At 73.3% G+C, this 57,245-nt stretch carries 50 protein-coding genes and 1 tRNA gene (2 of these 51 cut by a window edge); 27 read left to right on the forward strand and 24 right to left on the reverse strand.

The window, feature by feature from the left end; all coding sequences use genetic code 11:
* On the reverse strand, positions 1-627 hold the 5' portion of the coding sequence (locus ACPFP2_RS05190; protein WP_424086615.1) for a flavin reductase family protein. The gene continues 6 nt to the left of window position 1, outside the view; only the first 627 of its 633 coding nucleotides appear in the window; its start codon is at positions 625-627; its stop codon lies beyond the left edge, outside the window.
* Here ACPFP2_RS05190 and ACPFP2_RS05195 point away from each other — a divergent pair.
* Both ACPFP2_RS05195 and ACPFP2_RS05200 read left to right on the forward strand, forming a co-directional pair.
* Positions 565-948 carry a Scr1 family TA system antitoxin-like transcriptional regulator gene (locus ACPFP2_RS05195; protein ID WP_424086617.1) on the forward strand — a complete coding sequence of 128 codons (384 nt, stop codon included), beginning with the start codon at positions 565-567 and terminating at the stop codon, positions 946-948. The two genes, ACPFP2_RS05190 and ACPFP2_RS05195, sit on opposite strands and share 63 nt — an antisense overlap.
* Positions 945-1,142, forward strand: coding sequence for a DUF397 domain-containing protein (locus ACPFP2_RS05200; RefSeq protein ID WP_424086619.1), 198 nt, complete (start codon positions 945-947; stop codon positions 1,140-1,142). Before ACPFP2_RS05195 ends, ACPFP2_RS05200 begins: the two co-directional genes overlap by 4 nt.
* Before the next feature lie 119 nt (positions 1,143-1,261).
* On the opposite strand, the gene ACPFP2_RS05205 is transcribed toward ACPFP2_RS05200, so the two are convergent.
* Positions 1,262-2,128, reverse strand: a complete 867-nt coding sequence (locus tag ACPFP2_RS05205; RefSeq protein WP_424086621.1) for a hypothetical protein — start codon at positions 2,126-2,128, stop codon at positions 1,262-1,264.
* A gap of 91 nt (positions 2,129-2,219) precedes the next feature.
* Here ACPFP2_RS05205 and ACPFP2_RS05210 point away from each other — a divergent pair, with 91 nt between their 5' ends.
* Complete coding sequence (locus ACPFP2_RS05210; RefSeq protein WP_424086623.1) at positions 2,220-2,477, forward strand: hypothetical protein; 258 nt, start codon at positions 2,220-2,222, stop codon at positions 2,475-2,477.
* 69 nt (positions 2,478-2,546) lie between these two features.
* Here ACPFP2_RS05210 and ACPFP2_RS05215 read toward each other — a convergent pair whose 3' ends face one another.
* From ACPFP2_RS05215 to ACPFP2_RS05235, 5 genes are all read right to left on the reverse strand, one after another.
* A complete protein-coding gene (locus ACPFP2_RS05215) occupies positions 2,547-3,062 on the reverse strand; it encodes an SRPBCC family protein (protein ID WP_424086625.1) in 516 nt (171 codons plus the stop codon).
* Positions 3,062-4,750 (reverse strand): ABC transporter permease, encoded by a 1,689-nt coding sequence (locus ACPFP2_RS05220; RefSeq protein ID WP_424086627.1) that lies wholly within the window; start codon positions 4,748-4,750, stop codon positions 3,062-3,064. The genes ACPFP2_RS05215 and ACPFP2_RS05220 overlap by 1 nt, the downstream gene beginning before the upstream one ends.
* Positions 4,735-5,499, reverse strand: a complete 765-nt coding sequence (locus tag ACPFP2_RS05225) for an ABC transporter ATP-binding protein (RefSeq protein ID WP_424086629.1) — start codon at positions 5,497-5,499, stop codon at positions 4,735-4,737. The genes ACPFP2_RS05220 and ACPFP2_RS05225 overlap by 16 nt, the downstream gene beginning before the upstream one ends.
* A 78-nt stretch (positions 5,500-5,577) precedes the next feature.
* Positions 5,578-7,218 (reverse strand): cation acetate symporter, encoded by a 1,641-nt coding sequence (locus ACPFP2_RS05230; protein ID WP_424086631.1) that lies wholly within the window; start codon positions 7,216-7,218, stop codon positions 5,578-5,580.
* 1 nt (position 7,219) lies between these two features.
* On the reverse strand, positions 7,220-7,630 hold the full coding sequence (locus tag ACPFP2_RS05235; RefSeq protein ID WP_424086633.1) for a hypothetical protein: 411 nt from the start codon (positions 7,628-7,630) through the stop codon (positions 7,220-7,222).
* A 340-nt stretch (positions 7,631-7,970) separates the two neighbouring features.
* Between ACPFP2_RS05235 and ACPFP2_RS05240 the strand changes: the two genes are divergently transcribed.
* From ACPFP2_RS05240 to ACPFP2_RS05260, 5 genes are all read left to right on the forward strand, one after another.
* Positions 7,971-9,227 carry a hypothetical protein gene (locus tag ACPFP2_RS05240; RefSeq protein ID WP_424086635.1) on the forward strand — a complete coding sequence of 419 codons (1,257 nt, stop codon included), beginning with the start codon at positions 7,971-7,973 and terminating at the stop codon, positions 9,225-9,227.
* 201 nt (positions 9,228-9,428) lie between these two features.
* The gene (locus tag ACPFP2_RS05245; RefSeq protein ID WP_424086965.1) at positions 9,429-11,534 is read left to right on the forward strand and encodes a choice-of-anchor D domain-containing protein; all 2,106 of its coding nucleotides are present in this window, start codon (positions 9,429-9,431) and stop codon (positions 11,532-11,534) included.
* An 83-nt stretch (positions 11,535-11,617) separates the two neighbouring features.
* On the forward strand, positions 11,618-13,744 hold the full coding sequence (locus tag ACPFP2_RS05250; RefSeq protein WP_424086637.1) for a hypothetical protein: 2,127 nt from the start codon (positions 11,618-11,620) through the stop codon (positions 13,742-13,744).
* 92 nt (positions 13,745-13,836) lie between these two features.
* On the forward strand, positions 13,837-15,219 hold the full coding sequence (locus tag ACPFP2_RS05255) for a hypothetical protein (RefSeq protein ID WP_424086638.1): 1,383 nt from the start codon (positions 13,837-13,839) through the stop codon (positions 15,217-15,219).
* A gap of 144 nt (positions 15,220-15,363) precedes the next feature.
* Positions 15,364-17,436, forward strand: coding sequence for a hypothetical protein (locus tag ACPFP2_RS05260; protein ID WP_424086640.1), 2,073 nt, complete (start codon positions 15,364-15,366; stop codon positions 17,434-17,436).
* Between the two features lie 226 nt (positions 17,437-17,662).
* Here ACPFP2_RS05260 and ACPFP2_RS05265 read toward each other — a convergent pair whose 3' ends face one another.
* Positions 17,663-18,490 (reverse strand): SDR family oxidoreductase, encoded by an 828-nt coding sequence (locus ACPFP2_RS05265; RefSeq protein WP_424086642.1) that lies wholly within the window; start codon positions 18,488-18,490, stop codon positions 17,663-17,665.
* A gap of 273 nt (positions 18,491-18,763) precedes the next feature.
* Here ACPFP2_RS05265 and ACPFP2_RS05270 point away from each other — a divergent pair, with 273 nt between their 5' ends.
* Positions 18,764-20,848 (forward strand): choice-of-anchor D domain-containing protein, encoded by a 2,085-nt coding sequence (locus ACPFP2_RS05270; protein WP_424086644.1) that lies wholly within the window; start codon positions 18,764-18,766, stop codon positions 20,846-20,848.
* Between the two features lie 98 nt (positions 20,849-20,946).
* On the opposite strand, the gene ACPFP2_RS05275 is transcribed toward ACPFP2_RS05270, so the two are convergent.
* The 5 genes from ACPFP2_RS05275 to ACPFP2_RS05295 all read right to left on the reverse strand — a co-directional run bounded on the left by ACPFP2_RS05275 (position 20,947) and on the right by ACPFP2_RS05295 (position 26,413).
* Positions 20,947-21,606, reverse strand: a complete 660-nt coding sequence (locus tag ACPFP2_RS05275; protein WP_424086646.1) for a DUF5701 family protein — start codon at positions 21,604-21,606, stop codon at positions 20,947-20,949.
* Between the two features lie 78 nt (positions 21,607-21,684).
* Positions 21,685-22,449: a LytR/AlgR family response regulator transcription factor gene (locus tag ACPFP2_RS05280; protein WP_424086648.1), complete on the reverse strand. Its 765-nt coding sequence runs from the start codon at positions 22,447-22,449 to the stop codon at positions 21,685-21,687.
* Positions 22,446-23,669, reverse strand: coding sequence for a sensor histidine kinase (locus ACPFP2_RS05285; RefSeq protein ID WP_424086650.1), 1,224 nt, complete (start codon positions 23,667-23,669; stop codon positions 22,446-22,448). The genes ACPFP2_RS05280 and ACPFP2_RS05285 overlap by 4 nt, the downstream gene beginning before the upstream one ends.
* Positions 23,670-23,712: 43 nt before the next feature.
* Entirely contained in the window at positions 23,713-25,224 is a 1,512-nt protein-coding gene (locus tag ACPFP2_RS05290) for a sugar transferase (protein ID WP_424086652.1), read from the reverse strand.
* A gap of 328 nt (positions 25,225-25,552) precedes the next feature.
* Entirely contained in the window at positions 25,553-26,413 is an 861-nt protein-coding gene (locus ACPFP2_RS05295; RefSeq protein WP_424086654.1) for an Fpg/Nei family DNA glycosylase, read from the reverse strand.
* Between the two features lie 123 nt (positions 26,414-26,536).
* On the opposite strand from ACPFP2_RS05295, the gene ACPFP2_RS05300 reads away from it, so the two are divergent.
* Positions 26,537-27,820: a glycosyltransferase gene (locus tag ACPFP2_RS05300; RefSeq protein WP_424086656.1), complete on the forward strand. Its 1,284-nt coding sequence runs from the start codon at positions 26,537-26,539 to the stop codon at positions 27,818-27,820.
* Positions 27,821-27,952: 132 nt separating this feature from the next.
* Here the strand turns inward: ACPFP2_RS05300 and ACPFP2_RS05305 are convergent, their stop codons facing one another.
* From ACPFP2_RS05305 to ACPFP2_RS05325, 5 genes are all read right to left on the reverse strand, one after another.
* The gene (locus ACPFP2_RS05305; RefSeq protein ID WP_424086658.1) at positions 27,953-28,675 is read right to left on the reverse strand and encodes a CDP-alcohol phosphatidyltransferase family protein; all 723 of its coding nucleotides are present in this window, start codon (positions 28,673-28,675) and stop codon (positions 27,953-27,955) included.
* Positions 28,650-29,717 carry an iron-containing alcohol dehydrogenase family protein gene (locus tag ACPFP2_RS05310; RefSeq protein ID WP_424086660.1) on the reverse strand — a complete coding sequence of 356 codons (1,068 nt, stop codon included), beginning with the start codon at positions 29,715-29,717 and terminating at the stop codon, positions 28,650-28,652. The genes ACPFP2_RS05305 and ACPFP2_RS05310 overlap by 26 nt, the downstream gene beginning before the upstream one ends.
* A complete protein-coding gene (locus tag ACPFP2_RS05315; RefSeq protein ID WP_424086662.1) occupies positions 29,705-30,436 on the reverse strand; it encodes a sugar phosphate nucleotidyltransferase in 732 nt (243 codons plus the stop codon). Before ACPFP2_RS05315 ends, ACPFP2_RS05310 begins: the two co-directional genes overlap by 13 nt.
* Before the next feature lie 81 nt (positions 30,437-30,517).
* Positions 30,518-31,288 (reverse strand): hypothetical protein, encoded by a 771-nt coding sequence (locus ACPFP2_RS05320; RefSeq protein ID WP_424086664.1) that lies wholly within the window; start codon positions 31,286-31,288, stop codon positions 30,518-30,520.
* On the reverse strand, positions 31,285-31,407 hold the full coding sequence (locus ACPFP2_RS05325) for a hypothetical protein (protein WP_424086666.1): 123 nt from the start codon (positions 31,405-31,407) through the stop codon (positions 31,285-31,287). The genes ACPFP2_RS05320 and ACPFP2_RS05325 overlap by 4 nt, the downstream gene beginning before the upstream one ends.
* A 115-nt stretch (positions 31,408-31,522) precedes the next feature.
* On the opposite strand from ACPFP2_RS05325, the gene ACPFP2_RS05330 reads away from it, so the two are divergent.
* The 5 genes from ACPFP2_RS05330 (at position 31,523) to ACPFP2_RS05350 (ending at position 37,816) form a co-directional block, all read left to right on the forward strand.
* Entirely contained in the window at positions 31,523-31,912 is a 390-nt protein-coding gene (locus ACPFP2_RS05330; protein ID WP_424086667.1) for a cyclic nucleotide-binding/CBS domain-containing protein, read from the forward strand.
* Between the two features lie 145 nt (positions 31,913-32,057).
* The gene (locus tag ACPFP2_RS05335) at positions 32,058-33,152 is read left to right on the forward strand and encodes a PLP-dependent aminotransferase family protein (protein ID WP_424086669.1); all 1,095 of its coding nucleotides are present in this window, start codon (positions 32,058-32,060) and stop codon (positions 33,150-33,152) included.
* 519 nt (positions 33,153-33,671) lie between these two features.
* On the forward strand, positions 33,672-35,315 hold the full coding sequence (locus ACPFP2_RS05340) for a BCCT family transporter (RefSeq protein WP_424086671.1): 1,644 nt from the start codon (positions 33,672-33,674) through the stop codon (positions 35,313-35,315).
* Positions 35,316-35,402: 87 nt separating this feature from the next.
* Positions 35,403-37,280 carry a DNA primase gene (dnaG, locus tag ACPFP2_RS05345; RefSeq protein WP_424086673.1) on the forward strand — a complete coding sequence of 626 codons (1,878 nt, stop codon included), beginning with the start codon at positions 35,403-35,405 and terminating at the stop codon, positions 37,278-37,280.
* The gene (locus tag ACPFP2_RS05350; protein WP_424086675.1) at positions 37,280-37,816 is read left to right on the forward strand and encodes a hypothetical protein; all 537 of its coding nucleotides are present in this window, start codon (positions 37,280-37,282) and stop codon (positions 37,814-37,816) included. Before dnaG ends, ACPFP2_RS05350 begins: the two co-directional genes overlap by 1 nt.
* A 6-nt stretch (positions 37,817-37,822) precedes the next feature.
* Here the strand turns inward: ACPFP2_RS05350 and ACPFP2_RS05355 are convergent, their stop codons facing one another.
* From ACPFP2_RS05355 to ACPFP2_RS05375, 5 genes are all read right to left on the reverse strand, one after another.
* Complete coding sequence (locus ACPFP2_RS05355; RefSeq protein ID WP_424086677.1) at positions 37,823-38,788, reverse strand: TAXI family TRAP transporter solute-binding subunit; 966 nt, start codon at positions 38,786-38,788, stop codon at positions 37,823-37,825.
* Positions 38,785-39,177, reverse strand: coding sequence for a roadblock/LC7 domain-containing protein (locus ACPFP2_RS05360; RefSeq protein ID WP_424086680.1), 393 nt, complete (start codon positions 39,175-39,177; stop codon positions 38,785-38,787). Before ACPFP2_RS05360 ends, ACPFP2_RS05355 begins: the two co-directional genes overlap by 4 nt.
* Complete coding sequence (locus ACPFP2_RS05365; RefSeq protein WP_424086682.1) at positions 39,174-41,606, reverse strand: nitrate- and nitrite sensing domain-containing protein; 2,433 nt, start codon at positions 41,604-41,606, stop codon at positions 39,174-39,176. Before ACPFP2_RS05365 ends, ACPFP2_RS05360 begins: the two co-directional genes overlap by 4 nt.
* Positions 41,607-41,671: 65 nt before the next feature.
* Positions 41,672-42,691, reverse strand: coding sequence for a TAXI family TRAP transporter solute-binding subunit (locus ACPFP2_RS05370; RefSeq protein WP_424086684.1), 1,020 nt, complete (start codon positions 42,689-42,691; stop codon positions 41,672-41,674).
* Complete coding sequence (locus ACPFP2_RS05375; RefSeq protein ID WP_424086966.1) at positions 42,688-44,808, reverse strand: TRAP transporter permease; 2,121 nt, start codon at positions 44,806-44,808, stop codon at positions 42,688-42,690. The genes ACPFP2_RS05370 and ACPFP2_RS05375 overlap by 4 nt, the downstream gene beginning before the upstream one ends.
* Positions 44,809-45,262: 454 nt before the next feature.
* On the opposite strand from ACPFP2_RS05375, the gene ACPFP2_RS05380 reads away from it, so the two are divergent.
* The 9 genes from ACPFP2_RS05380 (at position 45,263) to ACPFP2_RS05420 (ending at position 53,649) form a co-directional block, all read left to right on the forward strand.
* The gene (locus tag ACPFP2_RS05380; RefSeq protein WP_424086686.1) at positions 45,263-46,195 is read left to right on the forward strand and encodes an ABC transporter ATP-binding protein; all 933 of its coding nucleotides are present in this window, start codon (positions 45,263-45,265) and stop codon (positions 46,193-46,195) included.
* Between the two features lie 63 nt (positions 46,196-46,258).
* Entirely contained in the window at positions 46,259-46,795 is a 537-nt protein-coding gene (locus tag ACPFP2_RS05385) for a hypothetical protein (RefSeq protein WP_424086688.1), read from the forward strand.
* 103 nt (positions 46,796-46,898) lie between these two features.
* On the forward strand, positions 46,899-47,684 hold the full coding sequence (locus tag ACPFP2_RS05390) for an ABC transporter permease (protein ID WP_424086968.1): 786 nt from the start codon (positions 46,899-46,901) through the stop codon (positions 47,682-47,684).
* Positions 47,685-47,693: 9 nt separating this feature from the next.
* Positions 47,694-48,503: an ABC transporter permease gene (locus ACPFP2_RS05395; RefSeq protein WP_424086690.1), complete on the forward strand. Its 810-nt coding sequence runs from the start codon at positions 47,694-47,696 to the stop codon at positions 48,501-48,503.
* 64 nt (positions 48,504-48,567) lie between these two features.
* On the forward strand, positions 48,568-49,662 hold the full coding sequence (locus tag ACPFP2_RS05400) for a YihY/virulence factor BrkB family protein (protein WP_424086692.1): 1,095 nt from the start codon (positions 48,568-48,570) through the stop codon (positions 49,660-49,662).
* A gap of 193 nt (positions 49,663-49,855) precedes the next feature.
* The gene (locus ACPFP2_RS05405; protein WP_424086694.1) at positions 49,856-51,097 is read left to right on the forward strand and encodes a sensor histidine kinase; all 1,242 of its coding nucleotides are present in this window, start codon (positions 49,856-49,858) and stop codon (positions 51,095-51,097) included.
* The gene (locus ACPFP2_RS05410; RefSeq protein WP_424086696.1) at positions 51,094-51,774 is read left to right on the forward strand and encodes a response regulator; all 681 of its coding nucleotides are present in this window, start codon (positions 51,094-51,096) and stop codon (positions 51,772-51,774) included. Before ACPFP2_RS05405 ends, ACPFP2_RS05410 begins: the two co-directional genes overlap by 4 nt.
* 112 nt (positions 51,775-51,886) lie before the next feature.
* A complete protein-coding gene (locus ACPFP2_RS05415) occupies positions 51,887-52,825 on the forward strand; it encodes an ATP-binding cassette domain-containing protein (RefSeq protein ID WP_424086698.1) in 939 nt (312 codons plus the stop codon).
* On the forward strand, positions 52,822-53,649 hold the full coding sequence (locus tag ACPFP2_RS05420) for an ABC transporter permease subunit (RefSeq protein WP_424086700.1): 828 nt from the start codon (positions 52,822-52,824) through the stop codon (positions 53,647-53,649). Before ACPFP2_RS05415 ends, ACPFP2_RS05420 begins: the two co-directional genes overlap by 4 nt.
* Positions 53,650-53,704: 55 nt before the next feature.
* Here ACPFP2_RS05420 and ACPFP2_RS05425 read toward each other — a convergent pair whose 3' ends face one another.
* Positions 53,705-54,097 (reverse strand): hypothetical protein, encoded by a 393-nt coding sequence (locus ACPFP2_RS05425; RefSeq protein ID WP_363915107.1) that lies wholly within the window; start codon positions 54,095-54,097, stop codon positions 53,705-53,707.
* Between the two features lie 309 nt (positions 54,098-54,406).
* On the opposite strand from ACPFP2_RS05425, the gene ACPFP2_RS05430 reads away from it, so the two are divergent.
* From ACPFP2_RS05430 to ACPFP2_RS05440, 3 genes are all read left to right on the forward strand, one after another.
* A tRNA-Asn gene (locus tag ACPFP2_RS05430) sits at positions 54,407-54,479 on the forward strand.
* A gap of 312 nt (positions 54,480-54,791) precedes the next feature.
* Positions 54,792-56,918, forward strand: a complete 2,127-nt coding sequence (locus ACPFP2_RS05435; protein WP_424086702.1) for an MMPL family transporter — start codon at positions 54,792-54,794, stop codon at positions 56,916-56,918.
* Positions 56,908-57,245: the beginning of an FAD-dependent oxidoreductase gene (locus ACPFP2_RS05440; protein WP_424086704.1), read on the forward strand. It continues 904 nt past the right edge of the window; 338 of the gene's 1,242 nt are visible here — the first part of the coding sequence; its start codon is at positions 56,908-56,910; its stop codon lies off the right edge, out of view. Before ACPFP2_RS05435 ends, ACPFP2_RS05440 begins: the two co-directional genes overlap by 11 nt.

Raw genomic sequence — 57,245 nt, forward strand, 5'->3', positions numbered from 1 at the left:
CAGCTCGTGGTAGCGGCCCCGGTAGTGCAGCAGCGGCATGGTCTCCTCGGTCAGGTCGACCGCCTCGATGGTGGCCTCGACCAGCAGGCCCCACCCGTACTCGCGGGCGGCGTCGAGCCGGCAGCCGGCCCACCCGGCCGCGTCCGACGGGACCGGGCCGTACGGGGTGTCGGCCCACGAGCCGGTGGCGAAGAGCCCGCCCGGGGAGGGGAAGAGGCCGGCGAACCGGTCGGCGAGCTGCCGGTGCGGTGGCCCCAACGGTGACACCGCGAACCGCCCGGCCTCGTCGATCGCCGCCCACAGGTCCGACTCCGGGTCGATCAGGCCGAGCAGCCGGTCCGGCTCCCCCTCGGCGACCAGCGTCGACGACACGGTCAGGCCCGCCGGACCGGATGCGGTCCAGAGGGTCACCGGCGCCGCGAGCCGGCCCCGCAGCCGGCGTACCGGCGAGCGCTGCCCGGCCGGCACGGCGAACGGGTCGGTGTGGTGGATCTCGGCACCCGGCTCATGATTCACGTGAAACATTGTGCCGTCCCGGGCCCGTACCCAACCCGGGAAGCGTTCGTGCAGGTCGGCCGGGCGTGCCTGCGGGTGGAGCCGGGCGAGCTGATCACCCGCCTCGACCATCAGCCCGCCCGGGTACACCAGCAGCGCCGCTTGACCAACAACTCGGCCGGGCTCCTGGAGCTTGCTGACTCGACCTTCTTCCGGCGGCACGTCATTCCGCTGGCGGTAGGCGAACACGTCGGACTCGGTGGCGGGTTCGTGTTGGCTGAGCTGTCCGACGGCGACCGGGTCCTCTACCTGGAGAACGCTGCACGCGGACACGTCGTGGAGGACCCGGAGATGGTCAACTTGATCGATCGCAAGTGGGATGGCCTGCTCGGTGAAGCGCTGTCCACGGGCGCCTCGGTGGACCTGGTTCGGAAGTTGAAGGTGACGCCATGACCATCGCAGAGCCACGTTGGCGCACGTCGTTCCGCTCAACCGACACCGGCGGCAACTGTGTCGAGATGGCTGACAATCTGCCCGGGGTGGTGCTGGTGCGCGACAGCAAGGACCGGTCCGGCCCGACGCTGCGCTTCACCCCCACCGCCTGGCGCTCCTTCCTCACCCACACCGTCAGCGGCTCCGCCCGTTGACCACAGGCCGTGCCGCCCGTCCGCGAAATGCGGCGTGTTGCGGTATCGAGGGGCCGGGACACCGCAACACGCCGCAAACCGAGTCGATCACCCGGTCCCCGGGGGCGGCGCCGGGCGCGTCAGCGGGCGGTGGCCAGGTCGCCGCAGTCGGCCTCGTCGGGCAGCAGCGGGCGCAGGGTGAGCGTCCAGCGCTTCCCGCCGGAGGTCCACGGGGTCGCCGCGTTCGCCCCGGCGGCGGCGTCGAGGACCTGCTGCACCTGCTCACCGCTGACCGTCACGCAGCTCAGGTCGCCGGCCGTGCCGAGCGGGGCGCCGGGCAGGGCCGGGCCGGGCCAGGCCACCTCGGCCTGCCTCCCCGCCTCGTCGTTGGCGACCCACGGCTCGGCGACGGCCGCCAGCGCCGTCGGGCGGTACGGCGTCGTCGCCGCGCCGTCCTGCGTCGTCGCCGTGTCGGTCAGCGACCGGGCGAAGGCGCGCAGCTTCTCCCGGGCCGCCCGCTGAGCGGCGCTCAGCCCGGTCTCGGCCTCCACCATGTCGAGGGCCTCGGCCGTGGTCTCCTCCACGCCGGTGGCCCCGAGCAGGGCGAAGCGCGTGGTCGGGACGTCGGTGACCGGCGGGGTGCCCAGGTCGCCGGCGGTGCCCACCCCGGCCGCCCGGGCCTGCTCGACGATCCGTGCCACCTCACCCGCGTCCAGCTTGGTCACCTGCACGTTCGGCAGGGCCGGTCCGGGGTACCGCAGCGTCACCGGACCCTCGGTGATCATCCGGCCGTCGCCGTACACGGCGACGCTGGGCAGGCGGGTGGCGAGCGTGGCCGGGGTCACGAAGCCACCGATGTGGTCGATGCGGAGCACCACGGCATCGCCGGGGTACGCGGGTGCGGCCGGTCGGGTGCCGGCGTCCCCGTCGTCCTGCCCGGCGCACGCCGTCGCCAGCAGGACCAGCGGCAGGACGGCCACCCCTCGTACGGCGGAAACAGTCGTCATGCCGGTGTGACGCGGCCACGGCCCGGATCGTTCCCGCCACCCGATGTCTCGTGGCGGGCGCGGTTCGCGTGGACCGCCTACCCTGCCGGGCATGGCTTTCGTGTCGCCGCAGCAGCTCGCGCAGACCCGCGTCGTGCGGGCCGAGTCGCTTCTGCAGGGTGAGGTGGACCTACGCGCCTACCCGCACCGGCACCTCGCCCTGGTGTCCAGCTCCGGCTTCATGCGCAGCGCCGTCCCGCAGCTCATGCAGGCCGTCGAGCACCTGTCGAACTACGGCTGGGAGCTGGTCACCGTCACCGCCGTCGGCGACGGCCACAACGTGTACGCGTTCATGCGCCGCACGACCTGAGCACCGGGACCACCGGCATCGGCCGGTGCGCGGCAGCGCACACCGGCGTGCCCGGCGAAGTGGCGAGGCTCAGGGCTTACCCTCGTCGACCCCGTCGCCGGGAGTGAGGGAGCGGCGGGCGGCGGCCAGCACCTCCGGGTCGGCGCAACCGGCGGCGTAGCCGGCGATGCGGCGGCGGATGTCCCGGGTGAGCAGCCACACCCCGACCCGGTCGGCGACCGGGCGCAGCCACGCCGGGCGGCAGCGGAAGCTGTACCGCCAGGTGGCCGCGGTCGTCCCCGGCGTCGGGCCGGGCGCGAACCGCCACCCGCCGGCGAACATCTCGAAGAACCACGGACCCCGCACCATCTTCATCCCGACGGTGGTCGGCGGCGCGAACGAGACGTACTCGCTCACCATGACCAGTCCGTGCCGGGAGCGGGTGAAGGTGCGCACGCCCTTGCCGGGGCGGGTCGCCCCGTCTTCGAAGTGCTGTTCCCGGACGAACGGATCCCACCGGTAGCGGACCGGCGCGGTGGTCTGCGACACCGCGAAGGCCAGCTCGGGCGGCACCGGGACGGTGGTCACCGCCTCGACGACCGGCATCAGCGCCTCGGCGTGACGGTCGCCAGCAGCTCCGGCTGCCGGCGGTCCAGCACGTCCCCGGCCAGGTACGACCCGAGCAGCGCCGCCCCCACCCCGTACGCCGCGCCCAGCGGCAGCGCCAGCCAGAGCCAGGCGTCCCCGAGCAGCGCCGCGGCCACCACCATCGGCACCGCCGCGGCCGTCGACACCACCATCGACAACAGGGTGAGCAGGCTCTTCGCCATCCCGGCGCCGGTGTTCATGGCGAACGGGTTGCTCGTCTCGGGCAGCGAGTACGCCCCCAGCACCGACAGGTACCCGTTGATCGCCAGCCCCGCCCCGTACGCGGCCAGCAGCGCGCCGGCCGCCATCCCGATCCAGCCGGGCCGGCCCAGCACCACCGCGATCACCACCGACACCACAGCGAGCATCGGCACCACGTACACCGAGAAGGCGGCCATCCGGGCCCGCAGCTCCAGCCGGCCCGGCACCCCCGCCACGACGTTCGCCGCGTACGCGCTGCCGTCGAAGCCGAACTGGTTGGCCAGCGTCACCGAGGCGAGCACCCCGACGAAGAGCATGGAGAAGCTGACCAGCACCGGCGACGACTCACCGGTGAACTCGACGCCCTGCTCCGAGGCGGCGAAGCCGGGACCGCCCAGGTTGACCATGACCGGGACGAAGACGCCGACCACCGCGATGGTGATCAGGTTGGCCCGCCGCCGGGCGTCCCGCCACCAGTAGCGGCACTCCCGCGCGACCAGCGCGCCGAACCGGTCCCGCCCCGCCCAGCCGAGCACCTTGGGGAAGAGCTGCCCGACCGCCCCGCCCGTCGGGGCGCGCCGGGTCTTCGTCGGGGCGGCGCCGGCCGCGCCGACCATCGCCGACTCCAGCGACCGCGACCACCAGAACAGCAGCACGCCGATGGCGACCGCGGTGATCAGCAGCTTGACCGGCACCGCCCAGGCCCGGCCCTCGGCCACGTCCACGCCGACCGTCCACGGCGCGCCGAACGGCGTCCAGCCCACCACGCCGGCCACCCCGGCGAGCCGGTCCCAGTCCGCGTCCTGCACCGCCGCCAGCACCACGATCTGGAGTGGGCCGAGCAGCGCGGCGACCACCGCCAGCAGCACGGCGGCCAGGTCGCGGACCCGCCGGGACCGCAGCATGGTGGCGAACGCGCTGGTCACCGCGCGGCTCGCCGCGACGCAGAGCAGCAACCCGGCGAGGACGCCGACGACGGCGGCCAGCCCGGCCGGCCAACCGCCCAGCGCCCCGGCGGTGACCACCAGGCCGGCGGTCGCGAGCAGCATCGCCAGGACCGGGACGCTGACCAGGGCCGCCGCGAAGAGCCCGCCGACCAGGGTGCGCCGGGACAGCGGCAGCAGCGCGAACCGGGCCGGGTCCAGGGTCTCGTCCACCCCGAAGAACACCAGCGGCAGCAGCAGCCAGCCGAGCACCAGCAGCCCGCCGCCGAACGCGGCGGTCATCAGCGCGTACCGGGGCTCGTCCGCGAAGCCGGGCGCGGCCAGCAGCAGAAAGCCGCCGGCGGCGAACCAGAGGCCGACCAGCACACCGGCCACGAAGAGCGCGATCCGCCAGCCCTGGCCGCGGAAGTTGTTGCCCATCACCCGCAGCTTGAGCCGGACGAAGTGCCGGGCCGAGACCCGCCGGGCCGGCTCGGCCGGTGCGGTCACCGGGACAGCCACGCCAGCTCCTCGCCGGTCGCCGTCCGTCCGCCGACCACCTCGACGAAGACCTCCTCCAGGGAGCGGTCCCCGCGCACCTCGTCGAGGGCGCCGACCCGCTTGATGGTGCCGCCGGCGAGGATCGCCACGTGTGAGCAGAGCCGCTCGACGACCTCCATGACGTGGCTGGAGAAGACCACCGTGCCGCCGCCGACGACGTAGCGGTGCAGGATGTCGCGGATCAGCGCCGCGGAGACCGGGTCCACCGCCTCGAACGGCTCGTCCAGCACCAGCAGCCGCGGACCGTGCAGCAGCGCGCAGGCCAGGCCGATCTTCTTCTTCATGCCGGCCGAGTAGTCGACCACCAGGGTCCGCCCGGCGTCGGTGAGCGCCAGCACGTCGAGCAGTTCCGCCGCCCGCTGGTCGACCACCGCAGGGTCCATGCCGCGCAGCAGACCGTGGTACGCCAGCAACTCCGCCCCGGTGAGCCGGTCGAAGAGCCGTACCCCGTCCGGCATCACCCCGAGCAGCCGCTTCGCCTCGACCGGGTCGCCCCAGACGTCGTGCCCGAGCACCCAGGCCCCTCCGTGGTCCGGCCGCAGCAGTCCGACCGCCATCGACAGCGTGGTGGTCTTGCCGGCCCCGTTCGGCCCGAGCAGTCCGTAGAAGGAGCCGGCCGGTACGTCCAGGTCGACGCCCGCCACGGCGACCTTGCCGTCGAACGTCTTCGCCAGGCCACGCAGCGCGAGCGCGGGGTGCTCACCAGTCATGCGACGACCGTATCCGGCCGCTGCCAGGGGTCGCTCCGGCCGAGGGACGATCCTCCGTCATACCCAGGGCGGACGTGCTCACCCCCGCAGCGCCTCCGGGGCGTGCAGCCGCAGCATGGTGGCCCCGACGTCGGCGGGCGCCCGGCGGCGATTGGCCATGGACACGGCCACCATCACGGTGAAGGCGAGCGGCACCGTCCAGGCGGCCGGCTGCGCGGTGAGCGTGGCCGGCCAGCCGGACAGCGGTGGCCCGAGCACGGTCACCAGGACCGCCCCGATCGCTGCGCCGCCGCCGACCAGCACACCGGCCGCCGCGCCCAGATCGGTCAGGCCGCGCCACCAGATGCCGAGCACCAGCAGCGGGCAGAAACTGGACGCGGCGACCGCGAAGGCCAGCCCGACCACCTGGGAGACGTCCAGCCCGGAGACGTTCAGGGCGAGCAGCGCCGGCACCCCGCCGGCGATCACGGTCGCCAGCCGGAAGCCGCGTACCGAGCCGCGCCCCAGCACGTCGGTGGAGATCACCCCGGCGACGCTGGTGAGCAGCCCGGACGAGGTGGAGAGGAAGGCCGCGAACGCGCCGGCCGCGACCAGGGCGGCGAGCAGCCGGCCGGTGGTCCCGTCGCCGAGCGCGGCGCCGGGTAGCAGCACCACCACCGCGTCGGTCTGCCCGGAGACCAGCAGTTGCGGGGTGTAGATCCGGCCGAGCACCCCGTAGATCGTGGGCAGCAGGTAGAAGGCGCCGACCAGGGCGAGCACCACCAGGGTGGTGCGTCTGGCCGCCGCCCCGTCCGGGTTGGTGTAGAAGCGCACCAGCACGTGCGGCAAGCCCATGGTGCCGAGGAAGGTGGCGAGGATCAGCGAGTACGTGGCGAAGAGCCCTCGGTCGTCGTCCCCGGCGGTGCTGGGCAGCAGCCAGTCGGCCGCGCCGGTCGCCACCTGCGAGACCTCGGGCACCCGGTCACCGGCGGCGAAGGTCAGCTCGTCGCCGGGGCGTACCTCCCGGACGGTGCCGTCGGCGAAGGTGAGCGCCGCGCGGTGCTCGACCACGACGGTGGTCGCGGTCCGGAACGCCGGCCCGTCGGGCGGGGTCACCGCGGGGCGGGCGTCGGCCTGCCACTGCAACGCCAGGAAGATCGCGGGTACGGCCAGCGCGGTCAGCTTGAGCCAGTACTGGAACGCCTGGACGAAGGTGATCGCACGCATCCCGCCGAGCGCCACGTTCGCGGTGACCACCGCCGCGACCAGCAACGCCCCCACCGGGTACGGCGAGCCGGCGACCGTGGCCAGGGTCAGCCCGGCGCCCTGCAACTGCGGCACCAGGTAGAGCCAGCCGATGAAGATGACGAAGACGGTGGCCAGGGTGCGCAGCCGGCGCGAGCCGAGCCGCAGTTCGCAGAAGTCGGGCAGGGTGAACGCGCCGGAGCGGCGCAGCGGTGCGGCCACGAACATCAGCAGGGCGAGATAGCCGGCGGCGAAGCCGACCGGGTACCAGAGCACGTCGACGCCGTACTTGAGGATCAGCCCGGCGATGCCGAGGAAGCTCGCGGCGGAGAGGTACTCCCCGCCGATGGCGGCGGCGTTCCAGGTCGGGCTGACGGCCCGGGAGGCGACCAGGAAGTCGGAGGTGGTCCGGGCCAGCCGCAGCCCGTAGAAGCCGATGCCGAGGGTGACCAGGGTGACCGCCACGATGGCCGGAACGACGAAGCCGTTGCCCATCTCAGCGCTCCGGCCGCTCGACCAGGTCGGTGAAGTCCTGCTCGTTGCGCTCGGCCAGCCGCACGTACGCCAGGCCCACGGCGATCAGGAAGGGGAAGGAGACCACCCCGAGCAGCAGCCAGGGCAGGTTGACCCCGAGCACGGTGACCCGGCCGACGGCGGGCGCGATGGCGAAGAGCCACGGCAGGCCGCCCAGCCCGACGAGCACCACCAGGGAGAGCCGCAGCGCCAGCGACAGTTGGGCGCGCACCAGGCCACGCACCAGCGCCTCGCCGACCCGGGTCTGCTGGGCCAGTTCGGTGCGGGTCCGGTCGGCCCGGCTGTCCCGGCGGGAGACCTCGGCCAGCACGATCCGCGCCCGGGGCTGCGGTTGCGGCGCGCGGGGGGCGGGCAGCGGGTCGTCGGCGGTCATCTGGGCAGTCTCGCCTGCTCAAGCGGGATGTCAAGGGGTGTCCACCGGGGCTGTGGACAACATGTGGACAACGCTTCGTTCCTGTGGACATCCGCGCGGTGGCCGTATTAAGACACCATTAAGCTCCGTCAGGCTCACCCCTTGTGTTCGATCGGCGTATCTCCTTGCCGCTCTTGAGGCGGCCCCCTACGCTGGGGCGGCAATTCCCTGTTTCCTCTTCTTCCACGGGGTTTCTATGCGCACATTCCGCACTCTCCTCGGCGCGACCCTCGCCGGGGCATGTGCACTGGCCGTGGTGCCGGGTACGGCGTCCGCGGCTCCCTCCGTCACGCCGCAGGCCGTGGCCGAGCTCGCCGACACGACCGGCGCCTACTACCCGGTCTCGCCGGCCCGCCTGATGGACACCCGGAGTGGCCTGGGCGCGCCGAAGGCGAAGATCGGCCCGGGCGGGAAGGTCGACCTCCAGGTCACCGGCCGGGGCGGCGTCCCCACCAGCGGCGTCGGCGCGGTGGTGCTGAACGTGACCATCGCCGGCCCGACGGCGGACAGCTTCGTCACGGCGTACCCGGCGGGCGAGGCCCGGCCGGACGCCTCGTCGGTCAACTTCGCCAAGGGCTGGCTGGGCTCGAACAACGTCACCGTGAAGCTCGGCTCCGGCGGCAAGGTATCGGTCTACAACCGCAACGGTTCCACCGACGTGGTGGTCGACGTGGTCGGCTTCTACGCCAAGGACGACACGATGGTCAACCGCAACGGTGGCCAGTACGAGTGGTACTACCCGACCCGGGTCTTCGACACCCGTAACGACCCGGAGGGCAAGCCGCCGGCGGGCACCACTCTGGAGTACGCCCTCGAGTTCGACGACGCGGGCCTGCACCCGCACATCAAGTCCTTCGTCCTGAACCTCACCGCGGTCGCCCCGGCCAGTGCCGGCTTCCTGACCGCCTGGTCGGGCGCGGGCAGCCGCCCGGTCTCCTCGACGGTCAACTACGGCGCGGGCGTCAACGTGCCGAACCTGGCCTACGTGCAGACCACGCCGTGCCTCGCCACCGACGGCTGGTGCACCCCCGGCGCGCCGAAGTTCAAGGTCTACACCCACGCCGCCGCGCACGTCCTGGTCGACTTCGTCGGCGTCGTGGACGACGGCTACAGCGAGTACGGCCTGCGCTTCGCGCCGATGAGCCCGACCCGGATCGTGGACAGCCGGATCAACCTGGGCATCAACGGCGCGCTCGGCGCCGGCGCTGTCCGGAGCGTCACCCCGCCCAGCGGCATGCTCACGGAGACGACCGAGGTGCTGGTCATGAACCTGACTGCCGTCAAGCCGACCAACAACACGGTCCTCACCGTGTGGCAGGACGACCCGGAGGTCCCCCGGCCGTCGACGAGCAACCTCAACCCGTACGCCAACCAGGTCGTCTCGAACGCCGTGCCCGCGGTGATCTACCCGTACGACGCGTTCAACGTGCACAACCACAGCGGCACCACGCACGTGGTGGCCGACGTGGTGGGCTCCTTCTACGCCCTGAACCCGCCGGCGGCGGGCCTCGCGGCCAAGTCGCCCAAGGCTCAGGTCACCGGTTCGTCGAACCGCTGACCCAGGCGACAGCAGCACGAAAGGTGCCCCGGCCGACCGGCCGGGGCACCTTTCGTTTCCGGCCGTCGGTACATTGCGGGCGCTGGTCCGGATACCTGGGTATTGCCCTTTCCCGGGATTGACGCCGAACGCACTTGTTCGCATTGATCACCGCCCCTAAGCTGGGCCGACCAATCCCTCCCTTTCATTCACGGGGTGTTCATGCGCAAAATCCGCGCTCTGCTCGGCGTGACCATCGCCGGGGCCTGTGCGCTGGCCGGACTGCCCGGGGTGGCGCTCGCCGCGCCCACCGCGCCGTACACGGTCGTGACCGTCGACGTCGGGGACGCCCCCGGCCACCCGGTCAAGAACTCCGGCGTCTTCGACGCCGGCAACTCCACCATCGAGGTCGTGCCGGAGACCGACGGCTCACTGTCGATGTACCTGCGTAACCTGCCCGGTGGCTCCTGGCTCTACGTCTGGACCGGGGCACCGACCGGGCAGACCTGGACGGCGGGCCAGACCTACCAGACGGCGCGCTTCGCGGACGCCACCCGCGCCAAGCTCGACGTCGCCGCCGACCACACCGGCTGCGCGTCGTCCAGCGGCACGATGACCGTCTCCGAGGCCGGGTACGACCCGGACACCAAGGCACTGACCAGCTTCGCCGCGTCGTACGTCTTCGACTGCGACGGCACGGGGACGATGAACGGCGACATCCGCTGGAACTCCGGTGTCGAGTACGCCGCCGTCGTCTCCACCCCCGCACCGGTCGACTTCGGCCGGCTGGAGGTGGAGAGCGCGACGCAGACCAGGACGGTGACCTACCGCTCCGCGGGGACCCTGCCGGTGACCTTCACCTCGGCCACCCTCGCCGGGGCGCAGCCGGGATCGTTCGGCATCGTCGTCGACGACTGCTCCGGCCGTACCCTCCAGCCCGGCGGTAGCTGCACGGTGACCGTGTCGGCCACCCCCACCCGGGCCGGTGACGTCGCCGCCACCCTCGTCCTCACCGACGACAGCGCGTACGGCAAGCGGCTCGTGCCGGTGAAGTTCAGCGCCTTCGACGGGGTGGTCGGCACCTACTACCCGGTGGGTCCGTCGCGGCTGATGGACACCCGCAGCGGCCTCGGCACCGCCAAGGCCAAGATCGGCCCGGACCGGAAGGTGGACCTCCAGGTCACCGGCCGGGGCGGAGTGCCGTCGAGCGGTGTCGGCTCGGTCGTGCTGAACGTGACCGTCGCCAACCCCACGTCGGCCAGCTTCCTGACCGCGTACCCGGCGGGCGAGGCCCGGCCCACCGCGTCCTCGATCAACTTCCCGGCGAAGTGGCTCGGCTCGAACAACGTCACCGTGAAGATCGGTTCGGGGGGCAAGGTCTCCATCTACAACCGGGCCGGCTACACGGACGTGGTGGTCGACGTGGTCGGCTGGTACGCCGGCACCAACGTCGTCGCGACCAGCCACGGCATGGGCGGCCAGTACCACCCGTTCGTGCCGACCCGGCTCATCGACACCCGTCAGGGTGACGGGGCGCTGCCCGGGGGCTGGTCGATCACCGGGTGGGTCAACTTCAACGAATCGCTCCGGCCGCGCGTCCGGGCGTTCGTCCTCAACATCACCGCCGTCTCGCCGAAGGCCTCGGGCTTCCTGACCGCCTGGCAGGGTGGGCCCGACGTGCCGGTCTCCTCGACCGTCAACTACACCGCCGGCAAGGTGGTGCCCAACCTCGCCGTCGTGCAGAGCGCGCCCTGCTACTACGACTTCTGCGGTGACGCGTGGGGTGCGCCGTCGTACGAGATCTACACCTCGGCCACCTCGCACATCGTGGTGGACCTGGTCGGCGTCATCGACGACGGCACGGTCGCGGACGGTCTGCGGTTCACCCCGCGCAGCCCGGTGCGGATCGCCGACAGCCGCATCAACCAGGGCATCAGCGGGGCGCTGCCGCCCAACGGCATCCGTGAGGTCACCGCGCCGTCCTCGGTCGTCACCGACGCCACGCAGGTGCTGGCGATGAACGTGACCGCCGTGGCGCCGACGAACAACACCGTGATCACGGTGTGGCCGGCCGGTTACGGCGCGTCCAAGCCGTCGGCGAGCAACCTCAACCCGGCGGCCGGGCAGACCGTCTCCAACGCGGTCATGGGGATCATCGGGCCGCAGGACTCGTTCAACGTGCACAACCACGCCGGCTCCACCCATCTGGTGGCGGACGTGGTGGGCCGGTTCCACCGTTACTCCGGCACGGCGAGCACCACCCTGACGGGCGTGCCGGCGTTGCCGACGGTCGTCGGCTCGGGCTCGGGCCCGGCCGTCCGCCGCTGAACCGACCGACGCGGGTGCCCGGTGCCGTCCGGGTACCCGCGTCGGCGTCGTTTCCTGACCGACACGCACGTCACGGGGTATCCATGCTCAGATTCCGCGCGTTGCTCGGCGCGGCCACGGTCGGGGCCTGTGCGGTCGCCGGACTGCCGGCCGTCGCCTCCGCCGCACCCACCGCGCCGTTCACGGCGCTCACCGTCGACCTCGGTGAACACCGGGCCTACCCGGTGTCGACGTCGGCCGCGTACGAGTACAGCACCGCGACCATGACGGCGGCCGCCGAGCCCGGCGACGTCGTCCAGATCAAGGCGGTCACCAGGGATCTCCGGTACACCACGACCCTGACCGCCGCCCCGCCGACCGGACGGGGCTGGGTCGAGGGACAGACGTATCCGACCTCCCGGGTGGCGGGCGAGGACCAGGCGCGGCTGGACCTCGTCGGCAACGGCCGGAGCTGTACCACGGCGACCGGCTCGATCACCGTCACCGACCTGGCCCGCGACACCGAGTCGCAGCTGGTGACCAGCTTCGCCGCGTCGTACGAGTTCCGTTGCACCACGGCGTCGTCACCGATCACCGGCGAGGTGCGGTACAACTCCTCCCTCGACTACGTGGCCGCGGTGACGACCCCCTCCGCGATCCGCTTCGACGACGTGCCGCTGGGTGACAAGTGGAGCGGCGTCGTCTACGTGAAGGCCGGTGGCAGCGTCGCGTCGACCTTCGGTCAGCTCGGCATCACCGGCACCCACACCGCGGAGTTCGAGGTCCACGAGGACCTGTGCTCGAACCGCACGATCGCCGTCGGAGCCGAGTGCCGGATCCGGCTCCGGCCGAAGTGGACCCGGCCCGGGACGAAGTCGGTGCTGCTCCAGATGTCCGACAACAGCAGCGACGGCCGGCTCGCCGTGCCGGTGCGTGTCGACGTGGTCGACGGCACCAAGGGCACCTACTACCCGATCGCGCCGGCCCGGCTGATGGACACCCGGGAGGGACTGGGCGTGCCGAAGGCCAGGCTCGGCCCGGGGCAGACGGTCGACCTCCAGGTGGCCGGCCGGGGCGGCGTCCCGTACACCGCCGGCGCGGTGGTGCTGAACGTGACGGTGACCGGCCCGACGGCCGACAGCTTCCTCACCGTGTACCCGGGGACCGACACCGCGCGGCCGAACGCCTCGTCGATCAACTTCGCGAAGGGGTGGCTGGGGTCCAACAACGTCACCGTCATGATCGACCCGGTCAGGGGCGGTACCGTCAAGATCTACAACCGGGCCGGGTACACCGACGCCGTGGTCGACGTGGTCGGCTTCTACTCCGGCCGCAACGACCCGCCGGCCGGACTGGGTCGGGGCGGTCAGTACCAGTGGTTCGAGCCGTACCGGATCCTGGACACCCGGGTCGGCGGCCGTGGTCCGCTGCCCGGCGGCGCGGCCGTCAACGGCTGGATCGACTTCCGCCTGCCCGAGGGTGAGTTCAACTCGCACGTGCGGGCGCTGGTCCTGAACATCACCGCGGTGACGCCGGAGAAGGCGGGCTTCCTGACCGCCTGGTCCGGGGAGGGCAGCAAGCCGTTGGCCTCCACCGTCAACTACGGCGCGGGCAAGGTCGTGCCGAACCTCGCGTACGTGCAGACCGTGCCCTGCCCCTCCGGTGGCTGCGGCGGCGCGACCGGCGCACCGAGCTACCGGATCCACACCTCGGCCACCACGCACCTCGTGGTCGACCTGGTGGGGGTCATGGACGACGGCACCGTCGCCGACGGCCTGCGATTCCGGCCGGGCAGCCCGACCCGGATCCTCGACACCCGGGTCCGCGAGGGCCTGTGGACCTCGCTCAACACCGGCGAGACCGGCACGGTCGCCGTCCCGCCGTGGGGTCAGCTGGAGGAGGACACCCAGGTGGTCGCGTTGAACATGGCCGCGGTGGCGCCGGAGCGGAACACGGTGCTGACCGTCTGGCCGGCCGGTCTGGGCATCGCGAAGCCGACCGCCAGCAACCTGAACCCGGAGGCCGGGCAGATCGTCTCCAACGGCGTGCTCACCGCGATCGGGCCGGAGAACGCGTTCCACGTGCACAACCATGTCGGGCAGACCCATCTGGTGGGCGACGTCGTGGGCACGTTCTACCTCTACCCGGGCACCGCCGGCACGACCGCCCTGGCCGGCCCGTCCCGACCGCAGGTCGCGGCGGCCGGGTCGTCGGACTACGGCCGGGACTGACCGCACCGACAGGGAGGGGCCGCGCGTGACCCGGGCGGCCCCTCCCGCTCATCCGCCCCTCGCCACGTCCTTCCACCCTCTGCGAGGTCTCCATGCGTAAGATCCGCACTCTCCTCGGTGTCGCCACCGTCGGGGCATCCGTGCTGGCCGGGCTGCCGGCCGTTGCCTCCGCCGCACCCTCCACGCCGTCCCCCGCTCCTGCCGCCGTCACGTCCGACAGCGCCAGGGGCACCTACTACCCGGTGTCGCCGGCACGCCTGATGGACACCCGGACCGGTCTCGGTGGCCGTACCGGCAAGGTCGGCCCGGACTCGAGCCTCCGGCTCCAGGTGACCGGCCGCGGTGGCGTCCCGGCCGGCGGGGTCGCCGCCGTGGTGCTCAACGTGACCGTCACCGGCCCCACCGCGAGCAGCTTCCTCACCGTCTTCCCTGCCGGGCGGTCCCGGCCGACGGCGTCGTCGGTCAACTTCCCGAAGGACTGGCTCGGTTCCAACAACGTGACCTCGATGCTCGGCTCGGCCGGGGACGTCACCATCTACAACCGGGCCGGACACACCCACGTGGTCGTCGACGTGCTCGGCTTCTACGCGGGGACCGACACCGGGCCGGCCGGTCTCGGGCCGGGCGGTCAGTTCCGCCCACTGACGCCGGTCCGGCTGCACGACAGCCGTACCGACCACCGGGGTGCCCTGCCCGCCGGGGCCGCGATCAACGGGTGGGTGGACTTCGACAACGAGTTCGGCATGGACGACTACAACCGGCACGTCCGGGCGCTCGTCCTGAACATCACCGCCGTCGGTCCGCAGCGGGACGGCTTCCTCACCGCCTGGTCCGGGGAGACCGCCGTGCCGGACATCTCCACGGTCAACTACCGCGCCGGCAAGATCGTGCCGAACCTGGCGTACGTCAAGACCCAGCCCTGTCCGCCGTTCGGCTGCGGAGTGGACGGCGCCCCCCGCTACATGATCCACAGCTCTGCCACGACCCACCTCGTGGTCGACCTGGTCGGCGTCGTCGACGACGGCACGGTCCCCGGCGGCCTGCGCTTCAGCCCGGCCGTCCCGACCCGGATCGTGGACAGCCGGATCGGCCAGGGGCTCACCGGGGCGCTCGGCACGGCGCAGACCGGCCGCGTCGACGTGTCCGCGACGGTCACCGACCCGACCCGGGTGCTGGTGATGAACGTGACCGCGGTCGCTCCGGAGAAGAACACCGTGCTCACCGTCTGGGCCGACGGCGCGGCGAAGCCGACCGCGAGCAACCTCAACCCGGAGGCCGGTCAGATCGTCTCCAACGGGGTGCTCGGCGTACTCGGTCCCGAGGACGCGTTCCAGGTGCACAACCTGACGGGCCGGACGCACGTCGTCGCCGACGTGGTCGGCACGTTCCACCTGAACCCGGCGACCGCGAGCGGCACCACCGGCGGGTCTCCGCTGCGGGTGGCCGGCAGCGGCGTCTCCGGTCACGTCCGCTAGCCGTCGACACGTCGGGGCGCTCGGTCTCGCCGGGCGCCCCGACGTCGTCCGTGCCCCGGCCCAACGCGTTTGTCGGTGCCGCCGGGCCTGTCTACGCTGAGCCGACACATTCTCTCCCATCTCTTTCTCGCTCACGGGGTCTCCATGCGTTTTCTCCGCACCCTGCTCGGCATGGGTGTCGCCACGACGTGCGCCGTGGCCGGACTTCCCGGGCCGGCGCAGGCCGCCGACCCGACGACCGCACTGGTGGTCAGCAAGAGCGGTGACCAGAGGCTCGATCTACTCGTCGGCGCGTTCGACGATCGCGACGCGGAGATGGAGGCGACGCTGGGCGCCGGGGACGACTTCACCCTGACCGCCCACTTCCGGCAGGACGAGCTGCACTACCGGAACGGGGTGCGTACCGCGCCGCCGGCCGGCGGAACCTGGCAGGAGGGCCGGGTCTACCCCGCCACCAGCGCCGGGGGCACGAGCGCGCGGCTGAGCGTGGACGGCAACGGCCAGACCTGTCCCGGCACCGGCAAGGTGACCGTCAAGCAGGTACGGCGGGACGCGGCCGGCCAGTTGACCGCCTTCGCCGCGGCGTACGAGTTCCGCTGCGACGGAGAGACCGGGATCGTCGACGGCGAGATCCGGTGGAACTCCGACCTGGACTACGTGGCGGCGCTGTACGGGCACACGCTCGGGTTCGACCGGGTCGAGATCGGTGGCGCGCCGGTGGTCCAAGCGGTCCGCTTCGCCTCCTGGGGCAGCGTGCCGATCACCTTCGGCGCGGCGAGCATCAGCGGCGCCGACGCGTCGGCCTTCCGGATCGTCGGCAACGACTGCGCCGGTCGCTCCCTGCCCTGGGGTGAGGAGTGCACCGTCCTGATCGAGGCCACCACCACCAGCACCGCCGCCCGGACGGCGACGCTGCACCTGGCGGACGACAGCACGTACGGCAGCCGGATGGTCGGCCTGGGTGTCCGCGGGTACCACAACGGCGTCGGCAGCTACCACCCCGTGGCGCCGGACCGGCTCATGGACACCCGGGCCGGCTACCCGAACCTGCCGAGCACTCCGATCGGGCCGGGCGGTGAGGTGGACCTCCAGGTCACCGACCGGGCGGACGTGCCGGCGCAGGGGGTCGGCGCGGTCGTGCTGAACGTGACGGTCACCGGCCCCACCGCCGACGGTTTCGTCACCGTCTACCCCTCCGGGGAGGCCCGCCCCACGGCGTCCTCGGTGAACTTCGCGAAGGGCTGGTTGGGCTCCAACAACGTCACCGTCAAGGTTGGGGCGAACGGCCGGGTCAAGGTCTACAACCGCAACGGCTCCACGCACGTGGTGGTGGACGTCGTCGGCTACTACGGCGGGACCGGGGCGGGGCAGGACCGGTTCGACTCGCCGGGCAGCCACTTCCATCCGGTCGCGCCCACCCGGCTGGTCGACACCCGTACCACCGACGGGGCCGTTCCCGCCGGTGGCACCCGCCGGTACTTCGTGGACTTCGGCCCGCAGCTGAGCCTGCGGAGCAGCGCGCTGGTCCTGAACATCACGGCGGTGGCCCCCGAGAAGAGCGGCTTCCTCACCGCCTGGTCGGGGACGGCCGGCGTGCCGATCGCGTCGACCGTGAACTACGGCGCGGGCAAAGTGGTGCCGAACCTCGCGGTGGTGCAGGACAACTACCAGTGCGACTGCGGCGGCACCTACGCGGTGCCGACGTTCTCCCTGTACAGCTCGCAGAACGCGCACGTCGTGGTGGACCTGGTCGGCGTGATGGCCCCGGTGGAGTCGGTCCCGAACGGGCTGCGCCTCACCCCGCTCAGCCCGACCCGGATCGTGGACAGCCGCACCGGGCTCGGCACGACCGGCGCGCTCGGCCCACAGGTGACCCGTACGGTGACCGCGCCCTCCGCCCTGGTCACCGAGGCCACCCGGGCGCTGGCCATGAACGTCACCGCCGTCGCGCCGACCGAGGCCACCGTGCTCACCGTGTGGCCGGCGGGCACCGGCCTGAGCAAGCCGACCGCCAGCAACCTGAACCCGGCGGCGGGGCAGACCGTCTCCAACGCGGCGGTCACCGGGATCGGCCCGGCCGACGCCTTCCACGCGCACAACCACGCCGGCTCCACCCACCTGGTGACCGACGTGGTGGGACGGTTCGACCTGTACCCGTACACGGTGGGCGCGGGTGACGGGTTCACCGTGCTGCGTTCCGGCCCGGCGCTGGGGTAGGCCCGGATCCGGTCCACGAAGGGCGTTCCGGCGGTGGCCGGGACGCCCTTCGGCCTTCAGGCACCAACCCACCGGACGGCCCCGGCTGAGCGGCGCTGCCACGCCGAGGCGGTAGTTCGGCGGCGATCCGGTCAGCGCGGAGGCGGCGCCGGTGCCGTTGTCGGCGTTGTTGGTCAGGACGTGACGACCGGAGGCTGACCGGTCAGACACCGAGTCCGGACGGAGGTCACGCGAGGGTGTGATGACCCGCCTTGACGACCTGGTCGTACTCACTGCGCCGGGCGTCGTAGGCGGCCTCCAGGAACGTCTCCGAATCGGATCCCACCGGCAGCCGTAGTGGCGGCGACTCCAGCTGGCCGAGCCGCCATACCACGTCGGCGAAGAGCTCGGGGGAGTTCACCTCGGCCCGGGTGTTCATGCTGCGCAGCGCGCCGAGCAGGCCGTCACTGACCGGCGTGTAGTCCGCGATCCGGTGCTCCGGCATGGCCAGGTTGGCGCTGTACCCGGTGGCGAAGCCGCCCGGCTGCAGGATGGTGACCTTCACCCCGAGGTGTCCGGCCTCGGCGGCCAGTGACTCGGCCGCTCCCTCCACCGCGAACTTGCTCGCGGTGTACGCGGCAAGCCCGGGGAAGGGAACCATGCCGGCGACCGAGCTGACGAAGATCGCGTGCCCGCAGCGCTGCGTGCGCCACACCGGCAGCACGGCCCGGGTGAGCCGCCACGGCCCGAACACGTTGGTGTCGAACTGCGCGGCGAGCTCCGCGTCGGAGACCTCCTCGAAGGTGCCGAACTGGCCGTAAGCGGCGTTGTTGACCAGGACGTCGACGCCGCCGAAGGCGTCCACCGCCCGCCCGACCGCCGCCGCGCACTGCGCCGGATCCCGTACGTCCAGGGCGGCGACCAGCACGTTGCTCGGATGCCGGGCCACCAGCCCGTCGAGGGTTTCCGGCCGTCGGGCCGTCGCCACCACCTGCTCTCCCTCGGCGGCGAGCCGGGCCGCGAGGGCCCGACCGAGTCCGCTCGAACACCCCGTGATCAACCAACGCTTCGCCATGCTCTCGACCCGCCCGATCCGATGGGTTACCTGTCGAGAGCAGAGTGTCAAGGCCGGTGGCGCGGGTGAAGGGGCTCGGCCTGTCGCCAACCGGATTCGTCGGGTACCCGGCGCACGTACCGGACGCTCGTCCACGCGTCGGACGGCACCGAGGTGGGCGAAGTCTTCCTGATGTACGACAGCGCGACCGGGTCCGAACGGCTGTTGGCGCACGTCGGCACCGGCTCATACGCTGAGTCGATCAAGCCTCCTTCCTTCTCGTCCGAGGTGTCCATGCGCATCTTCCGCGCCCTGCTCGGCGTCACCGTCGCGCTGACCGGCACGGCCGTCGGGCTGTCGACGACCGCCTCCGCCGCGCCGGCCGGCCCGATCACCGCGATCACCGCCGACCGTGGCGACCACGGGTACACCCCGGTCCCCACCTCCGACGTGTGGACGCCCGACAACGCGGTGGTCACGGCCACCCCGTTCGCCGGTGACGCGCTGCGGCTGAAGGCGGTCCGAGGTGACCAGTTCATCCAGGTCGACGTCGCACCACCGACCGGATCGGAGTGGACCGCCGGGCAGATGTACCTGGCGGCGCGGTTCGCGGACGCCGAGAACGCCAGGATCGACATCACCACGCCGGGATCGGGCTGCAACACCGTCACCGCCGCCGTCACCGTGCTGGAGGTCGCCCGGGACCCGGGCACCGGGCTGGTGACGTCCTTCGCCGCGTTCTACGAGTTCCAGTGCGGTACCGACCGGGGCGTGCTGAGCGGGGACCTGCGGTGGAACTCCAGCGAGGACTACCTGGCGGCGGTGCCCGAACCCGGCCGGCTCGACCTCGGTCACGTCGAGGTGGGTGGTGCGGTCGCCTCCCGTACGGTCACCTTCACGTCCCGGGGCACCCTGCCCGAGGTCTTCGGCACGGCAGGGGTCCTGGGGCCCGGGGCGGCCCAGTTCGCCCTCACCGCCGACACCTGCTCCGGTCGTACGGTGGCGCCCGGTGGGAGTTGCGCGGTCACCGTCGCCACCCGGGCCACCCTGACCGGATCGCACACCGCCACCCTGCAGCTGCCCGACAACAGCGGCCGGGGAGTCCGGCTGGTGCCGATGTCCTACGGCGCTGCCTACGGCGTCACCGGCATGTACTACCCGCTGCCACCGCAGCGCCTGATGGACACGCGCAGCGGGCTGGGCGGGCACCAGGGGAAGATCGGCGCCCGGCAGACCGTCGACCTGCTGGTGCAGGGGCGCGGCGGGGTGCCGGCCGGGGCCGGCTCGGTGGTGCTGAACGTGACGGTGGCCAACCCGACGGCCGCCGGCTTCCTCAACGTCCACCCGTCGGGCGGGGCCCGCCCCGACGCCTCCTCGGTCAACTTTCCGGCGGGCTGGCTCGGCTCCAACAACGTCACCGTCAAGCTCGGGGCCGAGGGCAGGATCGCGATCTACAACCACAGCGGCAGCACCGACGTGGTGGTGGACGTGGTCGGCTTCTACGCAGGTGATCACCTGGACCTGGCGACGGTCGGCATCGGCGGCAACTACGCCCCGCTGTCCCCGACCCGGCTGTTCGACTCACGCAAGACCGGGGGCGTGGTGCCGGCCGGCAGCGCGGTACGGCTCTGGGCGGACTTCGGTCCCGAGTTGAGCGGCCACGTGCGGGGGCTCGTCCTCAACGTCACGGCGGTCAGGCCGGAGCGGGCCGGCTTCCTCACCGTCTGGCCGGGTGACGGGGCGGTGCCGACCGCGTCGACCGTCAACCACGGGGCGGGCACGGTGGTGCCGAACCTGACCATCGCCCGGACCGCCCGCTGCGCCGACTGCGGCCCCGGGCACGCGGTGCCGTCGTTCGCGGTCTACACCAAGCAGAACGCGCACATCGTGGTGGACGTGGTCGGTGTCATGGACGACGGGCAGGTGCCCGACGGCATGCGGTTCCGTCCGACGTGGCCGACCCGGGTGGTGGACAGCCGGAGCGGCATCGGGTTCAGCGGTGCCCTCGGCCCGAACGGATTGCTGTCGGTCAGCGTGTACGACCGGGAGGAGGTGCCCCGGGACGCCGAGGCGCTGGTGACGAATGTGACCGCGGTGTCCCCGACCACCGACACGGTCATCACGATCTGGCAGGCGGACCTGGCGAAGCCGACGGCGAGCAACCTGAACCCGGCCGCCGGGCAGACGGTGTCGAACGCCGCGATCCCGGGGCTCGCGGCACCCTCCTGGTTCAGTGTGCACAACCACGCCGGCAGTACCCATCTGGTGGCCGACGTGGTCGGCACGTTCCACCGTCACCCCGGCACGTCGACCGGGGAGCTGCCCCGGGGCACGTCCCGGTACGCCGTGGTCGGCTCGGGGAGCCGCCTCCTGCGCTGACGCCGTCGAGCACGGCGGCGGCCCGGGACCTCGCCGCGGTTCGGTACGGACACCAGGGCCGGTACGGGGGCACCCCCCCCGCACCGGCCCTGGTCCTGTCACTCCAGGCCGACCCGCTCGGGCCGGGCGGTGGCGGAGCCGAGCCAGGTGTGCGGGTTGCCGTACCAGCACCAGCCGAGCTTCGGCGCGCCCTGGCTGATCCAGAGCGCCGGCACCCGCTTGTCCCCGCAGCGGGAGCCGACCAGCGAGAAGCACTTGTTCTTCGCCAGCGCCACCGGGTGCAGCGTGACGAACGCCAGCCCCTCGTCGACGGTGAGCGGCAGCCGGCCCTGGCCGGTGATCACCTCCATCGCGACCGCCGGGGCCAGGTTGAGCGTCTCCTCGCCCCGGTCCACGTCGAAGAGCAGGTACGCCGGCCCGGCCGGCACCTCCAGCTCCTTGATCGGGTCGAAGCGCGCCAGGTCACCCTCGGCGTAGTGCCGGTCCACGATGCCCGGCTTGCGCTTGCCGGCCAGGGTGGTCAGGGCGACCCGTTCCTCGACCGGCACGAGTTCCCGGGTGGTCACCAGCAGGAAGGGGACCCGGGCGTCGGTGGGCGGGGGCAGTTCGGCCGTGCCGGCGACTGCGGCGTCGCGCAGCGGCGCGACCAGGTCGCGGAAGGTGTCCTCGGTGCGCCCGGCGAGGGCCGGGTAGCCGAGGTGGACTAGGGCGTCGACCTGACGGTCGAACTCGGCGGCGGCGTCGAATCGGTCGGGCAAGGGGCCTCCACTCTGTCGTACGGCCTGCCGTACAGCGTACGGTCACCCTCGCCCATTCCCGGCCCGCCGCAGAAATTCTCAGCGGCTCCAGTCCTGCTTCGCCGCCCGCACCAGCTTGTCCTTCAACTCCCGGGTGTGCCGCCGGCTCACCGGCAGCTCCGTCGAGTCGATCACCACCACGTAGCCGGAGTTGACCAGCCGCAGCTCGGCGATCAGCTTCAACTGCACCAGGTACGACCGGTGGATCCGCACGAATCCGGCGTCCGCCCACCGTTCGGCGAGCGTCGCCAGCGACACCCGGACCAGGTGCGAGCCCTCGGCGGTGTGCAGGCGCGCGTAGTCGCCCTGCGCCTCCACCCAGCGCACCGCCGAGCGGGGCAGCATCCGGGTCGTCCCGGCCAGCTCCACCGGAATGGTGGGGTCCTCCTCCGCCCGGGCGAGGGCCGCCGGATGCGAGGGGACCACCCGCGAGCCGATCACCCGGCGCAGCGACTCGGCCAGCCGGTCCGCGCGGACCGGCTTGCGCACGTAGTCGGTGGCGCCCAGGTCGAAGGCGTCCACCGCGCCGTCGTCGTACGCGGTGACGAAGACGATCGCCGGGGGCCGCGCGAAGCGGCGCAGCACCCGGGCCAGCTCCATGCCGTCCAGCCCGGGCATCCGGATGTCCAGGAAGACCACGTCCACGTCGGCGTCGCGGAGCACCCGCAGCGCCTCGGTGGCGTCGCCCGCCGTGTGCAGCCGGGCCACCCTGGGGTCCGCCCGCAGGTGGTACGCCAACTCGTCCAGCGCCGGCGGCTCGTCGTCCACCGCCAGCACCCGGAGGAACCCGGTCGAGGAGGTCACGAGCCCGCCCGTACGCCGGGGTGGAACTTCGGCACCCGCAGGCTCACCTTCGTACCCGAGCCGGGGCCGGTCTCGACGACCAGGCCGAACCGGTCCCCGAAGACCGACCGGAGCCGCTCGTCGACGTTGGAGAGGCCGACGTGCTGGCCCGGGTCGTCGGTCGGGTCGCTGCCGGCGCGGGCCAGCTCGGCGATGCCCGCCGTCAGCGTGGCCGGATCCATGCCCACTCCGTCGTCCTCCACCGTGATGTGACATTCCGCGCCCGCGTCGCGGGCCTCGATGCTCACCATGCCGGTGCCGGGCTTGCGGGACAACCCGTGCCGGACGGCGTTCTCCACCAGCGGTTGGAGGCAGAGGAACGGCAGGGTCACCGGTAACACCTCCGGCGCGATCTGCAACCGCACCTGCAACCGGTCGCCGAACCGGGCCCGCTCGATGGTCAGGTAGCGGTCGATCGAGCGCAGCTCCTCGGCGAGCGTGGTGAACTCGCCGTGCGCCCGGAACGAGTACCGGGTGAACTCGGCGAACTCCAGGATCAGCTCGCGGGCCCGCTCCGGGTCGGTGCGGACGAACGAGCCGATCGCGGTCAGCGCGTTGTAGATGAAGTGCGGGCTGATCTGGGCCCGCAGCGCACGGACCTCGGCCCGGGCCAGCCGCTCCCGCGACGAGTCCAGCTCGGCGAGGGCGAGCTGGTCCCCGGCCCAGTGCGCGGTCTCCAGGGTGGCCTGCACCAGCCCCGGCGCGGGTGGGGCGTCGGCGACCGCGACCAGCGCGCCGACCACCCGCCCGTCCGCGCTCAACGGGGCCAGCACCGCCCCGCGCACCGGGCAGTCCACCCGGTCGCAGCGCAGCTCCGACTCGCCGAGCACCGTCGACCGGCCCGCCTCCACCGTGCGCCGGGCCGCCGCGAGCAGCTGGTCGCCGTGGTGCGCGCCGCGCCCGTCGAGGGCGAGCAGCTCGTCGGCGTCCGTCAGCGCCAGCCCGGCCGCGCCCACCAGGGCCCGCAGATGGCGTACGGCCTTCGCCGCGCCCGCCGGGCTCAGCCCCGCCCGCAGCGGCTCGGCGGCCAGGCCGGCGGTGTGCAGCACCTCGTAGGTGGCCCGCTGGCTGGCCGTGGCGATGCCCCGCCGGCCGCGCAGCCGCAGCACCGCCCAGAGCGCCGCGGCCAGCGCGCTGACCAGCGAGACGACGCCGACGACGGCGGAGAGGTTGCCACCCACGCAGCGATCCTGGCCTGTTCCGGCCGCTACGCCAAGGGGCAGGTCAGTACGCGCCCTTGCGGGCCAGCACCACGCCCACCGTCCGCCACAGGATGCTCAGGTCGTACGCCAGCGACCAGTTGTCGACGTAGTACAGGTCCAGCCGGACCGCCTCGTCCCAGGACAGGTCGGAGCGGCCGGAGACCTGCCACAGCCCGGTCATGCCCGGACGGACCAGCAGCCGGCGCCGGACGTCGCCCAGGAAGTCACCGTCGTCGGCGGGGAGCGGACGCGGCCCCACCAGCGACATCTCCCCCCAGAGCACGTTGATCAGCTGGGGCAGCTCGTCCAGCGACGAGGCGCGCAGGAAGCGGCCCACCGGGAAGACCCGGGGGTCCTGCTTCATCTTGAAGAGCATGCCGTCGGTCTCGTTCTGGTCGACCAGACCGGCCAGCCGCTCCTCGGCGTCGACGTACATGGTCCGGAACTTCCAGACCCGGAAGGTGCGCCCCTCGTGGCCCACCCGGGGCTGCCGGAAGAAGACCGGGCCGGGGTCGGAGAGGCGGATGGCGATCCCGATGGCGAGGAAGACCGGGATCAGCAGCAGCAGGCCCAGGCCGGCGGCGACCCGGTCCATCAGGTTCTTGGCCAGCAGCGCCGGACCCGACAGGGTCGGCTCCTCGACGTGCAGCAGCGGCAGGCCCTCGATGGGGCGGATGTGCACCCGGGGGCCGGCGATGTCGGTGAGCTGCGGGGCGACCACCAGGTCGACGCCCGAGCCCTCCAGCTGCCAGGCCAGCCGGCGCAGCTCGCCCGGCTCGGCGCTGGCGGAGCCGCAGACCGCGATGGTGTCGCCGCCGACCTCACGGACCAGGGCGAGGACGTCCCGGCCGGCGTACACCGGCACCGGGGTCTCGATGCCCCGGGCCGCCGCGTACCCGTCGGTGATGTGGATGGCGACCGGCACCAGGCCGGCGCCCGGGTTGCGGGTGACCGCGGTGTAGACCTCCAGGCACTCCGGCAGGGTGCCGACCAGCACCATCCGGTGCCCGGCGTGACCGGCCCGGCGGCGTACCGCGTGCAGCAGGGCGCGGGCCACCATCCGCTCGACGAGGATCAGGACCAACGCCCCGAGCAGGGCGAAACCGACCGTCCACCGGGAGAGTTGCGTGACGGTGGCGAAGGCGATGAAGGAGACCGTCGCGGCGACCGCGACACCGCCCCGGATGACCCGCTTGAACTCGTCCGGGCCGAGCCCCAGGTAGCGCCGGTCGTAGGCCCGGTTGCCCCAGAGGATGACCACCCAGCCGAGCGGCAGCAGCAGGAAGGCCACCGTGTGGAACCAGGTCGGGTCCTCCTTCACCCCGTAGAAGCCGGAGGCCGCCTGGTCGAAGATCTGGATGGCGAGGAAGCTCGCCAGGGCCGCAGCCCCGAAGTCGAGCAGCAGCAGGGCGATCGTGTACGGACGGTGCCAGCGGGACACCCGACGGCGGGCGCGAGCCCACGCCGACCGGGGCACGCCGTTGTGTGACGGCGGTGTCGGCGGCTGGATCTCGAAGCTGTCGACGTGCCGCACGAGTTTGCTCCGGCCTGTGTTGGTTACCGGGCGCTGGAGGCTTGTCGTCACCTCAACCCATGTCCTCCCGCATGCCACGCGCCGCTCACTCGCCGTGAGGGGCGCGGGTCGCCCACCGTTCCAGTCTCCCACGCGGGCGGTGGGCCGGACGCTGACCCGAGGGACATTGCGTCTGGTGTTGCCAGCGGGGATCCGGCCGGCTCCAGGTCATTTTCGAAGCCGGGGACCGAGCCACTATACCGATGGATCAGGGGTCCGGAAGAGTCGCGGACGGGCAGGTTCCACGCGGCCGGGACGATTCCTCTGCGTAATCGGAGAGTGTCGTCACTCACCGTACGAGGCGGGACAACCGACGGTCAGCGAGGGGCTTGCCGCCGGTCTGGCAGGTGGGGCAGTACTGGAGGCTCGAGTCGGCGAAGGAGACCTCCCGGACGGTGTCGCCGCAGACCGGACAGGGCAGCCCGGTCCGGGCGTGCACCTTCAGCCCGGAGCGCTTCTCGCCCTTCAGTTCCGCCGCGCGCTGCCCCACCGACCGGCCGACGGCGTCGCCGAGGACCGCCCGGACCGCCGCGTGCAGGGCGGCGAGCTGGTCGTCGGTGAGCCGGTCCGTCATCGCGAACGGCGACAGCTTCGCCGCGTGCAGGATCTCGTCCGAGTACGCGTTGCCGACCCCGGCCAGCACCGTCTGGTCGGTCAGCACCCCCTTGACCTGCCCCCGGCGGCTGCGCATCCGCTCGGCGAAGGTGGCCAGGTCGGCGCCGAGCGCGTCCGGGCCCAGCCTCGCCACCCCGGGCACCTGCGCCGGGTCGGTCACCAGGTACGCGGCCAGGCTCCGTCTGGTGCCCGCCTCGGTCAGGTCGAAGCCGGAGCCGTCGTCGAGGCGTACCCGCAGGGCGACCGGGCCCTTGCCGGGGCGCAGCGGGGCGGTCGAGGCGAACGCCTCCCGGTAGTGCAGCCAGCCCGCCCGGGCCAGATGGACCACCAGGTGCAGGCCGCCGTCGAAGACCACGTCGAGGAACTTGCCGTGCCGCCGGGCGTCCACCACCGCCCGGCCCGACACCGCCGTGGGCGCCGGGTCGTACGTCTTCAGGGCGCTGATCGCGGCGACCTCGACCCGGTCGACGCGCCGCCCCACCGCGCGCTCACGCAGGTAACCCGCGAGCGCCTCCACCTCCGGTAGTTCGGGCACGTCCCAACGGTAGCCTTCTTTCCCGTGCGCGCGAGGAACGCGCCTGCGAGTCCCGCCGAGCAGGGCGGACCCGCCGGCCGTCGGGCGCGCAGACCGGCCCGGTCGCGACGAGAGGCGAGCCCTGTGAAGATCGTGGTGGCGCACAACCGGTACCGGGAGGCCCAGCCCTCCGGCGAGAACACCATGGTCGACTCGGAGATCGCCCAGCTCGGCGCCGCCGGCGTGGAGGTGCTGCCGTTCATCCGCAGCTCCGACGAGATCCCGTCGATGTCGAAGGCGGCCAAGGCGCTGCTGCCGATCTCCCCGATCTGGGCCCCGCGCGCCCAGGACGACCTCGGCCGCCTGCTCCGCGAGCACCGGCCGGACGTGCTGCACCTGCACAACCCGTACCCGCTGCTCTCGCCCTGGGTGGTGCGGACCGCGCACCGGCACGGGGTGCCGGTGGTGCAGACGGTGCACAACTACCGGCAGGTCTGCTCCTCCGGGATCTACTTCCGCGACGGCATCATCTGCCAGGACTGCAAGGGCCGGGCGCTGGGCGTGCCGGCGATCGTGCACAAGTGCTACCGGGGCTCGGCGGCGCAGAGCGCCCTGATGGCGACCACCCTGGCGGTGCACCGGGGCACCTGGCGGTCGGTGGACCGGTTCATCGCGCTCACCTCGGCGATCGCCGACCACCTGCGCGAGTACGGCGTCCCGGCCGACCGGATCGTGGTCAAGCCGAACTCGGTGCCCGACCCGGGTACCCCGGCCCCACTCGGTGACGGCTTCCTCTACCTGGCGCGGCTGACCCCGGAGAAGGGCCTCGACCTGCTGCTGGAGGCGTGGCGGCGGCACCCGGTGGGGGCGCTCGGCACGCTGCGGGTCGCCGGGGACGGTGAACTGCGCCCGCTGGTCGAGGCGGCGGCCGCCGAGCGTCCCGACGTGGTCTACCTCGGCCAGCTCGACCGGGCCGGGGTCCGCGCCGCGGTCGAGGCGAGCGCGGTGGTGATCGCCGCCTCGATGTGGCACGACGTGCTGCCGACGGTGATCATCGAGGCCCTGGCCAGCGGTCGCCCGGTGCTCGGCACCGCGCTCGGCGGGATCCCGTACCTGGTCGGGGCGGACGCCCCGCACGAGCCGGCCGGCACCGGCCCGGCCGCGGTCGCCTCGGCCGTCGCCGGTCAGCTGCCGCCGCCGGCCGGTCCGTCGGGCGTGCCGGCCGGACTGGTCACCGGCGAGGCCGGCTGGGTGGTGCCGCCCGACCCGGCGGCGCTGGCCGCCGCGCTCCCGGTCGCCCGGGCCGGCGCGTCCGCGCTCGCGGCGGCGGCCCGCGCCCGCTACGAGCGCACCTTCCACCCCGACGTGGTCATCAAGCGCCACCTCGACATCTACGCCGACCTCGCGGCCTCCACCACCCGCCCCTGACCGGACCCCGCCCCACCCGCCGTTTCGAGCGCGCACTTTCAGAGAATGAGTGGCTATTCCGGCTCGGATAGCCACTCATTCTCTGAAAGTGCACGTACAGGAGGGTGGCGCGGGGGTGGGGCGGGTTCGTGGTCAGCGGAGGGAGGCGCGGGCGGAGAAGGCGATGCTGGCGAGCAGGAAGCCGCCGTTGACGACGGTGAACGCCACGACCACCCAGAAGGTGAGCGCGGGCGCGAGCATCAGCACCAGCGCCGCCACGAAGATCACCGCGCCGTAGTCGCGGACCAGCTTGACCAGGCGTACCGGCAGGGAGGTCGAGGTGACCATGCTGGCCGCGTTCGGGCCGGACTGCATCACCGAGGTCACCAGGTTGACCATCCAGGTGCCCGCGAAGACCGCCACCAGCCAGCTCGGCGTCTGCGGCCGCTGCGCCACGGCGGTCGCCGCGAGCGCGGCCACCAGGGCGATCTGGGCGGCCACGTCACAGAGCACGTCGACCCGCGCGCCGGCCGCGCTGCCCTGCCCGGTCACCCGGGCGAGCTGACCGTCGGCGCAGTCCAGGGCGTACGCCACCTGCCAGCCGACCAGCGCGGCGAGCCCGACCACCCAGGCCGGCACGTCACCGGCGGCGACCCGGCCGGCCAGCGCCACCACGGTCACCGAGGTGGCCAGCCCGAGCACCAGGTTGGTGATGGTCAGCGCCGTCGGGCGCAACCCGAGCCGCTGGGCGACCAGCGCGAAGACCGCGCCGATCCACTGGCTGACCGACTCGCTGAACAGGCCGCCGCCCCGGTTGACCCGGTGGAAGTCGGCGACGGTGGGACGGGGCTCAACCACAGTGGTCGCGGATTGCACCGGCGTAGTCTGCCAGCCGCTCCCGCGTCTCGGAAGGCGACATCGCCAGGTGCTCCAGGATCGTGTACCGGTCCGGCCGGGTGCTCGGCGCGAACTGCACCGCCGCCACGAACTGGTCGTCGCTGAGGCCCACGTCGGCGGGGAGCCGGGGCAGCCGGTGCCGGGCCAGGCAGGCCGACATCTCCCCGAAGCGGCGCCGATCGCCGCGCAGCCAGGTGCAGAAGAGCGCCCCGAGCCCGGCCAGTTCCCCGTGCGAGGCGGTGTCCGGGTAGAGCGCGTCGACGGCGTGCATGATCTCGTGGCAGCCGCCGCTGGCCGGCCGGCTGGTGCCGCACACCGCCATCGCCAGGCCGCTGGAGATCAGCGCCTCGGCGAGCACGGTCACGAACGCGTCGTCGGTCATGTCGCCGGGATGCGCGAGCACCGCCTCCGCGCCCATCCGGGCCAGTGTCGCGGCCAGGCCGTCGACCGGCTCGCCCCGTACCTGCCGGGCCAGCTCCCAGTCCGCCAGCGCGCTGATGTTGCTGATCGCGTCACCGATGCCGGCCCGGTTGTGCCGCTCCGGACCGCTCTCCACGAAGTCCAGGTCGACGATGACCGCGATCGGGATGTGCACCCCGTACGAGCCCTTGATCCCCTCGCTGACCAGGCTCGCCACCGGGGAGGCGATGCCGTCGTTGGCCAGGCTCGTCGCCACGGTCACCATGGGCAGCCCGCGCCGGGTCGCCGCGTACTTGGCGACGTCTATCGTCTTGCCGCCGCCGATGCCGACCACCGCGTCGTACGAGCGGGCCCGGAGCTTGCCGCCCAGCTCGTCGGCGGCCTCCAGGGTGCCCCCGGCGACGGTGAACACGTCCGCCGAGCGCAGCGACGGCCGGACCAGCTCGGCGATCTGCCCGCCCTGGCCCGGCCCGACCACCACCGCGACGTCACCGCCGGCGGAGATCCGGCCGTCGGCGAGGATCGCGCCCAGGTCGGCCACCGCCCCCCGCCGCACGTCGATGTGCAGCGGGGTCAGCACCGTACGGGCTAGTAGCGGCACGCGATCTCCCGCGCCCGGGCCAGGTCGTCGTGGTTGTCGACCTCGACCCAGGAGACGTCCCCGATCGGCGCCGCCCGTACCTCGCCGCCGCGGTCGGCGAACTCCTGGTAGCCGTCCTCGTAGTAGAGGTTCGGGTCGCGCCGCCAGGTCGCCTCCAGCGCGTCGGCGAGGGCGTCGGCCACCTGCGGCTCGATCAGCGTGGCACCGATGTACTCGCCGTACGCCTCGCCCGGGTCCATCAGCTTGGTGATCCGGGTGAGCTGGCCGGCGGCGTCGAAGGTGGTCTTCATCTCCTCGTCGGCCAGCGCCTTGATGGTGTCGACGGCCAGCAGGATGCCCGGGCCACGCTCGGCCAGCAGGGTCTTCTCCACGCTCACCGGGTGCACGGTGTCGCCGTTGACCAGCAGCACGCCCCGGGAGAAGTGCTCCCGGGCCAGCCACAACGAGTAGGCGTTGTTCCACTCCTCGGCCTTGTCGTTGTGCACGAGGGTGATCGTCACGCCGTAGCGCTCCTCCAGCGCCGCCTGGCGGGAGACGACCGCGTCGGCGGCGTACCCGACCACGATCACGACGTCGGTGAGTCCCACCTCGGCCAGGTTGCGCAGCGCGATGTCCAGGATGGTGGTGTCACCGTCCACCGGCACCAACGCCTTGGGCAGCGTGTCGGTGTACGGGCGCAGTCGGCGTCCCGCGCCGGCCGCCAGCACCATCCCGATCATGCGGGGTCCTCCCTCGTACGACTCCCAGGTCACCGAGGAGGATAGCCCCGCGTGACGGGCGGCCCGTCGCCAACCGGTTGATCAGCCGGGCAGGGCGGCCAGGTCGGCCAGCACGGCCAGCCGCTCCTCGGCGCTGAGCACCGCGTACGGGCCGGCGGCCCGACGATCCGTCTCCAGGTCGATCGCCCGGCGCTCCGGCCCCTCCGGCAGCTCGTCGACGCTGGTGGCGGTGTGCCCGGCGGCGGTCCACGCCGCGGCGTGCGCGTCGGCCCGGTGGTAACGCAGCGTGCCGAGCCGGTTGAGCAGCAGCACCCCTGGCGGGGTGCCGTCCGGCTCGTACGGCGGGGCCATGGCGGCGAAGGCCGGCCCGGGCTCGGCCTCCGGCTCCTCGGCCAGCAGCAGCGCGTACGCGAGCAGCCGGCCGAACGCCTCGACCAGCCGCAGCACCCGGTCGTCGTGCCCGGCCCACAGCTCCTCGGTGACCTCGCCGTGCACCTGGTACATCTCGGTGAGGAAGTCGGCGCCGCGTTCGGTGGCGGCGAAGCCGCCGTCCGGCCGGCGGACGATCGTGCCGTGCGCGACGTGCTTGTCCAGCACCCGCTGGCAGGTGGCCGGGTCCCGGTGCCGGGTGACGGCGGCGAAGCCCGCCCCGTCGACCACCCCGCCGGGCGCGGCGAGCCGGGTGCGGAACTCGACCAGGAAGCCGGTGGCGGCCGGCCCGCCGTACCGTTGGCTCAGCTCGGCGCCGCCGCCGTCGCGGCCGGCGAGCATGCCCGCGACGAAGGTCCGCTCGACCGCCGGGGCGACCAGCCCGGCGAACCGGTGCGGCGGCAGGTCGACGTCGGAGTTCACCGTCCGATCGACCGGAGCGCGGCGAAGAGGCGCCGCTCGGCAGACCGGCGCTGGACGAAGAGGCGGCCGTCGTCGTCCACGATCAGCGCGCCGGCGCAGCGGAGAGGCTCGGTGGGCACGTCACGACAGTAGCGAGCCGACGCCGCCCGCGCCGATGCCCGGTCTTGTCCTGATCTGCCGTGTGGGCCCACCATGTGGGGGCCGGGTGCCGCCGTCCCAAAGGGGTGATGCGTGATGCAGGTTCGCGAAGCGATGTCCAAGCAGGTTCTCGTGGTCGGTCCGGAGCACACGCTCCGTCAGGCGGCCCGGATGATGTCGGCCCGCCGGGTCGGCTCGGCGGTGGTGATCGACCCGGACTCCGAAGGGGTCGGCATCATGACCGAACGCGACGTGCTCTATGCGATCGGTGCCGGGCAGGACTGCGACGTGGAACGGGTCGCGGAGCATGTGAGCTGGGAGGTCGTCTACGCCGGTCCGGACTGGACGGTGGAGGAGGCGGCCGCGGCGATGGCCCGGGGCGGCTTCCGGCACCTGGTGGTGCTGGACGGCCGGGAGGTGGCCGGCGTGATCTCCGTACGCGACCTGATGCGGGTCTGGTCGCAGCAGCGCCTCCAGGTCGGCTGACCGCCGGTGTCGGGGGTTGTCGGAGCAGCCCCCGCCGGGACGGACGGGAGGCGGGCTCACGTCCGCCGACCGCTCGTCTGCCCGCATGTTGAACTTGGCGTGTATGCCGGTCGGAGTCGCCGGGGCAGGCCCTAGGCTCGTGCGCATGACCGCCGAGCAGCTGATCTCGTTCGCCCGTGGAGCTCCCTCGCTGGACATCGTGGATGTCGAGGGTCTCAAGGCCGCCGCCGTCCGTGCCTTCGACGCCGACCCCGCCGGGGTGACGGCGTACGGCACCTCCGTCGGGTACCCGCCCCTGCGCAGGTGGATCGCGGAGAAGCACGGAGTCACCCCGGAGCAGGTGCTGGTCACCAACGGTTCGCTCCAGGCCGACGCGTTCCTCTTCGACCACCTGGTCCGGCGCGGCGACGCGGTGGTCGTGGAGCGCCCGACGTACGACCGGACGCTGCTCAACCTGCAGAAGATGGGTGGCGAGGTGCACGGCGTCACGATCCAGCCGGACGGCCTGGACACCGCCGAGCTGCGCAAGCTGCTGGAGTCCGGGGTGCGGCCCCGGCTCGCGCACGTCATCCCGAACTACCAGAACCCGGCGGGCGTGACCCTCTCCCTGGAGAAGCGGCGTGAGCTGCTCGACCTGGCGGCCGAGTACGAGTTCACCATCTTCGAGGACGACCCGTACGCGGACATCCGGTTCCGGGGCGAGCAGCTGCCGTCGATGCTCTCGCTCGACACCCGCGACGTCGTGGTGCACGCCTCCAGCTTCACCAAGACGGTCTGCCCGGGTGTCCGGGTCGGTTACCTGGTCGGGCCGGCGGACCTGATCGCCGACATCGCCAAGAAGGCGACCAACCTCTACATCTCGCCCGGCATGGTCTCCGAGGCGATCGTGCACCAGTTCTGCGTCTCCGGCGACATCCGGCGTTCGATCGAGACGGTCTCGACCGCCCTCGGTGAGCGGGCCCGGGTGCTGGCCGAGTCGCTGCGCCGGCACATCCCGGAGGCCAGCTTCGTGGAGCCGGACGGCGGCTACTTCCTCTGGGTCGAGTTCGGCGAGGACGTGGACGTGGAGAAGCTCGCCCCGGCCGCCGCCGAGCGCGGTGTGGCTGTGGTGAAGGGGAGCGACTTCATGGTCGACGGCGGTCGGCACGCGCTGCGGCTGGCGTTCTCCGCCGTGACCGCGGACCGGATCGACGAGGGTGTGCGGCGGCTCGCGGAGGCCGTGGCCGCCGTTCGAGGCTGAACGTCCACCGGGTTTACGACAATCGCGTAACGACGGCCGGTCCGGGTCTGCCCCCGGGCCGGCCGTCGTCACACAATGCTGCGAGCGTCGCTCACCTCCCGGCCACCACCGGTTACGACGCCCTCGACATCACCCCCGCCCCCACCGGGCGCCGGGTGGGTCGGGTCGCCCCCTCACCCCCCTGAACGCGGCCCGCCCCACCCGGCCCCACCCACCCCACCCACCCCCTCCCCACCCCGCCTCCCCACCCCGCCTCCCCACCCCGCCTCCCTCCCCGCCTCCCTCCCCGCCTCCCTCCCCGCCTCCCTCCCCGCCTCCCTCCCCGCGCCGATCTTGCAGTTCAGGTTGGGGATTCGGGCCTATATGTCCTTTACGTGCCCACCACAAGTGCAAGATCGCGGGGCCGGGGCGGCGGGGTGGGGTGTTCGGGTGGGTGGGTGTCGGGCGGCTGGTACGGGTGGGTGGGTGAGATGAGGGGATATCGCTGATGGAAGGGGCGGTCGGCGGCACGATGTGACCATGGCGGAGCGGGTGCAGGACGCGGGTCCGGGAGCGAGCAGGCGCCCCGATCCGGTGGTGCTCGCGCTGGGCGTCGGTGGGGTGCTGGCGGTGGTGCTCTGGGGCGTGTCGGCCCGCAGTTCGCTGGCCGGCTTCGGGGAGTCCGGGCTGGCCTGGGTGATCGACACCTTCGGCTGGTTCTTCGTCGTCGCGGCGGACGCCTTCCTGGTGCTCGCGGTGGTCATCGCGGCCTCCCGGTACGGCCGGATCCGGCTGGGCGCCGACGACGACGAGCCGGAGTTCAGCACGCTGGCCTGGATCGCCATGATGTTCAGCGCCGGGATGGGGATCGGCCTCGTCTTCTTCGCGGTGGCCGAGCCGATCCAGCACTACGCCGCGCCACCGCCGGCCACCGGCATCGCCGCGCAGACCCCGGCGGCCGGCGCGGCGGCGATGCAGTACACGCTCTTCCACTGGACGCTGCACCCGTGGGGGATCTACGCCGTCACCGCACTCGCGCTGGCCTACTCGACCTTTCGCAAGGGGCGGGACAACCGGATCTCGGCCGCTTTCCGACCGCTGCTCGGCGCGCGGGCCGACGGGCCGGCCGGTCGGGCCGTCGACCTGCTCGCCGTCTTCGCCACGGTCTTCGGCTCGGCCACCAGCCTCGGGCTCGGCGCGCTCCAGGTGGCCGCCGGGCTGGACCTGGTGGCCGGCGTACCGGACACCCGGGCGGTGGAGCTGATCGTGATCGGCGCGCTCACGTCGGCCTTCGTCGTGTCGGCCTTCTCCGGGCTGCACCGGGGCGTCAAGTGGCTCTCCACCACCAACGTCCTGCTGGCCGTGCTGCTGATGGTGTTCGTGTTCGTGGTGGGGCCGACGATCTACACGCTGGAGGTGCTGCCCGCGTCGGTCGGTGACTACCTGAGCAACCTGGTGTTCATGTCCACCCGTACCGGCGCCTTCTCCGACCCGGCCTGGCTCGGCTCCTGGACGATCTTCTACTGGGCCTGGTGGATCTCCTGGGCGCCGTTCGTCGGCACCTTCATCGCCCGCATCTCGCGGGGGCGGACCGTACGCCAGTTCCTGGTAGGGGTGCTGCTGGTGCCCAGCGGGGCCAGCGCCATCTGGTTCGCGATCATGGGCGGCAGCGCGCTGCGCGCCCAGGCCACCGGCGCCCGCGACCTGGTGGCGGACGTCGGGGCGGGCAGCGAGCAGGCGCTCTTCGGCCTGCTGGGGGCACTGCCGCTGGCGACCGTCACCAGCGTGCTGGCCATGGTCCTCATCGCGCTCTACTTCGTCACCAGCGCCGACTCGGCGTCGCTGGTGCTGGGTTCGCTCACCTCCGGCGGCGCGCTGCGCCCGCACCGGGTGCTCGTGGTGCTCTGGGGTGTGCTGATCGGGGCGGTCGCCGCCGCGCTGCTGCTCGCCGGCGGCCTCGCCGCCCTGCAACAAGCGACGATCATGGTGGCGCTGCCGTTCGTGGTGGTGATGCTCGGGCTCGCCGTGGCGCTGCTGCGCGACATGGGCCGGGACCCGGCGGCCAACCCGCAGCCGGCCCGGGGCCGCCGGTTCGGCCTGGCCGCCGCGGTGCGGGCCGCCCGGTCGTACGACGAGGAGGACCCGCCGCCGGTCACCCGCTGGCTGCACCGCCGCCCGCGCTGACCCGGGGCGTCCGCCACACGCCCGTCCCCCGCCCTACGGATCGCCGCCGCGGCAGGGCAGGATGTAGGGCCGAGGGGGTGGCACTGAATGGCTGGGCGGATCCGGGACGAGGACATCGCGCTGGTCCGGGAGCGCACCTCCATCGCCGAGGTCATCTCGGACACGGTGACCCTCCGGTCGGCCGGCGGCGGCAACCTCAAGGGGCTCTGCCCGTTCCACGACGAGAAGAGCCCGTCGTTCAACGTCTCGCCCGCGCGCAACGTCTTCTACTGCTTCGGCTGCGGGGTCGGCGGCGACGCGATCAAGTTCCTGATGGACGCCGAGCACCTCAGTTTCGTCGAGTCCGTCGAGCGGCTCGCCGCCCGGGCCGGCCTCCAGTTGCGCTACGTGGAGGGCGACCAGGCCGCCCCGCGCAGCCGTCCGCAGCAGGGGCAGAAGCAGCGGCTGGTGGCCGCGCACGCCGCCGCGGTGGAGTTCTACCAGGCCCAGCTCACCACGGCCGGCGCGCGACCGGCCCGGGAGTTCCTGGCCCAGCGCGGCTTCGACCGGGCCGCCGCCGAACGTTACGGCTGCGGCTTCGCCCCCGAGGCCTGGGACCTGCTCACCAAGCACCTGCGCCAGCAGGGGTTCAGCCATGACGAGCTGGTCACGGCGGGGCTGTCCCGTCCGGCCCGCTCGGGGTCGCTGATCGACCGGTTCCGCCGCCGACTGCTCTGGCCGATCCGCGACCTGGCCGGCGACGTGATCGGCTTCGGCGCCCGCAAGCTCTTCGACGACGACGACGGCCCGAAGTACCTCAACACCCCCGAGACGCCGATCTACAAGAAGTCGCACGTGCTCTACGGCATCGACCAGGCCAAGCGGGAGATCGCCAAGCAGGGCAAGGTGGTCGTCGTCGAGGGCTACACCGACGTGATGGCCTGCCACCTGGCCGGTGTGCCGACCGCGGTCGCCACCTGCGGCACCGCCTTCGGCGCCGACCACATCGGCGTGCTGCGCCGGCTCCTGCTGGACACCGACGCGGTGGCCGGCGAGATCATCTTCACCTTCGACGGGGACGCCGCCGGTCAGAAGGCGGCGCTGCGCGCGTTCGAGGACGACCAGCGCTTCGTGGGCCGTACCTTCATCGCGGTCAGCCCCGACAACATGGACCCGTGCGAGCTGCGCCTGGCCAAGGGCGACCTCGCGGTCCGCGACCTGGTCGCCCGCCGCGAGCCGCTGGTGGACTTCGCGCTGCGCCACGTGATCAGCCGGTACGACCTCGACACGGTCGACGGCCGGGTGGAGGCGATGCGCCGCGCCGCCCCCCTGGTCGCCAAGATCAAGGACCGGGAGAAGCGCCCGGAGTACGTGCGCAAGCTCGCCGGCGACCTCGGCATGGAGATCGAGCCGGTGCAGCGGGCGGTGCTCGCCGCCGGCAACGCCCCGACCGGTGACCGGGACGCCACCGCGCCGACCCGGTCCCGCGCCGCCGCGCCCGAGCCGGCCGTGGACAGCCCGCAGTCGATGGTCGAGCGGGAGGCGCTGAAGCTCGCCCTCCAGGAGCCGGTGCTGGCCGGGCCGATGTTCGACGCCGTCGAGGCGCCGGAGTACCGGCATCCGGTGCACCAGGCGGTGCGGTCGGCGATCGCGGCGGCCGGCGGGGCATCGGCGGCGGCCGGCGGCGCGGTGTGGATCGAGTCGGTCCGCGACGCCTGCGAGGACCTGGCCGCCCGGGCGGTCGTCGGCGAACTGGCCGTGGAGCCGCTGCGCATCGCCGGCGAGCCCGACCCGCGATACGTGTCGGTGACCATGGCCCGGCTCCAGTGGGGCTCGGTCACCGCCCGGATCCGGGACCTCAAATCCAAGATCCAGCGGATCAACCCGGTGAACAACAAGGACGAGTACTTCGCCCTCTTCGGGGAACTGCTCTCGCTGGAGCAGCACGCGCGGGCGCTGCGCGAGCAGGCCGCGGGAGGACTGTGATGGGACTGTTCAGCCGCAAGCCGAAGCTGCCGCCCGCCGTCCGGCCCCCGCTCGCCGCCGACGAGCGGGTGCTGGCCTGGGCCACCGCCGGCAACGGCGAGGGCGACGGAGTGCTGGTCGCCAGTAACCTCGGGCTCTGGCTGCCCGGCCGGGGGCACCGGCTGGGCTGGCACGACATCCTCAAGGCGGTCTGGTCCGGTCGCGAGCTGACCGTCACCCCGGCCGAGCCGCTGACCGAGCGGGACGGCTACCAGGTGGTCGCCGACTGTCCCGCCGAGACGTACCTGCTGCTCGACCCGGGCGACCTGCCGCACCAGGTGCGGGCCCGGGTCACCCGTTCGGTGGCGTACACCGCGCACCACCCGGTGCCCGGCGGCGCCGGCCGGATCGCGGCCCGGCGGGTGGCCGGTGTGGACGGACTGGCCTGGACGGTCCGGTTCGACCCCGGCACCCCGGCCGACGACGACGCGGTGCTGGCCGAGACCGACCGGCTGGTCGCCGACGCCCGGGTCGCCACCGCCCCGGCGGACGTCTGACCCGCGTCAGCCGCCCTGGTAGAAGCGGGCCGCGCCCGGGTGCAGCGGGATCGGATCGGTGCCGGCGGCGCTCTGCCGGGTGAAGTTGCCCGCCTCCGGGTGCACCCTGATCAGGTCACCCTGGTACGTGAAGAGCAGCCGGGTCAGGTCGTACGCGAGCTGGTCCGGCATGTCCGCGCCGACCAGCATCATGTTCGCCACCGTCACGGTGGGGGTGCCGCTGGGGGTGCGGTAGACGTCCTTCGGCAGCTCAGCGGTGGTGTACACCGAACCGTACTTGGCGTTGAGCGGCTCGATCAGGTCGGCGATCGGCAGCAGCTCGAACTTGCCCGGGGCGCTGGAGAGCAGGTCGGCGATGCCCGGGGTGGGCAGGCCACCGGAGAAGAACATCGCGTCGAGGCCGCCCGCCCGCATCCGCTTGACGGTCTCCGGCAGGGACAGGGTGAACCGACGGACGTCCCGGTCCGGGTCCATCCCGCCGGCGGTCAGCAGCCGCCCGGCGATGATGTCCGTGCCGGACTTCGGCGAACCGGTGGACACCCGCTTGCCGCGCAACCCCGCGAAGTCCTTGATCTTCGCGTCGGTCCGGACGATCACGTGGGTGTAGTTGCTGTAGACCCGGGCCAGCGCCCGGACCGGCTGGGGCTGGTTGAAGGCGCCCCGCCCGGCGACCGCGTCGGCGGCGGTGTCGGCGAGGCTGAAGGCGATCTCCATGTCCCCGCCGGCCAACCGGTTGATGTTCTCCACCGAGGCGCCGGTCGGCTCGGCCCGCGCCTCGTACCCGGGCAGGTGCCGGCTGATCACGTCGGCGTAGCCGCCGCCGAGCTGGTAGTACACGCCGGTGGTGTTGCCGGTGGCCAGGAAGATCCGCCCGTCGTGCCAGGCGTCCGGCGCGGGCTCGGCCTGCCCGCAGCCGGCGGCGAGCACGGTGACCAGCAGCGCGGCCAGCCACCGCAGCGACCGGCGGATCATCCCCGGACCGCCGGTTCCAGCGCCTCGGCCACCCGCTGCACCAACGTCGCCGTCTCGAAGCCGACCTGACCGAGGTCGCAGCCCGGCGCGGCGAGCACCCCGAGCAGCGCCCGCTCGCCGACCGCCATCACCAGCATCACGCCGCCGTCCATGTCGACGATCTGCTGCCGTACGCGCCCGGCCGACATCAGCCGCGCCGCGCCGACGGTGAGGCTGGCCAACCCGCTGATCACGGCGGCGAGCTGGTCCACCTGATCGGGCGCGAGGTGGGGCGAGGCGGCCAGCCGCAGCCCGTCCTCGGAGACGGCCACGGCGTGGGAGACGTCCGGCACCTGCTCGGCGAAGTTCGCCAGGAGCCAGTCGAGGCCCGGGCTCACGGGTGAGGTCATTGCTGTCTCCCAATCGGTCCGTTGTGCTGGTTGCGTCGCATCGCGCTGGCCACGCCCTCGGCGAGGGCGGAGAGGCGGGCCCGCACCACCTCCGGGTCCAGCGGGTCGTCCGCCCTCCGGGGCGGCGGGACGTGGTGCAGCCCGGTGGGCATCGCGCCGCCCCGGGTACGGCGGGGCAGGCCCGTCCCGGTCGCCACCGGGCCACCGGCGAGGGGACGGGAGGGGCCGGGCGGGGGCGAGGCGGCGGCCCGGGCGGCCGGCGGCCGGCTCGGTGCGGCGCCCCGGCCGCCGGGGGTGATCACCGGCAGCGAGACCGTGGGCGCGTGGTGCGCGCCGACCGGTTCGGCGAGGGCGTGGCCGTGGTACGGCGTCTCGGGCGGCCGTGCCCCGGACATCCCGGACGGCACCGCGGTCGCGGTGGCCGGCGTGCCGGCCCGGGGCCGGAACCAGGCGGCCGACGAGGAGGGCTGGCGGCTCGGAGCGGGACGGCGGGAAACCGCGTCGAGCCGGGTCAGCGCGCTCTCCGGCACCTCGACCTGGGCGATCGTGCCATGGCCGGTGTTGTGCAGCTGGACCCGGATCCCGTGCCGGGCCGCCAGGTGGGCCACCACGTGCAGGCCCATGCTGCCGGCCGCGGCGCTGGAGAGCACGGCCGGGGCGAGCAGCCGCTCGTTGATCTCGGCGAGCCGGTTGTCGCTGATGCCGATGCCCTGGTCGTGCACGCGCAGGGTGAGCCCGTCGACGGTACGGCGGCCGTCCACGTGCACCGGGGCGTGCGGCGGGGAGTAGTTGGTGGCGTTCTCCAGCAGCTCGGCGAGGAGATGGACCAGGTAACCCACCGCGGAACCGTGCACGGCGGCGGGCGGCACGTCGATCTCGACCCGGGTGTAGTCCTCGATCTCCGAGGCGGCGGCGCGGACCACGTCGGCCAGCAGGTGGTCGCCCTCGTGCGCGCGGCCGGGCTCGCCACCGGCGAGGACCAGCAGGTTCTCCCCGTTGCGGCGCATCCGGGCGGCGAGGTGGTCGAGGGCGAACAGCCGGGCCAGCGCGTCCGGGTCGGTCTCCTCGCGTTCGAACTCGTCGAGCAGCCGGAGCTGCCGGGTGATCAGCGTCCGGATCCGCCGGGCCAGCGCCTCGGCCATCCGGGTCACGTCCAGCCGCAGTTCGGCCTGTTCACCGGCGAGCCGCAGGGCCGCCCGGTTCACCGTGTCGAACGCCTCGGCCACCTGGGCGACCTCGTCGCGTCCCTGCCGGATGCCGGCGGTGAGCCGGGTGGCGGCGCCCTCGGCGGGCGTGCCGTCGCCGGACGCGATAGCGGTGATCCGCTCGGGCAGCTCGGTGTGGGCCATGGTCAGCGCGGCGATCCGCAACCGGCGCAGCCGGCGGCTGGTGCGCACCGCCAGCAGCGCGGCGGCGAGCAGCGCGGCGGCGGCCACGGCGGTGGTCGCGCCGCCGGTGACCAGGGCCCGCCGCCGGGCCTCCCCGGCCAGGGTGGCGGCCTGCCGGTCCAGGTCCTCGGAGAGTTCCCGGCCGAGCAGGTTGTACCGGCGGATCAGTCCGCTCTGCGCCACGAACCAGGCGTCGCCGTCGACCTTCAGCGCGGACGGGAGGGTCTCGCCGTTGACGGCGCTGTCGCGCATCCGCTGGGCGGTCGACACGTCCGAGCCGGAGACCAGCCGGGCGTACGCGGCCTGTGCCTCGTCGTCGGCGATCCGGGAGAACTCGGCCTGGCGCTGCTCCTGCGCGCCCCGTAGCTGGCCGAGCCGGACCAGCTCGCCCGGCGCCAGTTCGCTGCGGACGAAGACCGCCCGGATCAGGTCGCGTTCCAGCGAGGCCAGGTGCTCCTGGGCGGCGACCGCCGCCACCTCCCGGGCCGCGTTGGCCAGGTCGGTGTCGCGCAGCTGGGCCGGCAGGGCGTCGGCGACGGAGAGCAGGGAGTCGACCAGCGCCACGTAGGTCGAGTCGACCGCCTCGGACTCGGTCGCCGCGCGGCGGGCCGGATCGAGGCGGTAGAGGTGGTCGTCGGCGGCGTCGAGCGCGCCACCGAGGTCCGGGGCGGCGCGGCGGGCCTCCCGGCTGGCCGAACGGTACCGCTCGACGGCGGTGTCCACCCGCCGCCGCTGCGCGTCGACGAGGGGGCGGCCGCTGGTGCCGCCGCGCTGGCGCAGGGCGGCCGTCTCGCCGAGTTCCCGTTCGAGTTCGTGCACCAGGCGCACGGTGGCGGTGGCGGTGCCGGCGAGGACCCGGGCGCGGTCGGCGTCGGTGGAGGCGTCCAGCGCGGTGCCGGTCTGGGTGGCGCCGAGCACCACCAGGCCGAGGGTGGCCACCAGGATGGGCGCGAGGAGTTGGGTGCGGACCGACCAGAGTTGGTCGGTGTGGCCGCTGGGCCGGTTGTGCCGGCGTACGCGGGCGGGGCGGGGGAGCGGCACGGGGTCTCCCGGTGGTGGTCGGGGGCGCCGGGTCCGGGCGGTGGGGCCGGACCCGGCGCCGTGGGTCAGCTCGCGCCGAGGTCCTGCAGGGCCTTGGCCGCGCCGCGGTGCATCGGAACGGGGTCGGTCTTGCGGGCGTTGTTCAGGTCGATGCCCTTGGCCGCCGGGTTGGCCTGGGCCAGGGCGTCCTTCTTCTCGAAGACCGTGCGGGTGATCGCGCAGGCGACGTTGGCGTCGAGGTCCTTGCGGACCAGCAGCACGTTCGGCACCACGATGGTCGGGGTGTCCGCCGCGGTCCGGTAGACGTCGGCCTTGATGGTGCCCGCCTGGTACGCCGGGTTGAGTTCGGTCATCTTCGGCAGCAGCGGGGTGATGTCGATGAACTTCACCTTGTCGCCGGCGGTGGTGAAGAGGTCGGTCACGCCGCCGGTGGGTACGCCGCCGGACCAGAAGAACCCGTCGACGCTGCCGTCCTTGACCCCCTCGACGGTCTTGGTCAGGTCGAGGCGCTGCGCCTGGATGTCCTTGGCCGGGTCCAGGCCGGCGGCGGTGAGCAGGCGGTTGGCGATGACCTCGGTGCCGGACTTCGGGGAGCCGGTGGAGATCTTCTTGCCCTTCATGTCGGCGACCGAGTTGATGCCGGAGTCGGCCCGGACGACCACCTGCGTGTAGTTGTCGTAGATCCGGGCCAGCGCCTCGACCGGCTGCGGCGAGGTGAAGGTGCCCTTGCCCTGAACCGCGTTGACGGCGGTGTCGAAGAGGGAGAAGGCGACGTCGTACTGGCCGGCGACGAGCTGCTCGATGTTCTGCACGGAGGCGCCGGTCTCGGCGGCGGTGCCGGTGAGCTTGCCGTCGGTGCTGGCGGCGAGCTGTCCGGCGAGGGCGTTGCCGACCACGTAGTAGACACCGGTGGCGTTGCCGGTGGCGATGCCGACCCGGGTGCTGTCGGTGACCTTGCAGGTGACCTCGCTGGCCGCGTCGTCCTTCGCCGCGCCGTCCTGACGGCCCCCGCAACCGGCGGCCCCCGCCGCGACGAGGGCGAGCGCCCCCACTCCGGCGGCGATCCGCACGTTGATCCGTCTCACTGAATGTCCTCCCCAGGGTGTCCGGATGGAACTGGCCGCGGCGCGCCGGTCCGGCCGGCGGCGCCGCGTCGTACGAGCGCACCGGTCACCATCAGGGCGGCCAGGACCGCGCCGACCGTGACGGGCACGGGTTCGAGCCAGAGCAGCGTCAGCCCGGCGAGCGCGCCGACGAGCCGCTCCGGCGTGCCGGCCGGGCCGACGCCGGGCAGCCAGCCGCCCGCCGCCACGGCCAGCACGGCCACGCTGAGCGCGCAGACCACCCCGGCGACCGCGATCCGTTCCGGCCCGCCGATGCCGAGCAGCCCGAGCCCGGTCGGGGTGATCACGAAGGCGAGCGGGATGAGGTAGGCCGGCAGGGCGTACCGCAGGGTCTGCCACATGGTCGGCACCAGCCGCCCGCCGGTGACCGCGGCGGCGGCCACCGCGGCGAGCGCGGTCGGCGGGGAGACCTCGGACAGCACCGCGAAGTAGAAGACGAACATGGCCGCGGCGGGCGCGGCGACGCCGAGGTCGAGCAGGGCCGGCCCGATGATCACCCAGCCGATGACGAAGGAGGCGGTGACCGGCACCGCCAGCCCCAGCAGGGTGAGTGCGACGGCGGCGAGCAGCGCGGTCAGCGCCAGCACCACGGCCGGGTCGGAGCTGACCGCCTGCGCCCCGCTGATCAGCAGCGCCGCCGCCTGCGGGCCGAGACCGGTCTTGGTGGTGGTGGCGGTGATGATGCCGGCGGCGGCGCAGACCGCGCTGACCGCCAGCACTCCGCGCACCCCGGAGCTGAGCGCCTGGACCAGCCGGGCCGGGGTGAGCCGGCGCCGGCGGTCCAGGAAGGAGAGCGCGGCGGCCAGGACGGTGGCGCCGACGACGGCCTTCGTCGCGGAGAGGCCGAGGGCGAGCAGCCCGGTGATCACCAGCAGGGAGAGGAAGTGGTAGCCGAACCGGCCGAGCAACCGCCACGGGGAGGTGGTGTCGATGACCACCGGCCGGACCCCGGAGCGCCGGGCGTCGATCTCCACCGCGAGCAGGATGCCGAGGTAGTAGAGGACCGTCGGGACGGTCGCCCAGCCGAGCACCTGCAGGTACGACACGCCCAGGTACTCGGCGATGATGAAGGCGGCCGCGCCGAGGGTGGGCGGGGAGAGGATCGCCCCGACGCCGGCGGCGGCGAGCATCCCGCCGGCGCGTTCGGCCGGGTAGCCGGCCTTGCGCAGGACGGGCCAGGTGACCGCGCCGATGCTGACCGTCGTCGCGGCGCCCGAGCCGGAGACGGTGCCGAGCAGGAAGCCGGAGGCGACGGCGGTGCGCCCGGCGGCGGTGCGGGAGCGGCGGAAGGCGGCGGCGGAGAGTTCCACGAAGAACCGGCCGGCGCCGGAGAGGTCGAGCACCGCGCCGTAGATGGTGAAGAGCACGATGTACGAGGCCGCGACGTCGAGCGGGGTGCCGTAGAAGCCGCTGTCGGAGTTGTAGAACGCGTCGACCAGTTGGCCGAAGTCGAGCCCGGCGTGGGCCACCGGGAGGGACTGCGGGAGCAGCCCGCCGTAGTAGCCGTAGCCGAGGAAGAGCAGGCAGACCGCCGGCAGGATCCAGCCCGTGGTGCGCCGGCACGCCTCCAGCAGCAGGAGCAGCAGCACGGTGCCCATCGCGACGTCGAGCGGCGTCAGCAGGCCCTGCCGGTCCAGGAAGGCGTCGTACCCGCCACCGGCGCCCCCGATCGTGACCGGCAGCACCGGGTAGAGGCAGCTGAGCAGCGCCGCGCCGGCCAGCACCCAGTCCGGCGCGGTGGGGCGGGTCCGGTCCGCGCCGGGCGTCGCGTCCGGCTGCTGCCCGCCGGTGCGTCGCCACGGCAGCGGCAGGTCCGCCGGGTACGCCAGGAAGACCATGGGCAGCACACCGGCCAGGAAAATGATCAGGTAGTACTTGCTGCCCTGCGAGAGCGGGGCGAAGACCTGCGCGAGCGCGAGCAGCGCGACCGCCACGGTGGCGCCGGTGAGCAGTAGTCCGATCGGGCCGGTGAGGGTGCGTCCCGGTTTCTCGTCCTCGAATTGCGCGGCGAGTTCCCGCGGATCCGCGGCCGCCGGCCGGGCCGGGTCGAGCGGCGCGTCCTCGGCGGGCAGCGGCACGTGGGCGTCGTCCACCGTGGCGCCCGTACCGCCGGGGCCGGGCTGCGGCGACTGCGGGATGGGACCGTCGGAGGAACGTACGGATGACACGAGGGGGGACGATACGCGAATGGCGTACACCATGGAACATTGCCGAATGTGATTGCAGTCGGTAATGGAAGAGGCTTGTCAATTACTCTGAGAGAGCACATTAGAGTAGGGCTTCAGTAAGTTAGTGGTCAGTAATGGTTGACAATGAGGGAGACTTCCGCGGCGACCGAAAAGGATCTGTCCACTTTGGTCGGTTTCGCCCCTGGATGGGAGCGGGACCATCCCGTTGGGGCACCGATGTCTCAATTGCGTCACAACGGACACGGTGCGTAGTGGTCGCTACCGTCCGTGTCGGCCTCCGTGCCCCTTGTCGCGGATGTCGAAATGCCTCGTCGTTGTCGCAGGCCCCCGGTACGGTCGGCCGGTGACCAGTGCGGCACCACTCATCCGGGCCCGGGGGCTGGTGAAGCGGTTCGGCGACTTCACCGCCGTCGACGGCATCGACGTGGAGGTACGCCCCGGCGAAGCCTTCGGCTTCCTCGGTCCCAACGGCGCCGGCAAGTCCTCCACCATGCGCATGATCGGGTGCATCTCGCCGCCCAGCGGCGGGGAGCTGCGCATCCTCGGCATGGACCCGGTCCGCGACGGCCCCGCCATCCGGTCCCGCCTCGGCGTCTGCCCCCAACTGGACAACCTCGACCCCGAGCTGACCGTCCGGGAGAACCTCACCACCTACGCCCGCTACTTCGGCGTGCCGCGCTCCACGGCCCGTCGCCGCGCCGCCGAGCTGCTCGACTTCGTGCAACTCGCCGAGCGCGCCGACAGCCGGGTCGAGCCGCTCTCCGGCGGGATGAAGCGCCGGCTGACCATCGCCCGCGCATTGGTCAACGAGCCGGAGATCGTGCTGCTCGACGAGCCGACCACCGGGCTCGACCCGCAGGCCCGGCACCTCGTCTGGGAGCGGCTGTTCCGGCTCAAGCAGGAGGGGGTCACCCTGGTGCTGACCACCCACTACATGGACGAGGCCGAGCAGCTCTGCGACCGGTTGGTGGTGATGGACGGCGGCCGGATCGTGGCCGAGGGCTCGCCGCGCGCCCTGATCGAGCAGCACTCCACCCGCGAGGTGCTGGAACTGCGCTTCGCGGCCGAGTCGCAGGAGACGTTCGCCGGCAAGCTCGACGGCCTCGGGGAGCGGGTGGAGGTGCTGCCCGACCGGGTCCTGCTCTACGTCGGTGACGGGGACGCGGCGCTGGCGCAGGTGGAGGCACGCGGCCTGACGCCGGCCGCCGTGCTGATCCGGCGCAGCAGCCTGGAGGACGTCTTCCTGCACCTCACCGGCCGCACCCTGGTCGACTGACCGCGCCCGGCGCGGGGCGGCGTAGCATCGGCGTCCGCAACGGGGGAGGGGTCGACTGTGGATGTGCGATCACGGCGTCAGGCGGGTCTGACGGCGCTCGTTCTGGGGGTCTTCGCGACGATCTGGTTCAGCGTGCCGGCGGCCGAGGAGCCGCTGCGGACCCTGCTCGTGGTCGCCAGCGGCGCGGCGTTGCTGACCGCCCTCGGCGGCGCGGCCGTCGTGCTGCGGACCGGCCGCGCGGCGGCGGCCCTGCCCCGGGACCACCGCGCCGACCGGCGGTACGGGATCATCGTCGCCGCCGAGTTCGCCGTGGCGGCGCTCGGCGCGCTGCTGCTCTCCGCCGCCGGACGGGGCGAGTTCGTCCCGGTGCTGATCTGCGCGGTGGTCGGCGTGCACTTCGTGCCGCTCGCCCCCGTGCTGCGCGACCGGCTGCTGGTGCCGCTCGCGGTGGCGATGTGCCTGGTGGCCCTGACCGGGCTGGTGGTCGCGCTCGCCTCGTCGACCTCGGCGGGGTTGGTCGTCGGCACCGGCGCGGGGTTGGTGCTGTGGGGGTACGCGCTGCTCGCGCTGCTGCGCGTCGCCCGCGCCGCCGACCGGTGAATCGGCGCGACACCTCGACCCGCCGGCCGTAGGGTGGGTCCGGCCTGTCGTACCCCCGGGGTAGGAAGGCCGGGTGGTGGACGGCGGCGGGGCGGGGGTCGAGGTGAGCGTGGCGCAGCGGTCGCGGCCGGCGGTGCCCGCGCTGGCGGTGCTCGCGCACTACCTGACCGGCTACCGCCGCACCTGGCGCGCCGGGGTCTTCTCGTCCTTCCTGTTGCCGACGCTCACCGTGGTCGGCTTCGGCCTGGGCGTCGGCGCGTACGTCGACCGGGGCGTCGACGGGGTGCCCTATCTCGACTGGATCGTGCCCGGGCTGCTCGCCTCCACCGCCGTGCAGGTGGCCATCGGCGAGTCGACCTGGCCGGTGTTCAGCAACTTCCAGTGGACCAGGACGTACTTCGCGCAGAGTTCGGCGCCGCTGCGCGTCGGCGACATCGTCGCCGGGCACCTGGGCTTCGTGCTGTTCCGGGTGCTCACCGCCGGCGCCGCGTTCCTGCTGGTGACGGCACTGTTCGGGGCGCTGGCCTCACCCTGGGCGGTGCTCACCCTGCCGGTGGTGGCGCTGCTCTGCCTGGCGGTGGCCGCGCCCGCGTTCGCGTACGCCGCCGTCGTGTCGAGCGACAGTTGGCTGGCCATGCTGTTCCGCTTCGCGATCATCCCGATGACGCTCTTCGCGGGGGTCTTCTTCCCGGTCGAGTCACTGCCCGACGGGCTGCGCCCGCTGGCGTACGCCACGCCGCTCTGGCACGCGGTGGACCTGTGCCGGGCGGCGACGCTGGGCGTGCCCCCGCAGTCCTCCGCCGTCGGCCACCTGCTCTACCTCGCCGCCTGGGCGGCGGTCGGCTGGGCGCTGGCCGTGCGCCTCTTCCGCCGCCGGCTCGTGGTCTAGGAGCCGCACATGGTCACTCTCGTCCTGCCCCGGTTGCTCGACACCTCCGGCACGGCCCGCCGCTCCGCCTCGATGGTGGAGCGCAACGTGGCCGCGCTCAAGTCGGTCTACTGGCTGCTGCTCATCTCCGGGTTCGTCGAGCCGGTGCTCTACCTGCTCTCGATCGGCGTCGGGGTGGGTCGGCTGATCGACGGCTTCACCCTGCCCGACGGTCGGGTGGTGGAGTACGCCGTGTTCGTCGCCCCGGCCATGCTCGCCGCGTCCGCGATGACCGGCGCGCTGGCCGAGACCACCTTCAACTTCTTCGGCAAGTTCAAGTACCAGAAGCTCTACGACGGGATCATCGCCACGCCGGTGCGCCCGTTCGAGATCGCGCTGGGGGAGTTGTCCTGGGCGATGGTGCGCGGCTCGGCGTACTCGGCGGCCTTCCTCGCGGTGATGGTGGCGATGGACCTGACCACCGCCGGGCGGGCGCTGCTGGCCTTCCCTGCGGCGGTGCTGACCGGCTTCGCCTTCGGCTCCGCCGGCATGGCGCTCTCCACCTTCATGCGCAGCTGGCAGGACTTCGACCTGATGGGCTCGGCGCAGTTCGTCCTCTTCCTCTTCAGCGGCACCTTCGTCCCCGCCGAGGCGTACCCTGCGGCGCTGCGCTGGCTGGTCGAGGTGACCCCGCTCTACCGTTCCGTGCACCTGCTGCGCGACGTCTGCGTCGGCGGGGGCGGCTGGTGGTGGCTGGCCGACGTGTTCTACCTGCTGGGGCTGACCGCGCTCGGGCTGGCGGTGGCGTCCCGGCGGATGGTGGGCCTGCTCTACAGATGAGGGGTTAACGCCCGGCCCGGTCGGGGCATGTCGAGGGGACACCGCCGATCACGAGGAGGGGCGCATGGCCTCCGACGAGACATCCGCCCGCAGCGGGCGCGACCGCGACAACCCGGGCACCGTGTCCGACCGGCCCCGGCCGGGCGACCGGGCCGAGGCCGGGCGGTCGGACCGGGACGTACGCCGCCGGCCGGTCGGCCCCGACGACGGCCCGGACAGCCCGAGCGAGCTTCCCGGCTCCGGCTGGACGGCGGCGTTGAAGCGCACGGTCAAGGAGTTCCAGGACGACAGCCTGACCGACTGGGCCGCCGCGCTGACCTACTACGGGGTGCTCTCCATCTTCCCCGGCCTGCTGGTGCTGATCTCGCTGCTCGGCCTGCTCGGCGAGCGGGCCACCACCGGTGTCAAGGACACCGTCGGCCAGGCGGTCCCGGAGGAGAACATCCGCCGGATCATCGAGGGGGCGATCGACCAGGCGGGCGCCTCCGGCGGACTGGCCAGCATCGCGGCGATCATCGGTCTGCTCGCCGCCTTCTGGTCCGCGTCCGGCTACATCGCGGCCTTCATGCGCGCCTCGAACACGATCTACGACGTGCCGGAGGGCCGGCCGATCTGGAAGACCCTGCCGATCCGGCTCGGGGTGACCGCCGTGATCGGTGTGATGCTGCTGGCCTGCGCGGTGATCGTGGTCTTCACCGGCGGTTTCGCCGAGCAGGTGGGCAGCGCGATCGGGGTCGGCTCGACCGCGGTGACGGTGTGGAACATCGCCAAGTGGCCGGTGCTGCTGCTCCTGGTCAGCCTGATGTTCGCGATCCTCTACTGGGCCTCGCCGAACGCCCGCCACGGCGGCTTCCGCTGGGTGAGCCCGGGCGGCATCCTGGCCGTGGTGATCTGGCTGGTCATCTCCGGCCTCTTCGCGCTGTACGTCAGCAACTTCGGGTCCTACAACAAGACCTACGGCGCCCTGGCCGGCGTGATCATCTTCCTGATCTGGCTCTGGCTGAGCAACATCGCCATCCTGCTCGGCGCCGAGTTCGACGCGGAGCTGGAGCGCGGCCGGGCGATCTCCGCCGGCCACTCCCCGGAGGAGGAGCCGTACGTCGAGCTGCGCGACGACCGCAAGCTCAAGAAGAAGCGCAACGCCGCGGGCAGGCGCTGACCCTCCCGCTCCCGTACCGCCCCGCCGCTCTCCTCGCGGCGGGGCGGACGGGTGTCCGGGCCCGCCACCGCGCCGCCCCGGACCGCCGGGCCATCGGCCGCGCCGGCTCTCGGGCGGCGGTGACCGGACGGCCGGGCGACGGCCCGGCGATGCGCCCGGCCGGTCGTCCGGCGGCTGCCGTACGTTGGGCCGCATGGGACGCCTCGCACAGTGCCGTCGGGTCGCGCGGGCGCACCCGGTGGTGGCCGACGCGGTGCTCGCCGTCGTGCTGTTCGTGACGAGCCTGCTGCCGCTGAGCCCGCCCGGCGGGCCGCCCCGGGCACCGCTCACGGCCGGCGCGGTGCTGCTCGCCGCCGTCGGCTGCGGGGCGTTGACGCTGCGCCGGCGCCACCCGCTGCCGGTGCTCGCCGTGGCCACCGTCGCCGTGGTGCTGGCGCAGCTCACCGGTTTGGCGCGGGGACCCTTCGTGCTGGTCGTGGCGATCGCCGCGTACACCGTCGCCACCCGGACCGACCGGCGGACCGCCGCTGCGGCCGGCGCGGCCAGCGCGCTGGCGGTCGGGGTCGCGGCCGTGGTCACCCTCGGCGTGCCCTGGCTCGACCCGGCCGTGGTGGTGCTGCTGCTCTGGTTCGGCGTCGCGGTGGCCTTCGGCGACGCGGTGCGCAGCCGGCGGGCGTACGTGGCGGTGCTGGAGGAGCGGGCCCGGCGCGCCGAGCAGACCCGGGAGGAGGAGGCGTTGCGCCGGGTCGCCGAGGAACGCCTGCGCATCGCCCGGGAGCTGCACGACGTGGTCGCCCACCACATCGCGCTGATCAACGTGCAGGCCGGGGTGGCCGGGCACCTGCTGCGCGGGCAGCCCGACGCGGCCGAGGAGGCGCTCGGGCACGTCCGCGCCGCCGGCCGGACCGTCCTCGACGAGCTGGCCACCCTGCTCGGCGTGCTGCGCGGCACGGAGGAGTCCGACGCGCCGACCGAACCCGCCCCGAGCCTCAACCGGCTCGACGCGCTGGTGGAGGGATTCAGCTCCGGGCAGCCGGTGCGCTGGACCGTCGCCGGCCAACCCCGGCCGCTGCCCACGGCGGTGGACGTCGCGGCGTACCGGATCATCCAGGAGTCGCTGACCAACGCGCACCGGCACGCGCCGGGCGCGGCCGTCGCGGTCCGCCTGCGCTACGACCCCGACGGCGTCACCATCGAGGTACGCGACGACGGCACGCCCGAGCCGGCGGAGGCGGACGGCGACGTCGTCCCGGACGGCCACACCGGGCCCGGCACCGCCCCGGCCACCGGCGCCCGACCCGGCGCCGGCCTCGGCCTGCTCGGGATGCGCGAGCGTGCCGAGACGGTCGGCGGCACCTTCGCCGCCGGCCCGCGTCCCGGTGGGGGCTGGCTGGTCCGCGCCGAGCTGCCCGCCCCCGAGGAGGAGGCCGAGTGACGATCCGGGTGCTGCTCGCCGACGACCAGAAACTGCTGCGGGCCGGGTTCCGGGTGCTCATCGACTCCGCCGCCGACCTGACGGTCGTCGGTGAGGCGGCCACCGGCCGGGAGACCGTCGAGATGGCCCGCGCCACCCGCGCCGACGTGGTGCTGATGGACGTGCGGATGCCCGAGATGGACGGGCTGGCCGCCACCGCCGCGATCACCGCCGACGAGGACCTGGCCGGGGTGCGGGTGCTGATCCTGACCACCTTCGAGGTCGACGAGTACGTCTTCCAGGCGCTGCGCGCCGGAGCCAGCGGCTTCCTCGGCAAGGGGGTGGAGCCGGCCGAGCTGCTCGACGCCATCCGTACCGTCGCCGCCGGCGACGCCCTGCTGTCCCCGAAGGCCACCCGTGGACTGATCGCCCGGTTCCTGGCCCAGCCGGAGCCGGAGCCGCAGACCGGCCCCGAGCGGCTGCGGGTGCTCACCGAGCGGGAGCGGGAGGTGGTCACGCTGGTGGCGGCGGGACTGTCCAACGAGCAGATCGCCGATCGGCTGGTGGTCTCCCCGCTGACCGCCAAGACCCACGTCAACCGGGCGATGATGAAGCTGGGCGCCCGGGACCGGGCCCAACTCGTCGTCGTCGCGTACCAGAGCGGGCTGGTCCGGGTCGCGCCGCCGCCGGCGCGCTGAGCACACCTGTGGGCGCGGTAGCCGCGCCACCCGGATACCGCGCCCGCGGTACGCGCGATTGTCTGCGTCCGGCCGACGCCACGGCCCGGGTACGCGGGCGACCGTTGGTCGCATGATCGAAGCGACCGACCTGAGCAAGCGCTACGGCGACAAGACGGCCGTGGACTCGCTGACCTTCCGGGTGCAGCCCGGGATCGTGACCGGCTTCCTGGGCCCCAACGGCGCCGGCAAGTCCACCACGATGCGGATGATCCTCGGCCTGGACGCCCCGAGCGCCGGCACGGTGACCGTCGACGGCCGCCGGTACGCCGCGCACCCCGCGCCGTTGCGGGAGATCGGCGCGCTGCTGGAGGCGAAGGCCGTGCACCCCGGCCGGTCGGCCCGCGACCACCTGCTCGCCCTGGCCGCCACCACCGGCATCGGCCGCCGGCGGGTCGACGAGGTGATCGACCTGGTCGGCCTGCACGAGGTGGCCGGCAAGCGGGCCGGCGGCTTCTCCCTCGGCATGGGGCAGCGGCTCGGCATCGCCGCCGCGCTGCTCGGCGACCCGCAGGTGGTGATGCTCGACGAGCCGGTCAACGGCCTCGACCCGGACGGCATCCGGTGGATCCGGGGGCTGCTCAAGGGCCTGGCCGTCGAGGGACGGACGGTCTTCGTCTCCTCGCACCTGATGAGCGAGATGGCGCAGACCGCCGAGCACCTGATCGTGGTCGGCCGGGGGCGGCTGATCGCCGACCTCTCCCTCGCCGAGTTCACCCGGCAGGCGTCCCGGACCACCGTACGGGTCCGTTCCCCGCAGGCGACCGCCCTGCGGGAGCTGCTCCTCGGGCCGGACGTGACGGTGACCGCCGACGAGCCGGGGCTGCTGGAGGTGACCGGGCTCAGCCGCGAGCAGATCGGCGACCGGGCCGCCGCGGCGGGTCTCACCCTGCACGAGCTGACCGCCACCGAGGCATCCCTGGAGGAGGCGTTCATGACCATGACCCGCGACGCCGTCGAGTACCACGGCGAGGCCGTCCGGCCGGTCGCCACCGGAAGGAGCATCCGATGACCACCGCCGCCCCCACCCGCGTTCCCGTCCCCGCCGACGCCCGCGTCACCTGGTGGCGGGTGGTCCGCTCCGAGTGGATCAAGTTCCGTACGCTGCGGTCGTCCCTGCTGCTGCTGGCCGCCACGGTGGTCGTCTTCGCCGCGCTCGGCCTCGGGTTCTCCGCCTTCCTGTCGGACGCGACGATCGAGCCCGGTACGCCGGCCCCGCCGGGCGGTCCGTCCTCGCTGGATCCGCTCGGCGCCAGCCTCGGCGGGGTGAACCTGGCCCAGCTGCTCGTCGGCACCCTCGGCGTGCTGCTGGTGGCGGGGGAGTACACCACCGGGACGATCCGCTCCTCGCTGGCGGCCGTGCCGAGGCGCTGGCCGGTGCTGGGCGCGAAGGTGGTGGTCCTCGCCGGGGTCTGCCTCGCGGTGCTGGTGCCGACCGTGCTGCTGACCTTCCTCGGTGGGCAGGGCGTCCTCGGCGACGAGGGCATCTCCCTCGGCGACGAGGGAGTGCTGCGGGCGGTACTCGGCACGGCGGTCCACCTGGCCGGGGTCGGCGTGCTCGGCATGGCGCTGGGCGCGCTGCTGCGCACCACCGCCGGTGCGCTGACCAGCCTGGTGGCGCTGCTGCTGGTGCTGCCCGGGGTGGTCTCGCTGCTGCCGGAGGCCTGGTCGGACGCGATCTCGCCGTACCTGCCGTCGAACGCCGGGCAGGCGTTCATGTCGATCTCGTCCGACCCGGAGCTGCTCTCGCCGGGGGCCGGCCTGGCGGTCTTCGTGGGCTGGCTGGTGGCGCTGCTCGGGGTCGCGGTCGTCCGGCTGCTGCGACGGGACGCCTGAGACACACGTCGGGCCGGTCGCCAGACGGCGACCGGCCCGAGCGGCGTACGGACGATCAGATGGTGCTGCCGTTGGTGCCCGAGCCGGGCGCCTTGGGCTTCGGGGTGCTGGCCGACGAGCTGCTGGAGCTGGCCGAGCCGGTGCTGCTGGTCTTGGCGCCGACGGTGGCCGGGGTGCCCGCGAACGCGTCGTCCGCCGCGGTCAGACCCGGCTTGCTGCCGTTGCTGCCCAGCTTCTCGCCCAGCTTGGACTGGCCGAGCTTGTCCTTGCCCTCCGAGTAGAGCCGGGTCGCCTGGGCCTGCGCGACACCCGCCGCCTCCTGGACGGTGGGGTGGTCGAGCACCTTGCGGCCCCGTACGACCAGCTCCTCGTACTTCTCCCGGCCGGCACGGGCGCCCAGGACGAAGCCCGCAGCCAGCCCGCCAAGAAACATGATCTTTCCGCGCATGGCGGCTCCTTCCGTACCTGACGCTCCGCCGTTCCCGTCCGGTGGTCCCGGACCGGTCCGACCTGTTCGCGCCTGCGTCCTCTGTCGGCAGCTAACTACCCATCCTGCTCCGCGCTCATACCTGGTTGTGCCGGGATGACGAATTGTCTGTATTATTCCGCACGGCGGCGGTGCGGCGGCGACGGTCCGTCGATCGTGGCGAACGGCGGAACGTCGTGGGGTAACCCCCTGGGCCGAACCCCCGGGGAGTCCTGTACTCTTGTGCCGTCGCCGAGCGCCGGAGAGATCCGCCAGCGAGGTGACAAGCGGTCCCCCGTAGCTCAATTGGCAGAGCAGCCGGCTGTTAACCGGCAGGTTTTTGGTTCGAGTCCAAACGGGGGAGCTCAGCTCCACACCACGCCCGTCGGCCCACGCCGGCGGGCGTTTTTCGTCTTCGGTGCCGCCCCCCCCCGGGCTGTCCGCGCCGCCCCTGGACGTTCCGCGCCGCCTCCGGGTGATCGTCTCGCCGGCCCCGGCGGTTCGGCCGAGGGGCGTCGGGATGCGGTGGCCCGACGCACCCGCACCCGCGCCGGCTCACCGCGGGTCCGGCGGACCGGGTGGTTTCCGCCCCGCCGGGCGTCCTCGGCCGGCAGGATGGGCGATGTCGACTTAACTCCCGCTGCGTCGATTGATGCGTCGATAGGGACGGGTGGAGATGGCCGGAGGACGGGGCCGCTGGACGGCCACGCTGATCGCGGTGGCGGTCGTGCTGGGCTGGCTGGTCGTCGGCGGGATCGCGGGGCCGTACTCCGGCAAGCTGGGCGAGGTCGCCACCAACGACAACGCCTCGTTCCTGCCCACCGACGCCGAGGCGACCCGGGCCCAGGACCTCGCCGCCGGCTTCGTCGAAGAGCCGACCATCCCCGCCCTGGTCGTCTACGAGCGCCCCACCGGCATCACCGAGGCCGACCGGCAACGGGCCGCCGCCGACGCCGCCCGGTTCGCCCGGGTCCCGGGAGTGGTCGGCCCGCTACCACCGCCGATCCCCAGCCAGGACGGCCAGGCACTGCAGGTGGTCGTACCGATCGACGACTCCGAGGGCGAACAGGTCAGCCGGGTGGTCGACGAACTGCGGGGCATCGCCGGCGACGACCGGGACGGGCTCACCGTCGACGTCGCCGGCCCGGCCGGGCTGCTCGCCGACCTGATCGAGGTGTTCACCGCGATCGACGGGCCGCTGCTGCTGGTCACCCTCGTCGTGGTGCTGGTCATCCTGCTCGTCGTCTACCGCAGCCCGGTGCTCTGGATCTTCCCGCTGCTCGCCGCGGGAACGTCGTACGCGCTGGCATCGGTCTTCGTGTACCAGCTCGCGCGCAACGACGTGATCAAGCTGAACGGGCAGGCGCAGGGCATCCTCACCGTGCTGGTCTTCGGCGCGGGCACCGACTACGCGCTGCTGCTGATCGCCCGGTACCGCGAGGAACTGCACCGGCACCAGCGCCCCTGGGACGCGATGCGGACCGCCTGGAAGGGCGCCGCCCCGGCGATCGTCGCCTCCGGGGCCACCGTCATCGTCAGCCTGCTCTGCCTGCTGCTGTCCAGCCTGAACTCCAACCGGGCGCTCGGCCCGGTCGCCGCCATCGGCATCGCCGCCACCCTGCTGGTCATGCTCACCTTCCTGCCGGCGCTGCTGGTGCTCGGTGGTCGGTGGGCGTTCTGGCCGCGCCGGCCCGAGGCCGACCGGGCCGACCCGCAGACCGAACACGGCATCTGGAGCCGGATCGCCCGCTTCGTCGCCCGCCGCGCCCGGCCGGTCTGGATCGTCACCACGGTGGCGCTGGCCCTGCTCACCGTCGGCGTCACCCAGCTCGGCGCCACCACCCTCGGCCAGTCCGACCTGTTCACCGAGCGCACCGACTCCGTCGCCGGGCAGGAGGTGATCGCCCGGCACTACCCGGCAGGCACCGGCAGCCCGGCCACCATCTTCACCCGGCAGGAGACCGCGCAGGAGGTGGCCCGGGTGGCGCAGGGCGTCCCCGGGGTCGCCGCCGTCCGTCCGGTCGGCCAGGGCGACCGGACCGGCCCGCCCGCCCCGGACGCGCCACCGAAGGTCGTCGACGGCCTGGTGCAACTGGAGGCGACCCTGGCCGACCCGCCGGACAGCGACGGCGCGGAGCGGACCATCCGGGACCTGCGCGAGGCGGTGCACCGGGTGCCCGGCTCCGACTCGGTCGTCGGCGGGTTCACCGCGATCAACGTGGACACCTCCGACGCGTCCACCCGGGACCGCAACGTGATCATCCCGGTGGTGCTGGTGGTGATCGCCGTCATCCTGGCCCTGCTGCTGCGCGCCCTGGTCGCCCCGGTGCTGCTCATCGCGACCGTGGTGCTGTCGTTCCTGGCCACGCTGGGGCTCTGCGCGCTGATCTTCCGATACCTCTTCGGCTTCCCCGGGGTCGACGCGTCCTTCCCGCTCTTCGCGTTCGTCTTCCTGGTCGCCCTCGGCATCGACTACAACATCTTCCTGATGAGCCGGGTCCGCGAGGAGACGGTCAAGCGGGGCACCCGGGCCGGGGTGCTGGCCGGACTCGCCGTCACCGGCGGCGTGATCACCTCCGCCGGGATCGTGCTCGCCGCGACCTTCTCCGCGCTCGCCGTACTGCCGCTGGTGGTGCTGGTGGAGCTCGGGGTGGCGGTGGCGGTCGGCGTACTGCTGGACACCATCGTGGTCCGCTCGCTGCTGGTGCCCGCGCTGGCGTACGACATCGGGCCGAAGGTCTGGTGGCCCAGCCGGCTGTCCCGCGCGGCCCGGACCCCGACGGAGGCCGGCGATGCTCGCTGAGACGGACGTCGTCATCGTCGGCGCCGGCCTCGCCGGGCTCGCCGCCGCCCGCCGGCTGCACCGCGCCGGCGTGCCCTGGCGGCTGTTGGAGGCGGGCGACCGGCTCGGTGGCCGGGTCGCCACCGACGCCGTCGACGGCTACCTGCTCGACCGTGGCTTCCAGGTGCTCAACACCGCCTACCCCAGGTTGGGCACCCTGCTCGACCTGGACACCCTCGACCTGGGCTGGTTCACCTCCGGGGTGCTGCTGCGCCGCGGCGACCGGCTCGACCGGCTGGTCAACCCGCTGCGCGAACCCGGCGGCGCGCCCGGCACCGCGCTGGCCGG

The organism is Micromonospora citrea (assembly GCF_049629545.1).
GTDB lineage: Bacteria > Actinomycetota > Actinomycetes > Mycobacteriales > Micromonosporaceae > Micromonospora > Micromonospora citrea_A.

Excerpts from the sequence above, each read along its gene's own strand:
- ACPFP2_RS05205 (WP_424086621.1), bottom strand. The coding sequence starts at position 2,128 with ATGACGACTGTTTCCGCCGTACGAGGGGTGGCCGTCCTGCCGCTGGTC.
- ACPFP2_RS05250 (WP_424086637.1), top strand. The coding sequence starts at position 11,618 with ATGCTCAGATTCCGCGCGTTGCTCGGCGCGGCCACGGTCGGGGCCTGT.
- ACPFP2_RS05315 (WP_424086662.1), bottom strand. The coding sequence starts at position 30,436 with ATGATCGGGATGGTGCTGGCGGCCGGCGCGGGACGCCGACTGCGCCCG.
- ACPFP2_RS05210 (WP_424086623.1), top strand. The coding sequence starts at position 2,220 with ATGGCTTTCGTGTCGCCGCAGCAGCTCGCGCAGACCCGCGTCGTGCGG.
- ACPFP2_RS05255 (WP_424086638.1), top strand. The coding sequence starts at position 13,837 with ATGCGTAAGATCCGCACTCTCCTCGGTGTCGCCACCGTCGGGGCATCC.
- ACPFP2_RS05245 (WP_424086965.1), top strand. The coding sequence starts at position 9,429 with ATGCGCAAAATCCGCGCTCTGCTCGGCGTGACCATCGCCGGGGCCTGT.
- ACPFP2_RS05340 (WP_424086671.1), top strand. The coding sequence starts at position 33,672 with ATGGCGGAGCGGGTGCAGGACGCGGGTCCGGGAGCGAGCAGGCGCCCC.
- ACPFP2_RS05330 (WP_424086667.1), top strand. The coding sequence starts at position 31,523 with ATGCAGGTTCGCGAAGCGATGTCCAAGCAGGTTCTCGTGGTCGGTCCG.
- ACPFP2_RS05415 (WP_424086698.1), top strand. The coding sequence starts at position 51,887 with ATGATCGAAGCGACCGACCTGAGCAAGCGCTACGGCGACAAGACGGCC.
- ACPFP2_RS05395 (WP_424086690.1), top strand. The coding sequence starts at position 47,694 with ATGGTCACTCTCGTCCTGCCCCGGTTGCTCGACACCTCCGGCACGGCC.
- ACPFP2_RS05335 (WP_424086669.1), top strand. The coding sequence starts at position 32,058 with ATGACCGCCGAGCAGCTGATCTCGTTCGCCCGTGGAGCTCCCTCGCTG.
- ACPFP2_RS05270 (WP_424086644.1), top strand. The coding sequence starts at position 18,764 with ATGCGCATCTTCCGCGCCCTGCTCGGCGTCACCGTCGCGCTGACCGGC.
- ACPFP2_RS05260 (WP_424086640.1), top strand. The coding sequence starts at position 15,364 with ATGCGTTTTCTCCGCACCCTGCTCGGCATGGGTGTCGCCACGACGTGC.
- ACPFP2_RS05215 (WP_424086625.1), bottom strand. The coding sequence starts at position 3,062 with ATGCCGGTCGTCGAGGCGGTGACCACCGTCCCGGTGCCGCCCGAGCTG.
- ACPFP2_RS05425 (WP_363915107.1), bottom strand. The coding sequence starts at position 54,097 with ATGCGCGGAAAGATCATGTTTCTTGGCGGGCTGGCTGCGGGCTTCGTC.
- ACPFP2_RS05400 (WP_424086692.1), top strand. The coding sequence starts at position 48,568 with ATGGCCTCCGACGAGACATCCGCCCGCAGCGGGCGCGACCGCGACAAC.
- ACPFP2_RS05405 (WP_424086694.1), top strand. The coding sequence starts at position 49,856 with ATGGGACGCCTCGCACAGTGCCGTCGGGTCGCGCGGGCGCACCCGGTG.
- ACPFP2_RS05200 (WP_424086619.1), top strand. The coding sequence starts at position 945 with ATGACCATCGCAGAGCCACGTTGGCGCACGTCGTTCCGCTCAACCGAC.
- ACPFP2_RS05235 (WP_424086633.1), bottom strand. The coding sequence starts at position 7,630 with ATGACCGCCGACGACCCGCTGCCCGCCCCCCGCGCGCCGCAACCGCAG.
- ACPFP2_RS05355 (WP_424086677.1), bottom strand. The coding sequence starts at position 38,788 with ATGATCCGCCGGTCGCTGCGGTGGCTGGCCGCGCTGCTGGTCACCGTG.
- ACPFP2_RS05435 (WP_424086702.1), top strand. The coding sequence starts at position 54,792 with ATGGCCGGAGGACGGGGCCGCTGGACGGCCACGCTGATCGCGGTGGCG.
- ACPFP2_RS05360 (WP_424086680.1), bottom strand. The coding sequence starts at position 39,177 with ATGACCTCACCCGTGAGCCCGGGCCTCGACTGGCTCCTGGCGAACTTC.
- ACPFP2_RS05225 (WP_424086629.1), bottom strand. The coding sequence starts at position 5,499 with ATGACTGGTGAGCACCCCGCGCTCGCGCTGCGTGGCCTGGCGAAGACG.
- ACPFP2_RS05350 (WP_424086675.1), top strand. The coding sequence starts at position 37,280 with ATGGGACTGTTCAGCCGCAAGCCGAAGCTGCCGCCCGCCGTCCGGCCC.
- ACPFP2_RS05265 (WP_424086642.1), bottom strand. The coding sequence starts at position 18,490 with ATGGCGAAGCGTTGGTTGATCACGGGGTGTTCGAGCGGACTCGGTCGG.
- ACPFP2_RS05230 (WP_424086631.1), bottom strand. The coding sequence starts at position 7,218 with ATGGGCAACGGCTTCGTCGTTCCGGCCATCGTGGCGGTCACCCTGGTC.
- ACPFP2_RS05420 (WP_424086700.1), top strand. The coding sequence starts at position 52,822 with ATGACCACCGCCGCCCCCACCCGCGTTCCCGTCCCCGCCGACGCCCGC.
- dnaG (WP_424086673.1), top strand. The coding sequence starts at position 35,403 with ATGGCTGGGCGGATCCGGGACGAGGACATCGCGCTGGTCCGGGAGCGC.